Origin of the sequence: Prevotella rectalis (assembly GCF_900607215.1) — a bacterium.
In the GTDB taxonomy this organism is placed as follows: domain Bacteria; phylum Bacteroidota; class Bacteroidia; order Bacteroidales; family Bacteroidaceae; genus Prevotella; species Prevotella brunnea.
In genome coordinates this window covers 948416-1006086 of record NZ_LR027822.1, presented here as the reverse complement: position 1 = coordinate 1006086, position 57671 = coordinate 948416, and the positions used below count along the sequence as shown (strand labels likewise).

At 46.2% G+C, this 57671-nt stretch carries 47 protein-coding genes (1 of these 47 cut by a window edge); 24 read left to right on the top strand and 23 right to left on the bottom strand.

Annotated elements, in window-relative coordinates; all coding sequences use genetic code 11:
- The 4 genes in view from rnpA to metK are tightly spaced (at most 47 nt apart) and all read right to left on the bottom strand, a layout consistent with a single transcriptional unit that may run on beyond the window.
- Window positions 1-144, bottom strand: the start of a protein-coding gene (gene rnpA / locus E0E16_RS12570) for a ribonuclease P protein component (protein WP_130830532.1). Its footprint begins 285 nt before the window's first position; 144 of the gene's 429 nt are visible here — the first part of the coding sequence; it begins with the start codon at window positions 142-144; the stop codon falls past the left edge of the window.
- A 47-nt stretch (window positions 145-191) separates the two neighbouring features.
- Window positions 192-938, bottom strand: a complete 747-nt coding sequence (locus E0E16_RS12565; RefSeq protein WP_130830531.1) for a uroporphyrinogen-III synthase — start codon at window positions 936-938, stop codon at window positions 192-194.
- A gap of 6 nt (window positions 939-944) precedes the next feature.
- Window positions 945-1904, bottom strand: a complete 960-nt coding sequence (locus E0E16_RS12560; RefSeq protein ID WP_130830530.1) for a DUF4271 domain-containing protein — start codon at window positions 1902-1904, stop codon at window positions 945-947.
- 8 nt (window positions 1905-1912) lie between these two features.
- A complete protein-coding gene (metK, locus tag E0E16_RS12555) occupies window positions 1913-3205 on the bottom strand; it encodes a methionine adenosyltransferase (protein WP_130830529.1) in 1293 nt (430 codons plus the stop codon).
- A 190-nt stretch (window positions 3206-3395) separates the two neighbouring features.
- On the opposite strand from metK, the gene E0E16_RS12550 reads away from it, so the two are divergent.
- The 3 genes from E0E16_RS12550 to dprA are packed head-to-tail and all read left to right on the top strand — an operon-like array spanning window position 3396 to window position 6263.
- Window positions 3396-4691, top strand: coding sequence for a DUF2851 family protein (locus E0E16_RS12550; RefSeq protein WP_130830528.1), 1296 nt, complete (start codon window positions 3396-3398; stop codon window positions 4689-4691).
- 1 nt (window position 4692) lies between these two features.
- Entirely contained in the window at window positions 4693-5103 is a 411-nt protein-coding gene (locus E0E16_RS12545; protein WP_130830527.1) for an acyl-CoA thioesterase, read from the top strand.
- A gap of 35 nt (window positions 5104-5138) precedes the next feature.
- Window positions 5139-6263 (top strand): DNA-processing protein DprA, encoded by a 1125-nt coding sequence (gene dprA, locus E0E16_RS12540; RefSeq protein WP_130830526.1) that lies wholly within the window; start codon window positions 5139-5141, stop codon window positions 6261-6263.
- A gap of 27 nt (window positions 6264-6290) precedes the next feature.
- On the opposite strand, the gene E0E16_RS12535 is transcribed toward dprA, so the two are convergent.
- Entirely contained in the window at window positions 6291-7223 is a 933-nt protein-coding gene (locus E0E16_RS12535; protein ID WP_130830525.1) for a tetratricopeptide repeat protein, read from the bottom strand.
- A 112-nt stretch (window positions 7224-7335) separates the two neighbouring features.
- Between E0E16_RS12535 and yfcE the strand changes: the two genes are divergently transcribed.
- Window positions 7336-7890, top strand: coding sequence for a phosphodiesterase (gene yfcE / locus E0E16_RS12530; RefSeq protein WP_130830524.1), 555 nt, complete (start codon window positions 7336-7338; stop codon window positions 7888-7890).
- A 564-nt stretch (window positions 7891-8454) separates the two neighbouring features.
- On the opposite strand, the gene E0E16_RS12525 is transcribed toward yfcE, so the two are convergent.
- The 6 genes from E0E16_RS12525 to E0E16_RS12500 form a co-directional block, all read right to left on the bottom strand.
- Complete coding sequence (locus E0E16_RS12525; protein WP_130830523.1) at window positions 8455-9465, bottom strand: M28 family peptidase; 1011 nt, start codon at window positions 9463-9465, stop codon at window positions 8455-8457.
- A 141-nt stretch (window positions 9466-9606) separates the two neighbouring features.
- Complete coding sequence (locus tag E0E16_RS12520; RefSeq protein WP_130830522.1) at window positions 9607-11475, bottom strand: membrane dipeptidase; 1869 nt, start codon at window positions 11473-11475, stop codon at window positions 9607-9609.
- A 173-nt stretch (window positions 11476-11648) separates the two neighbouring features.
- Complete coding sequence (locus E0E16_RS12515) at window positions 11649-12113, bottom strand: Lrp/AsnC family transcriptional regulator (RefSeq protein WP_130830521.1); 465 nt, start codon at window positions 12111-12113, stop codon at window positions 11649-11651.
- A gap of 171 nt (window positions 12114-12284) precedes the next feature.
- Window positions 12285-13241, bottom strand: coding sequence for a BamJ family beta-barrel-assembly machinery protein (gene bamJ, locus E0E16_RS12510; protein ID WP_130830520.1), 957 nt, complete (start codon window positions 13239-13241; stop codon window positions 12285-12287).
- Window positions 13242-13378: 137 nt separating this feature from the next.
- Window positions 13379-14281, bottom strand: a complete 903-nt coding sequence (gene bamJ / locus E0E16_RS12505) for a BamJ family beta-barrel-assembly machinery protein (RefSeq protein ID WP_130830519.1) — start codon at window positions 14279-14281, stop codon at window positions 13379-13381.
- 84 nt (window positions 14282-14365) lie between these two features.
- Window positions 14366-14971 carry an FKBP-type peptidyl-prolyl cis-trans isomerase gene (locus E0E16_RS12500; RefSeq protein WP_130830518.1) on the bottom strand — a complete coding sequence of 202 codons (606 nt, stop codon included), beginning with the start codon at window positions 14969-14971 and terminating at the stop codon, window positions 14366-14368.
- Window positions 14972-15184: 213 nt separating this feature from the next.
- Between E0E16_RS12500 and E0E16_RS12495 the strand changes: the two genes are divergently transcribed.
- Window positions 15185-15877 (top strand): SIR2 family NAD-dependent protein deacylase, encoded by a 693-nt coding sequence (locus E0E16_RS12495; protein WP_130830517.1) that lies wholly within the window; start codon window positions 15185-15187, stop codon window positions 15875-15877.
- Window positions 15878-15924: 47 nt separating this feature from the next.
- Complete coding sequence (locus tag E0E16_RS12490; RefSeq protein WP_376744082.1) at window positions 15925-16881, top strand: alpha/beta hydrolase; 957 nt, start codon at window positions 15925-15927, stop codon at window positions 16879-16881.
- A 225-nt stretch (window positions 16882-17106) separates the two neighbouring features.
- Here the strand turns inward: E0E16_RS12490 and cdd are convergent, their stop codons facing one another.
- The 3 genes from cdd to E0E16_RS12475 form a co-directional block, all read right to left on the bottom strand.
- Window positions 17107-17586, bottom strand: coding sequence for a cytidine deaminase (gene cdd, locus E0E16_RS12485; protein WP_130830515.1), 480 nt, complete (start codon window positions 17584-17586; stop codon window positions 17107-17109).
- Window positions 17587-17608: 22 nt separating this feature from the next.
- Window positions 17609-19066, bottom strand: a complete 1458-nt coding sequence (locus E0E16_RS12480; protein WP_130830514.1) for a right-handed parallel beta-helix repeat-containing protein — start codon at window positions 19064-19066, stop codon at window positions 17609-17611.
- 65 nt (window positions 19067-19131) lie between these two features.
- Window positions 19132-20382, bottom strand: coding sequence for a M16 family metallopeptidase (locus E0E16_RS12475; RefSeq protein ID WP_130830513.1), 1251 nt, complete (start codon window positions 20380-20382; stop codon window positions 19132-19134).
- Window positions 20383-20515: 133 nt separating this feature from the next.
- Between E0E16_RS12475 and E0E16_RS12470 the strand changes: the two genes are divergently transcribed.
- The 7 genes from E0E16_RS12470 to E0E16_RS12445 all read left to right on the top strand — a co-directional run bounded on the left by E0E16_RS12470 (window position 20516) and on the right by E0E16_RS12445 (window position 27301).
- Window positions 20516-21448 (top strand): carbohydrate kinase family protein, encoded by a 933-nt coding sequence (locus E0E16_RS12470; RefSeq protein WP_130830512.1) that lies wholly within the window; start codon window positions 20516-20518, stop codon window positions 21446-21448.
- 25 nt (window positions 21449-21473) lie between these two features.
- The gene (locus E0E16_RS12465) at window positions 21474-22667 is read left to right on the top strand and encodes an FprA family A-type flavoprotein (protein WP_130830511.1); all 1194 of its coding nucleotides are present in this window, start codon (window positions 21474-21476) and stop codon (window positions 22665-22667) included.
- Between the two features lie 6 nt (window positions 22668-22673).
- Window positions 22674-22997: a hypothetical protein gene (locus E0E16_RS14480; RefSeq protein WP_240048145.1), complete on the top strand. Its 324-nt coding sequence runs from the start codon at window positions 22674-22676 to the stop codon at window positions 22995-22997.
- The gene (locus E0E16_RS12460; protein ID WP_317131321.1) at window positions 22955-23803 is read left to right on the top strand and encodes an acyltransferase family protein; all 849 of its coding nucleotides are present in this window, start codon (window positions 22955-22957) and stop codon (window positions 23801-23803) included. The genes E0E16_RS14480 and E0E16_RS12460 overlap by 43 nt, the downstream gene beginning before the upstream one ends.
- 520 nt (window positions 23804-24323) lie before the next feature.
- A complete protein-coding gene (gene dapB / locus E0E16_RS12455; RefSeq protein ID WP_130830510.1) occupies window positions 24324-25079 on the top strand; it encodes a 4-hydroxy-tetrahydrodipicolinate reductase in 756 nt (251 codons plus the stop codon).
- A 44-nt stretch (window positions 25080-25123) separates the two neighbouring features.
- A complete protein-coding gene (locus tag E0E16_RS12450; RefSeq protein ID WP_130830509.1) occupies window positions 25124-26653 on the top strand; it encodes a S26 family signal peptidase in 1530 nt (509 codons plus the stop codon).
- 6 nt (window positions 26654-26659) lie between these two features.
- Entirely contained in the window at window positions 26660-27301 is a 642-nt protein-coding gene (locus E0E16_RS12445) for a WbqC family protein (protein WP_130830508.1), read from the top strand.
- A gap of 31 nt (window positions 27302-27332) precedes the next feature.
- Here the strand turns inward: E0E16_RS12445 and E0E16_RS12440 are convergent, their stop codons facing one another.
- Entirely contained in the window at window positions 27333-29048 is a 1716-nt protein-coding gene (locus tag E0E16_RS12440) for a Na/Pi cotransporter family protein (protein ID WP_130830507.1), read from the bottom strand.
- An 88-nt stretch (window positions 29049-29136) separates the two neighbouring features.
- Here E0E16_RS12440 and E0E16_RS12435 point away from each other — a divergent pair, with 88 nt between their 5' ends.
- The 6 genes from E0E16_RS12435 to cdaA all read left to right on the top strand — a co-directional run bounded on the left by E0E16_RS12435 (window position 29137) and on the right by cdaA (window position 38695).
- Window positions 29137-30798 carry a nucleoside kinase gene (locus E0E16_RS12435; protein ID WP_130830506.1) on the top strand — a complete coding sequence of 554 codons (1662 nt, stop codon included), beginning with the start codon at window positions 29137-29139 and terminating at the stop codon, window positions 30796-30798.
- Window positions 30799-31078: 280 nt separating this feature from the next.
- A complete protein-coding gene (locus E0E16_RS12430; RefSeq protein WP_130830505.1) occupies window positions 31079-32977 on the top strand; it encodes a 2-oxoacid:acceptor oxidoreductase subunit alpha in 1899 nt (632 codons plus the stop codon).
- Window positions 32978-32992: 15 nt separating this feature from the next.
- Entirely contained in the window at window positions 32993-34000 is a 1008-nt protein-coding gene (locus tag E0E16_RS12425; protein WP_130830504.1) for a 2-oxoacid:ferredoxin oxidoreductase subunit beta, read from the top strand.
- Between the two features lie 838 nt (window positions 34001-34838).
- On the top strand, window positions 34839-36278 hold the full coding sequence (locus E0E16_RS12420; RefSeq protein ID WP_130830503.1) for a C69 family dipeptidase: 1440 nt from the start codon (window positions 34839-34841) through the stop codon (window positions 36276-36278).
- A 642-nt stretch (window positions 36279-36920) separates the two neighbouring features.
- Window positions 36921-37754, top strand: coding sequence for a dihydropteroate synthase (gene folP, locus E0E16_RS12415; protein WP_130830502.1), 834 nt, complete (start codon window positions 36921-36923; stop codon window positions 37752-37754).
- Window positions 37755-37921: 167 nt separating this feature from the next.
- Window positions 37922-38695 (top strand): diadenylate cyclase CdaA, encoded by a 774-nt coding sequence (cdaA, locus tag E0E16_RS12410; protein WP_130830501.1) that lies wholly within the window; start codon window positions 37922-37924, stop codon window positions 38693-38695.
- A gap of 31 nt (window positions 38696-38726) precedes the next feature.
- Here cdaA and E0E16_RS12405 read toward each other — a convergent pair whose 3' ends face one another.
- Window positions 38727-40472, bottom strand: coding sequence for a GNAT family N-acetyltransferase (locus E0E16_RS12405; protein WP_130830500.1), 1746 nt, complete (start codon window positions 40470-40472; stop codon window positions 38727-38729).
- A 170-nt stretch (window positions 40473-40642) separates the two neighbouring features.
- On the opposite strand from E0E16_RS12405, the gene pta reads away from it, so the two are divergent.
- Together pta and E0E16_RS12395 are read left to right on the top strand one after the other, a co-directional pair.
- Window positions 40643-41689, top strand: a complete 1047-nt coding sequence (gene pta / locus E0E16_RS12400; protein WP_130830499.1) for a phosphate acetyltransferase — start codon at window positions 40643-40645, stop codon at window positions 41687-41689.
- A 122-nt stretch (window positions 41690-41811) separates the two neighbouring features.
- Window positions 41812-43017, top strand: coding sequence for an acetate/propionate family kinase (locus E0E16_RS12395; RefSeq protein WP_028901739.1), 1206 nt, complete (start codon window positions 41812-41814; stop codon window positions 43015-43017).
- Window positions 43018-44434: 1417 nt separating this feature from the next.
- Here E0E16_RS12395 and E0E16_RS12390 read toward each other — a convergent pair.
- The 6 genes from E0E16_RS12390 to dut form a co-directional block, all read right to left on the bottom strand.
- Window positions 44435-45199, bottom strand: a complete 765-nt coding sequence (locus tag E0E16_RS12390) for a UDP-2,3-diacylglucosamine diphosphatase (protein WP_130830498.1) — start codon at window positions 45197-45199, stop codon at window positions 44435-44437.
- Between the two features lie 64 nt (window positions 45200-45263).
- Window positions 45264-45584, bottom strand: a complete 321-nt coding sequence (locus E0E16_RS12385; RefSeq protein ID WP_130830497.1) for a metal-sulfur cluster assembly factor — start codon at window positions 45582-45584, stop codon at window positions 45264-45266.
- Window positions 45585-45670: 86 nt separating this feature from the next.
- On the bottom strand, window positions 45671-47449 hold the full coding sequence (locus tag E0E16_RS12380; protein WP_130830496.1) for a peptidoglycan DD-metalloendopeptidase family protein: 1779 nt from the start codon (window positions 47447-47449) through the stop codon (window positions 45671-45673).
- 1 nt (window position 47450) lies between these two features.
- Window positions 47451-48350: a lipoprotein insertase outer membrane protein LolB1 gene (gene lolB1, locus E0E16_RS12375; RefSeq protein ID WP_130830495.1), complete on the bottom strand. Its 900-nt coding sequence runs from the start codon at window positions 48348-48350 to the stop codon at window positions 47451-47453.
- A complete protein-coding gene (locus E0E16_RS12370; protein WP_130830494.1) occupies window positions 48347-50035 on the bottom strand; it encodes a tetratricopeptide repeat protein in 1689 nt (562 codons plus the stop codon). Before E0E16_RS12370 ends, lolB1 begins: the two co-directional genes overlap by 4 nt.
- A 156-nt stretch (window positions 50036-50191) precedes the next feature.
- A complete protein-coding gene (gene dut, locus E0E16_RS12365; protein ID WP_130830493.1) occupies window positions 50192-50629 on the bottom strand; it encodes a dUTP diphosphatase in 438 nt (145 codons plus the stop codon).
- A 124-nt stretch (window positions 50630-50753) separates the two neighbouring features.
- Here dut and dgt point away from each other — a divergent pair, with 124 nt between their 5' ends.
- The 3 genes from dgt to E0E16_RS12350 are packed head-to-tail and all read left to right on the top strand — an operon-like array spanning window position 50754 to window position 56474.
- Entirely contained in the window at window positions 50754-52091 is a 1338-nt protein-coding gene (dgt, locus tag E0E16_RS12360; protein ID WP_130830662.1) for a dGTP triphosphohydrolase, read from the top strand.
- A gap of 3 nt (window positions 52092-52094) precedes the next feature.
- On the top strand, window positions 52095-53090 hold the full coding sequence (locus tag E0E16_RS12355; protein WP_130830492.1) for a YqiA/YcfP family alpha/beta fold hydrolase: 996 nt from the start codon (window positions 52095-52097) through the stop codon (window positions 53088-53090).
- A 6-nt stretch (window positions 53091-53096) separates the two neighbouring features.
- The gene (locus E0E16_RS12350; protein ID WP_130830491.1) at window positions 53097-56474 is read left to right on the top strand and encodes an AAA domain-containing protein; all 3378 of its coding nucleotides are present in this window, start codon (window positions 53097-53099) and stop codon (window positions 56472-56474) included.
- A gap of 209 nt (window positions 56475-56683) precedes the next feature.
- Here the strand turns inward: E0E16_RS12350 and E0E16_RS12345 are convergent, their stop codons facing one another.
- The gene (locus tag E0E16_RS12345; RefSeq protein WP_130828374.1) at window positions 56684-57625 is read right to left on the bottom strand and encodes an IS30 family transposase; all 942 of its coding nucleotides are present in this window, start codon (window positions 57623-57625) and stop codon (window positions 56684-56686) included.
- Between the last annotated feature and the right edge of the window lie 46 nt (window positions 57626-57671).

Sequence of the window (57671 nt, the reverse complement as noted above, 5' to 3'; positions counted from 1 at the left end):
GTCATTCGCCACCAGATAAACAGCCCTTAAAGGAAAAGCCGACAGTGACCGGCTTTTTCCTCCCATGAAGAGTTGGTCGATGTGTGTCTTGCTGCACAACCGCTCTTCCTTTCGCAAAGTGTATCTACGGGGAGCTGGTTTCATCTGTGGATTGTTTGTTATTGTGAGGGGGGGAAGGGAAATGTCCCACCTCACTTGTTTTCCTCAAGGAAGGCACGGAGCGCACCCGTCATGGAAGGATGTTTCTTCGATGGAGCTTCCAAATCGAGTCGATAACCTTGTGCTTCCACCTCTTTGGCGGTAGCAGGTCCGAAAGCAGCGATTTTAATATCGCCTTGCACAAAGTCGGGCATGTTCTTTTTTAATGCACGCACGCCTGTGGGACTGAAGAACACCAACATGTCGTAGTCGAAGTTTTTCTTCTCCTCTTCCGTGAGATCGTTGCTTACCGTGCGATACATCACACATTCCTTGTGCTTCAACTTATTGCTTGTAAGCAGCGAAGCTATGGCATCGTTGTGTACGGAGCTTTGTGGAACGAGGTATTTTTCCTCTTTATGCTTCACCATGGTAGGAATCAGACTGTCTATCTTGCCCGAATTTCCAAAGAACACCTTGCGTTTTCTGTATTGCACGTATTTCTGAATGTAGAGTGCTATGGTTTCTATGACGCAGAAATACTTCATTGTTTCCGGAATGGTGACGCGCATTTCCTGCGCGAGCTTAAAATAGTTATCAATTGCGTGGCGAGAAGTGAATACCACAGCAGAGTAGTCAAGTAAGTTTATCTTCTGCTGACGAAATTCTTTCGCGGAGAGTCCTTCTACTTTAAAGAAAGGACGGAAGTCAAATTCCACCTCCAGGTCTTTTGCTATGTCATAATAAGGTGACTTTTCGCTACCCGGTTTAGGCTGTGATATCAAGATCTTTTTTATCATCGCGTCTTAATAATTTATGGTCAAATAATTGCCTGTAAATGTCAAGATACCCACCAATGCCGTCAACGGCATCAATTCGAGTGCACAAAAGTACAAAATTATTTGCAGACTTGCCCCTGTTCTTTTGAAAAAGATGACAAAGCCTTGGTAAAAGGTAAGTATCTTGATAAAAACAATGACAAAAGCCACATAAATCATGGTATATTGTGTGGCGAGATGAAAATATATAAGGAGTAATACGACGGGAAAGATAAGCACCCCCTCCGCAGAGGTCAGGAAAAGACAAAGACGCGACCACCTCAAGTTGCGCTTTCGGTCGAAGAATACCCAATTCACTAATGAGTAAAGCAGGTGTTTCAATAAAAAATAGCCCAAGAAGACAGCCAGATAAATTCCAACTATTGCCAATTGGGAATCAAGAATATAAGTTCTGTCGCTCTGCGACCTCGTGAAAAGATAATAGGCTATGCTGAAAAGAAGGGCAGTCTGTAACACTAAAAAGAACTGAAATCGCACTTCATAGGCTGTTTCTGCCACCATTGAGCGACGATTAGGCATATGGAAAAGGCTCTTTATTTGGCGAACGATGAAGTGGCTCGACATCGAAGCCGCTATCATCGCCAAGGCGAAACACAGAAGTAAAGCTCCCGTTACAATATTATCGTTGCTTACGCTATAGGGAGCAGGGTCGCCCAAGACGCCATTACGTCTGAAAACGAACTCGGTACGAAAGTAAGGATTTCCCTTGAAATAGCCTTCTTCCCTAAAATCCACATCCGTGAGCTTAAAAGTCTTCTTTTCTTTCCGGCGCAACAAACTGCTCCCGGTGATAGTTTCCAAAGGAGTGGCTTCCGTTTGCTTCGTTCCACAGAGGGAATCATTGGTCGCCGGGGGTGTTTCCTTTCCTCCCCCCTTTGTCCAATGCTTTAACAGCGATTGAGTTGCTATGGTGTCGGTATTCGACATTTCTCAGATTATAATCCAAAAGCTTTCTTTATTTCCTCCACCCGGTCGAGCTTCTCCCATGTAAAGAGTTCCACTTCCATTTCCTTAGGTTCGTGGTAAAGACTGGTAAAGGTCTTTTTCTTCATTTCGTTTTTGCGCCCCATATGCCCATAGGCTGCCGTTTCCAAATAAATGGGTTGGCGGAGCTTCAACTGTCGCTCAATGGCTTTCGGACGAAGATCGAACATTTCCTGTATTTTCTGTGCTATTTCACCATCGCTAAATTTCACATGCGAGCGTCCGTAAGTATTCACATACACACTAACGGGGCGTGCCACACCGATGGCATAAGCCAATTGCACTAATATTTCATCGCTCACGCCTGCCGCCACCATATTCTTTGCGATGTAACGAGCCACGTAAGCTGCAGAGCGATCCACCTTCGAGGAATCCTTTCCTGAGAAAGCACCACCTCCGTGCGCACCTTTTCCACCATAAGTATCCACGATAATTTTCCGTCCTGTTAAGCCGGTGTCGCCGTGTGGACCCCCGATAACGAATTTCCCCGTTGGATTGACATAATAATTAATTTGATCATTGAAGAGTGCGAGTACTTTCTCCGACTTAATCTGTGCTTTTACGCGCGGAATAAGAATATCCAGCACATCCCGATGTATCTTCGCCAACATTTCTTCATCGGCTTTTCTCTGTGCCTCTTCCGAGTTGTTGGAAGGTTTTACGAAATCATCGTGTTGCGTGGACACAACGATTGCTACGATGCGCTGTGGAATGTCGTCGTCACTGTATTCCACCGTAACCTGACTCTTGGCATCCGGACGAAGATAAAGCATCTCCTTGCCTTCTTTTCTGATATCTGCCAACGTGCGCATGATGAGGTGAGCCAAATCAAGTGTTACAGGCATGTAGTTTTCCGTCTCGTTACATGCATAGCCAAACATCATTCCTTGATCACCTGCTCCTTGATTTTCGGCATCGTTCCTATCCACTCCGCGACGGATATCAGAGCTTTGCTCATGAATAGCAGAGAGAATGCCACAACTGTTGCCGTCAAATTGATATTCAGCTTTCGTATAACCTATTGCATTAATGGTGTTTCTGGTGATGGTAGAGATATCGATGTATTCCTTCGATCGAATTTCTCCCATGATAACTACTTGGCCGGTGGTATTGAATGTCTCAATCGCGCAACGGGAATTTTCATCATAAGCAAGGAATTGGTCTAACAACGCGTCGCTAATTTGGTCAGCCACTTTATCGGGATGTCCTTCCGACACCGATTCCGATGAGAATAAATATGCCATACTTTCTTTATTTTACTTTTACCTCTAACTATGAATTTGCAAAGTTACTGCAACTTAGTGGCAAAACAAAATAAAACGCAAAGATTTAGTTTTTATTAGAATCCCGTTACTTTTGAAAAAACACACAGCCACATTTCGTTTTTATGACCAAAAATTCGTACATTTGCCAATCATAAAATCATCATCTGTCATGGAGGACTTGATTCATTATTGCTGGAAACATAAGCTGTTTCCACTTGCCGAACTAAAAACCATTGAAGGGCAACCCATTGAGGTTATCGACACGGGGTTGCACAATCGCGATGCCGGTCCCGACTTCTTCAATGCAAAAGTGAAGATAGGGAAGACTTTATGGGTGGGAAACGTGGAAATACACGACAAGGCTTCCGATTGGTATCTGCACGGACACGAGAGGGATGTTCACTATAACAACGTGATTCTTCACATCGTGAAAGTTTCTGACACATTGGTGAGGAAACAAAACGGCGACACACCTCCGCAAATGGTACTGCCGGTTCCCGCATTGGTAAAGGAGCATTATAAGGAATTGCTGACCATGGAGAAGTATCCTCCCTGCTACAAAGTGATTCCAAGCCTGAGCCGACTGATGATTAACTCATGGATGAGCGCATTGCAGGTGGAGCGACTGGAACAACACACCCATGCCATCCTGCGAAGGGTTGCCGATTGTGGTGGAGACTGGGAGGCAGGCTATTTCGTTACGTTGGCTCGCAACTATGGTTTCGGCATTAATGGCGATGCTTTCGAGCAATGGGCAAAAAACCTTCCGTTACTTGCCGTGGCGCATCATCGCGACGATTTGTTTCAGACGGAAGCCATCTTCATGGGACAGGCGGGGTTATTGGAGCCCGACTCTATACCCGAACGGCATAGGGAAGAGGCATTGGCAGATGGCTATTTCGAGAAATTGCGGAGCGAATACAGATATTTGGCACACAAATTTTCCATGCGACCGATGGACAACAGTCAGTGGAAGTTTTTGCGACTGCGACCACAAAACTTCCCACACATACGCATCGCGCAATTGGCAAACCTCTACTATCAGCGCAAGGCAGGTTTGGCGGCACTCTTGGAATGTTCCGACATCGATAAACTCTCGGAACTGCTGCAAACGCAGGTAACGCCTTATTGGAGAACCCATTATACTTTTTGGGCAGAGAGCAAAGAAAGCAACAAGAGTTTGTCGAAGACCTCCCTACGTTTGCTTATCATCAACACCGTAATTCCCGTGCTTTTCGCATACGGAAAGCACAAATCATCGGAAAAGTTGTGCGACCGCGCCTTCGATTTCCTCGAAGCGTTGAAAGCTGAAGACAATCACATTGTGAGAATGTGGCAGGAAGTGGGACTGAAAGTGGAGAGTGCCGGCGACTCGCAGGCACTCATACAATTGAAAAAGGAATATTGCGATCGCAAGGATTGTCTGCGGTGCAGAATAGGATATGAATACTTAAAAACGAAATAAAATGAAAAGAAGCACCCAATACATTTACGAGACGCGCATGGAAGTGCGCGATTACGAGTGCGACATTCAAGGCATCGTGAACAACGCGCACTATCTTCACTACACCGAACATACGCGCCACTGCTTCATTCGGTCGTTAGGTATCAGTTTTGCCAAACTGCACGAGAAAGGAATCGACCCGGTTGTGGCACGCATGAAACTCGAATACAAGGTGCCACTCACCTGCGATGATGAGTTCATTTCCCGACTGGCGTTGAAAAAGGAAGGAGTGCGCTATGTTTTCACCCACGACCTTTACCGCGCCTCAGATGAGCGATTGTGCTTCCATGCCGAAGTTACATTGGTGATATTGATTAACGGAAAGATAGGCGAAAGCAAAGAGTACGACGATGCCTTCGCGAAAGTGCTTTAATGAATGTGCCTCCACAAAATAACAACTTGCCATCCATGAATCGGGAACTCCTCTATACCATCGCGCTGACACTCGTCAATCGATTTCATCTTTCAGATTTGCACGAACTCTATCAAAGAGCGGGGTCGGCAACCGCCATCATGGAGAACCGAAACAACATTCGCGACTTGTTTCCCGATGCATCGAATTATCTCGTTGAGGGATTGATGAATTTGGATAAAGGTGTGGAACGAGCGGAAAAAGAACTGGAATACGATGAAGCTCACCAAATAGAAGCCATCTGTCTGAACGACGATCGCTATCCGCAACGTATGCGGGAATGTGTGGATGCACCACTCGTTTTATACATGATGGGGAACGCCGACCTCAACCAACGTCATACTCTGAACATTGTGGGTACAAGGCGATGTACCCCTTACGGACAAGACATTATCCGAACATTTGTCAGGGAGTTGAGAACTCTTTGTCCGGAGGTTTTGATTTTCAGTGGACTGGCATACGGAATAGACATCTGTGCACATCGTTCTGCCCTCGAAAATGGTTTCGACACCGTGGGCGTTTTGGCGCATGGGCTTGATGACCTCTACCCCGGAACACATCGAGAGACAGCCGTAAATATGTTGAAACAGGGTGGATTGCTGACTGAATATATCACACATACACAGCCCAAGGCGCAGAACTTCGTGCAACGCAACCGCATTGTGGCAGGTTGTTCCGATGCCACTCTGCTCATAGAGTCGGCCAACAAGGGCGGAGGGCTCATCACATGTGGCATAGCGCGCAGTTACAACAGGGAGGTCTTCGCGTTTCCGGGCAGCATTGAAGCAGAATATAGCGAAGGTTGCAACCATCTCATCAGGGATAATCAAGCCGGACTCATCACCTCTGCAACCGACTTTGTAAAAGCTATGGGTTGGGAGGATGAACAAATGCTGATGAAAGCTCGTAAACAAGGCATAGAACGAACACTCTTCCCCGGATTGTCGGAAGAGGAACAAGCAGTGGTGGGCGTGCTTCAGAAAAACAACGACCTGCAAATTAATTTGCTTTCAGTCCAATCACATCTCCCTATCGCCCGACTTTCAGGGCTGCTTTTTGAATTGGAAATGAAAGGAGTGGTCAAAGCCATGGCAGGCGGTTGCTATCATCTGTTGGCATAAAATGTACCATGAGTCGCCCTCATATCATCAGTTCCGTAAGAAAGCCTCAACAATTTTTTCCTGTTCACGATAAAAACTTTTCTGTTCCATGTCGGTCGCTGCCGTAACCTGTTCCAAACTTGCTGTCAGGTTCTGCATTTCCCACGTAACGGAATACCCGGCTTGTTGCCTTGTCGCGATACATCGCTCCAATTCATACTTGGCTCCGGGCTTATTGTCGCGAAAGAGTAACTCAGCCAACTGAAAGCGCAGACGCTGTTTGAACTTCTCCTCACGCCGGGTAACGATGGCGCGACACAACAGGGCAATTCTCAGCTCACGAGCATCGGTCAGTTCCGCCAGTTTTTGGTAGAGATACGACTGATGGTGCTTGCGTAAAAGATGGCGATAGATGTTCACGGCTTTGTCTTTCTTCCCCATTATCGTGTAGATCACTGCCTTGTATCGCTGATTATTCATGTTGTACGGACTGTGCTTCAAGGCTTCGGCAAGTATCGGAGCTGCCTTCAAAGCCATTTCCGGGGTGGGATTGCCCTCCACTTCCTTAAACACTTTTCCCACGATGCGCATTCCCACCGACTGAACGGGATGTCCGTTGCTCTCGCCCCGCGTCCAATCGTCGTCGGTAAGTTTCTCTATTCCCCAATTCGTGATGAACTCCAGCATGGAGAACTTCGGGTCATGGTCGAAAACCAACAATGCAGCACGCATCATGGCAGACTGGCCACGCAAGTCTTTATCGTCCATCGTTGGATAAAGACGCAACAAACTCCTAAAAATCTTATAGGCTTCTTCCAGCTTTCGCTGTTGATAGCGCAACTTCATTACGTCGGTTCCCACCCAAAACATGGCTATCGTGGTGTAATGCCCTTTGTGCACGGCATACAGGGGCTGAATGGCGGCGTATGCTTCCTCTGTCTTCCCCTGTTTTCTAAGTTCGAATATATCTCTTACCTCCATCGCTTCGGTATTGGTTCATTCACAAAGATAATGAAAAAAACCGAAATCGCTAAGGATAAACTCGCTAATTTCGGATTTATCATCGTATCTTTGTCGAAAAAATAAGGACAGAATGAAATATTTACTCGTATCGGATATTCACGGTTGCCTGCCGGCTTTGCAGACCGTGCTGAAGTTTTACGATGAGTTGGGCTGCGATATGCTTTGCATTCTTGGCGACATCCTGAACTACGGTCCGCGCAACGCGGTTCCGGAAGGACTGGACGCAAAGGGAATAGCAGAGTTGCTCAACGCGCATGCCGAGCACATCGTGGCAGTTCGAGGCAATTGTGAAAGCGAGGTTGATCAGATGCTGCTTCGCTTTCCCATTCTTGCCGATTATCTGCTCTTGGTAGATGAGGGGAAGAAGCTCTTCCTGACGCACGGACACATCTATAATAAGGAGAAAATGCCACCCGGAAGATTCGATGCCGTTGTTTATGGGCACACGCATCTTTGGGAATTGACGCCGAAAGAGGGCACGCTGATTTGCAACACGGGGTCGATTACTTTTCCAAAGCAGGGGAAAGAACCCACGTTCATGACTTACGAGCGTGGGGTGTTCACCGTTTACAACCTGAATGGCGAGCAACTGACTGAGAAATCCATACCGGTCGTTGGAAGATAAAGTCGCCGGGGAAGCTCAAGAATTACGGAAAACAAGCCGTATCTCCATGTTTTGTTTTCTGACGATTGTTTGGTTTTTTCTTACTTCATACCGATTGAACTGCTCAAACAAACACGACGAGAAATTCAAGAAAAAACCATTGATTTGCAAAAGCTAAGCTATCGCAATCCAAAAGCTAAGCTTTTGCATCGTAAAAGGTAAGCTTTTGAGTCGCAAAAGGTAAGCTTTTGAAACCCCTTTTGTAAACATCTGATTATCAGTGGGTTTCATCGTGCAAAATTTTCCATTCCAATGTTGTGCTTTTCAGCCTGTTGCTCATTGCCGCAAAGTGCCGGGCAACCGAGCATTTTCCCTCTCTGTGGGGAGTCGTTGCCCATCGTAATCGAATCGTTGGGAGCAATAACACATCATCTCAAATCGGTCATGGAAAACCAACGATAAACAATGGTTTCATCATCGAATGACCGGTTTGAGATGAATCGTTTTCATGAAAGTCCGTCAACATCAGCCGTTGCCTGAATTTCGATAAAGAAACGAGGCAATCAACTTAAGTTCCCGGAACATCTAACAGGTGTATAACAACTGGATAAGAGTTTGCCCCACAGCCTGCAAGGTGGCCTTGTCGATGTGTTCCATCGTGTCGTTCACCGTGTGCCATGTGGGTCCGAACGTACTCTGCGGACAATCCGGATAATAAGGAATGATGTCGATGGTGGGAATGTTTGCATTTCGGTTCATGGGATAATGGTCATCGGTAATCATTCCCCCATCAGCATCGGGGAAATAGCTCCCATATCCGGCTACTTTGGCTGCAGCCCAAACCATATCCACCACAGAGGCAGCAAATTGTTTGGAGATGCCCTCGCGATAGAACTGTGCTGCTTCGCCACCCACCATGTCCAGCAAGACGGCAAATTCCGGGCGGAAGCCCTGTGGGAGGTTCAGCGAGAAGTAAGTGGAGCCCAACGCCCAGCTGTCGCCAGTATCCTGAAAGTTGGTTTCCCACTGCGGAATGCCCCAGTCTTCGGCATCGAAGCATACGAAATCCACACCGATGTTCAAACTGCTGTCTGCCTGCAACAGGCGCGCCACCTCAATCATCACCGCCACTCCGGAAGCTCCATCATTGGCAGCCATGACCGGTTTCTTGTGATTGGCGGAGTCCGGGTCGTTGTCTGCCCACGGACGACTGTCCCAATGTGCGCAAAGCATCACGCGACGCTGCGCCTGCGGATTGTAGGAAGCAAGGATGTTGGTTGATTTTAGCAGAGTTCCGTCGTAGCCTTTCAAGTCGGCTTTCTGCGTCATCACTTCGCAACCGTATTGTTTGAACTTGCTGATAATCCACTGTTCGCACCGGTCGTGCGCTGCCGAGTTCATGACGCGAGGTCCGAACGCGCATTGCGCTGCAGTGAAAGCATAGGCGGAATCGGGGTTAAACTTTATATCAACAGGCTTCTCAACAGCCATTGTGTCGATATCAGACGAATTATCGTTCTTCTTTCGGTTGCAACCGGAAATGAAGAGAACGAACAACGTAACGGCAGTAATGCCGAGAAAAAGTTTCATTTTCATATTGTTTGTATCCGATTTTCCCCATGAAAGGGGACGTTTGTTCGATGGTGATATTTTATAGTTGATGTATGACACGCGACAGATAGGCAAAAGACCTCTTCTTCGCTTCAGCTTCAATGGCAAAAAGGCTTGGAAAAGTCTTCATCGGCTGTTTCTTACCGCCTGCACCTGCGTCATGACGCGCAGCCAGTTGCCACCCCAAATCCTCTCAATGTCGCGCTCGCTGAATTTTCTGCGGAGCAGATGAAGTGTGAAATTAATCATTTCGCCGGCATGAGCCATACCGCACACGCAGCCATCGCCGTCGAAGTCGGTGCCCAATCCCACATGGTCGATGCCCATGACATCGATGGCATGTTCCAAATGAGCGAGCACATCGAGGATAGTCGCCTCGCCTTGCTTGGTCAGAAATCCCTTATAAAGGGTGATGTGAGCCACTCCGCCCTTCCGAGCCAAAGCTCGAAGTTGTTCATCGGTGAGGTTGCGTGGCACATCGCACAACGACTTGCAATTGGAATGGCTGCAAACAATGGGCTGTTCGCTGATTTCGAGCGCGTCGTAGAAGCTCTTCTCTGCCCCATGGCTCAAGTCCACCATGATGCCCTGTTTGTTCATCTCTTGGATGACCTCAATGCCGAACTTGCTGACGCCGCCATGCAGGTTGCTGCCTCGTGCCGAATCGCAGATATCGTTGTCGCCATTGTGACAAAGCGTGATATAGGTTACGCCTCGTTGGGCAAAGTGTTTCACGTTCTCCAACCGATGTTCCAAGGCCAACCCATTTTCAATGGCAAGCATGATGCTGTGCCTGCCCTTTCGCTTATCTTCATAAAGATCGGATGGTGTGCGAGCAATACTCAGATAACGACTGTTCCGCTTCACTATCTGCTCTATCTTGTCAAAGATGAGGTCGGCGTAGGTCGATGGTGAAAGCCGGTCGATGACCTCGCTCAACTCGGGATTATATTTTTTCAAACCTGCCACATCAATCTTCGATGAGAAAGTCTCGCCGATACGAGGCTGTGGCAAATAAGCTGCCATCGTTACAGCATCCTGTCTGCCTTCCGACATTTTGTGAAGGTCGTAAAGAACACGCGGATCGCGTTTGCCGAAGTCTATGCCTTGAGGGAAGAACATCGGAGTGTCGCAATGGGTGTCGAGCGTGAGTACGCGTTCATGCAATTGCTTTGCGATATAAAAGTTACCGGCTTGTCCCACAAACCATTTGAAGAGCTTTTGCCCTTCCGCACCCAACCATTCCGGATGCCATTGCACGCCAATGATGGGCTTAAATTCTGAGCTTTCCATTGCCTCAATCACGCCATCGGGGGCAAAGGCTGTCGCGTGAAATCGGCTGCCGGTATCTCTTATCGCTTGATGATGATCGGAATTGACATAGATTTTCTCCTCTTTATATATGGCTTTGAGGATGGACTCGGGACTCAACACGACGCTATGGGTCGGTTCGGAGAAATCGGCATCTTGAGAATGGCGGATGGTTGCCGGCTGCAACGCGGTTATGTTCTTGGATTTGACAAACTTTTTCTCTACGGTCTCTTCTTTCTTAATATAGGGGTCATAGATATGTTGTTGCACTTTCCCTCCCAATACGGTTGCCAATACTTGCATGCCTCGGCAAACGCCCATGATTGGTATCTGACGATTGTATGCCAAACGAGTAATCAGCAGTTCCGGAAGATCGCGCTTATTGTTGATGTGCCCAATAGAGAGCGATGGCTCCTCGTTGCCCCAGAGCGGATTTAAATCAGCCCCACCTGTGAGCAATAGTCCGTCGATATGCTGGAGCATGTTTACCAACACACGCTTATCGGTAATGGGAGGAAGCAGAAAAGGCGTGCCTCCGGCAGCGATGATTTGTTTATGGAATAACTCTCTCACGCTAACATCGGTGTTGGAGATGTTCGTCATGATGCCAATAACCGGCTGACGGCTTCCCTCCGGATAGCTTGCGTATATTTCTTCTAAATGTGATTCTAAGTTATAGTTCATTCCTTTCGTATGGTTATAGAGCAATGTGCGCATTGATGCAAGGCAACATCACGCAGTTCCTCCGGTCAGACAGAGAGAAAGACGAGACTTGCTCGGCAATGGCAATATGAACGAAACGGATATTATCGCAGTTTGCGTGAAACGGTCGCCGTGTCATCCGCAATTGCTATTGCCTACTTATCAATATAGATGGGGATTTCACGCTTAATACTCTGCTCCAGCGAGATAAGGGTCTCTGTTGATACGACACCGGGGATGGTTTGCAACTGATTGTTGAGCAGGTTCATCAACTGCTCGTTATCTTTTGCGTAAAGTTTCACCAGCATGGTATAGGGACCAGTCGTAAAATGACATTCTATAATCTCCGGAATGGCACTCATGCGCTCCACCACATCCTTATACATAGAACCTCTCTCCAAGTTAAGACCTATATAAGTACAGGTCGTATAACCCAGACTCTTAGGGTTGATGCAGAAGCTGCTGCCGGTTATTACGCCATTTTCAATAAGGTGTTGCACACGCTGATGAATGGCAGCACGCGACACTCCGCACTCCGCAGCTACGTCCTTGAAGGGAATTCGGGCATTATGCGAGAGAATACCGAGAATTTTCTTGTCTAAATTGTCTATCTTATCCATTGCATTGAGGTTTTGTTCTTGTTTGAAACAAGTTAGTTCTATGTTTACATTTTGAAAGCAAAAGTAGGAAATTTAATTGATACAAGCAACAAAAAGAAAGACAAAATACGCTCAAGGGCACATTTTGTCTATTCTTTCGTTAAGTTCGGCTTTTCCGAAACACTTCCATAATTATTTTTTCGCTTTTCTTTGCACCGGTTTCTTGGGAGCTGCTTGCTCTGTTTTCTCTACGATGCCTTGCAATTCGAGTGTGAAGATGAGCACGGAATAAGGTGCGATGTCGCTGCCGGCTCCTCGTTCGCCGTAAGCAAGCTCTTGAGGAACATAGATTTCCCATTTCGATCCAACGGGCATAAGTGTCAGTGCCTCTGCCCAACCTTTGATAAGACCACCCACGCCGAAGGTGTCGTTGGGCGTTCCATGACGAGATGTGGCATCAAACACCTTTCCATCGAGTGTACGACCTTCATAAACTACCGTTACTTTGTCGTCTTTCGTAGGTATTTTGCCTGTTCCCTTGGTCAAGATCTTGTATTGTAATCCGCTGGGAAGGGTTACAACGCCCGGTTTTCTCTTGTTTTCCGCAAGGAATTGCTCACCTTTCTCTCTCGTAGCCTTGTTTTTTTGCTCTTTTAGTTCTTGTTGTTTTTTCTGAAAGAGCTGCTCTGCCGCACTTTGTTTGAAAAGAGTAGAATCTTTTTCCAACGAGGCGATGAAACCCTTGAACAGCATATTGTCATCTATGGTTTGAGCGGTTCCTTCGAACTGCTTTGCTATTCCGGGCAACATGCTATTACTCACCTGCATGGCTATTTGCATTCCAGCCACGTAGGGTGAGAAGTTGGCTTCTTTTCGTTTGGCAATACCTTCTTTCAAACCACGCATAAACTCGGGCATCTGCTCTTTTGTAACCCCAAACTGGCTTGCGAGGTAGCCTTCCAATCCGCGTGTCATCGCCATACCGGCTACATAGCTGAGTGTATCAGACGCATTTGTGAGGCAAATACTCTCTGCCACAGCCACGTTCTCAGATTGGTTTTTCTTCACTTTCTTCTTGTTCTGGGCATTTGCGGTACTGAAACATGCACCGGCGAATAATATCAATGCCATCCAAACGATCTTTTTCATAACACTTTCGGATAAATAAAATTCTTATATGAATCTATAAAAACTCCTCAATGGGGTGATTAAAAAATGATAAGGAAAGTGGATTGGAACCACTATCGTTCCCAATCCACTTTATTGGCTTTTCCGTTCGCAACAGATTACTGAACCGTTGCAGCCTGGGGCTGACCTCCCGCCGGTGCTTTCTCAATGGAGAGCAATTCAACGGTGAAGATCAATGTTGAGAAAGGCTTCAGGTCAGGACTTGGCTGACGAGATCCGTAGCCTGCTGAGTAGGGAATATAGATTTCCCATTTAGAACCCACGGTCATGTTTGTCAGAGCTTCGGTGAATCCCGGCACAGCACTTCCCACCGGCATGGTGGCTCCATCGCGCTGATCGAACACTTTTCCTTCGATATTCTTACCCACATAGTTGATTTTTACCATATCGGAAGATTTTGGTTTCGCACCTGTTCCGGGCTTGATTTCCTTGTAATATACGCCTTGTTTCAAAGCCTTTACGCCTGCTGCCTTAGCGATCTTCGTCATGTAGGCATCGTTCTTTTTCTTGTTGGCGCCGTATGTCTTCTCGGCACTCTTTGCCTGAATATTCTCTGCCACCTTTTGCTCAACATCGCGTGCTTTCTCGATTGTCATTTTCTGACCTTTTCCCTTGGCACTGGCAGCGAAGCCCGCGAGGAAGTTGTTCAAAGAGATAGTCTGCGTGGAGTCTTCTCCAAAGATGCTCTTATTAATTTGATTCTTGATGACCATGTTCATGTTCATGCCGACACCCACACCGGCATTGTAAGCTGCCTTTTTCTTGTCGTCCATGCTCTTGGCACCATCGTTCATACCTTTGATAAACTCATCAACGTAAGCAGTATCAATGTTCATTTGCTGAAGATATTGCTTCACGTTCTGTCCTTGGTCAATACCGAAAGCATAGCTCAAAGAATCGACATCCGACTTCAAATCGTCTTTTGGAGCACCGGAATTTCCGCATGAGGTAAATCCCACAGCTGCAACGGTCAATGCAGCCACAATAGTTAGTTTTTTCATTTCTCTATAAAATTTAGTAATTACAATGTTTTCTCTTAGTCGCTATCTCCCACCTGCACAGCAGTGGCGAGAGTATGATGTATTTTACAGCACCTCAAGTAGTTCCACCACGAAGATGAGTGCCGCGAATGGAGGAATGGAAGCTCCTGCACCGCGTTCGCCGTAACCGAGATGATATGGTATGAAGAAGCGATATTTGGCACCTTCGCCCATCAGCTGCACTCCTTCCGTCCAGCCGGCAATCACTTGGTTCAGACCGAATGTGGCAGGTGTTCCGCGGTCATAGGAACTATCGAATTTGGTACCATCAACCAGTGTTCCCTCATAATGACATTTCACCTGTGAGGTGGCATTCGGCTTCTTGCCGTTTCCTTCTTTTATTATCTCATATTGAAGTCCGGAAGGCAATACTGTTACATTCTCTTTCTTCGCGTTTTCGGCGAGGAAATCTTCTCCTATCGCCTTAGCTGCTTTGCCGGCTTCTTCGGCAGCAGCCTTTTGCTTTGCTTCCTGCTCGGCAAAGAAGTTATTAACGAGCGTCTGCGCTTCCTTGTTGCTTACTTTCAAGTCGTTACCTGCTATAACATCCTTGATGGCCTGTGCGAAGTCATCGATATTCAGGTTAGCCGCTCCCATTCCGGAAAGCTGTGTACCGATACCAATGCCCAGGGCATAGCTTAATTTGTCCATTGATTTTCTTTCTGTTTATAATAATTTAATTTGCAAAGATACTATTTTTAGAAGATAGAATAGCATTTATCTAATTTAAAATTATTAAATTTGTGGTGTTGAATGTTTACGAACCGAATTAAAAGGATTTTGTGGATGGAATCGCACGTCTCAACGCCCGGAAACGCCCGGTAGGTTTCTAATCTCCAATTCCTCAACCAAAAATATGTGATTATGAAGAAAATAGTATTCCTCACCGGAGCCGGCATGTCGGTGGAAAGTGGTTTCAAGACCTTTCGGGGCAGCGATGGATTATGGGAGAATTACCCTGTGGAGCAGGTGGCTTCGCACGAAGGCTGGGAGGCTGACCCAACGCTCGTTACCAACTTTTACAACATGTTGCGAAAAAAGCTCTATGCCGCTCAGCCCAATGAGGGGCACAAACTCATTCAATCACTGGAAAAAGATTACCGGGTAACGGTGATTACCCAAAACGTGGACAACCTGCACGAGAAAGCCGGCTCTACGAACGTGATACACCTGCACGGAGAACTTACAAAAGTCTGCTCGAGTCGCGATCCTTACAACCCCGCTTACATTCAGGAGCTTGATGCAGACCACTGCGAGGTGGTTCCGGGAACGAAAGCGGACGACGGAAGTTTACTCCGACCCTTCATCGTGTTCTTCGGAGAGAGCGTTCCAATGATAGAACCTGCTGCGGTGGAAACCGGCGAGGCGGATATATTCGTTATCATCGGCACATCGCTCAACGTTTATCCGGCAGCCGGTCTCATACAGTACACGCGTCCCGGTACGCCTATTTACCTCATCGACCCGAACGAGGTGATGCGGAATGGCTACAGAAATGTTACCGTCATTCAGAAGGGTGCGAGCGAGGGAATGAAAGAACTGATTTCAAAACTGTAAATAACAAAAGCAAATAAAAAACCGGATGGCTCTCGCCTTACACAATGATAAAGATGAAACGATTATTCAGAATACTGTTGGTCATCTTCTCGCTCGTCGTCATTACCATTGGCGGCACATCGGTCTATATGCTCAGATATTCCTTGCGGGTGAAAACTCACGGACACGCGAGCAGATGGAAGCGGATGTATGCGGATTATCCCCAATTACGCCCATGGATGGACTCCATCAAGAGCAATGCCGCACTGAAAGATACGGTCATCCTACTTTCAAACGGATTGAAGAGCCATGCTTTCTATCTGCGGAACGACTCGGCAATGGGCAGAAGTGCGATTTGTATTCACGGCTATAAGGACAATGCCTTGGGTATGTTGCAGATTGCCTATATATATAATAAGGTGATGAGAATGAATGTGTTGCTCCCCGACCTGCACGCGCACGGCACAAGTGAGGGCAAAGATGTGCAAATGGGATGGAAAGACCGACTGGACGTGGAAGAATGGATACCCCTTGCCGAAAAAATGTTTCGCGAAAGCGGAAGAGAATCGAAGATGGTCATTCACGGAATATCAATGGGTGCCGCCACAACAATGAACATCTCCGGCGACACGACTCCCGATTATGTGAAATGTTTTATCGAGGATTGTGGCTACACAAGTGTGTGGGACGAGTTCAGCGACCAACTGAAAGCGCAATTTGGTTTGCCGGACTTCCCACTGATGTACACCTCCTCGGCACTCTGCCGAATAAAATACGGTTGGACGTTCGGCGAAGCCGCTCCACTCGGGCAGGTGGCGAAATGCCACAAGCCCATGTTGTTCATCCATGGTGATGCCGATGATTTCGTGCCTTCATGGATGGTTCATCCGCTCTTCAAGGCTAAGCCTCAACCCAAAGAACTATGGATTACCAAAGGAACGAAACATGCGGAGAGTTATAAAGATTATCCGGAAGAATACATCCGGAAAGTAGCTGCGTTTGCAAACCGATATTTCCGAAAGTAGCGCGATGGTTGTAAAAACAATTCATAACCTGTAAGTAAAAGCTAAGCGATTGCATTCCAAAAGCTAAGCTTTCGTCTCGCAAAAGCTAAGCGATTGCACTTCAAAAGCTAAGCTTTTGCAAGGCAAAAACTAAAGTTCTGATTATCAGTGCTTTACTATTGTGGTGTTATCTTCTGCGATTGTAAGTTTTTTTCATCCGAACGCAATCGTCTTTCTTTCGTCTCTCTATTTCATGGAGTCGCCGGTGAACTGCAGGGGGAGCAAGTCCTTCACCGATTCCACCACGTAAATCTTATCCTTTCCATAGAGCAGAATGCGGACGGATTGTTCATAGCGAGCTTCCACCTCCAATATCACTTGTCGGCAAGCACCACAAGGAACGATGGGACTATTGGTCAGACAGCCACCGCTCCGTGCAGCAATGGCAAGCATGGCAATAGCTTGGTCGGGACGTTGCGACTGAGCCGCAAAAATGGCAGAACGCTCGGCACAAAGTCCGGAGGGATAGGCGGCGTTTTCTTGGTTGGCACCCATCACCACTTCACCGTCTGCCAACAACAAGGCTGCTCCCACCGCGAAATGACTGTAAGGCGAATAGCTGTGCGCCGTTGCCTTGATTGCCGTCCGGACAAGAAGCTGTTCCTGTTCGGACAATTCCTCGATTTGGCAACATCCTATTTTAATGTTGATGTCGATGGTTTTCATTGTCTGTTTTTTCTGTTCTTAATTATTTCTCCGCATATTCGTAACAGCCGATATCGGGCTTCTCATCGCGCGGCAGTCCGTCACAATCCACGCCGCTCATACCGTTTGGAAGTGCTTTCCCGGCATTTCGGGCTATCGACTTCTCGCTGAGATGGAAATCATAGAATTGCTTTTCCGCATCAATCTTGCGAAAATGCTTCATGCCCGTTCCCATCGTATCGGCAGGCTCTTCCCAAATCACGTTCAGATATCGAGTCTCGTCCGGTTTCTCTGGTTTTTTCGTACGCAATATGCTGTGTTCAAACTTATAGTTCCTTGGCGCGTCTTTCAAGAAATCCCATACAATCACATCATCGGCATAACCGGTAACCAGCGTGTTGTAAGCATCAAATCGCAACAGCGGATAAGACGTGCCCACTTTCTCCGTACCCAAGTGCAGCGCTGCTCCCCGTCCTGAATCGAAAGGATAGAACTGGGCGAGCGTGCAGTGCGCCATCGTAACGCTTCCACCAAAGAAAGCCGCACAGTCGTTGAGTGTGTTCGTGATTTGCGTGTTGCTTATGTCCAACTTGCAATTGGTTGCCAAAAGCCCATAGCCCTGACAGTTGTGCACAATGGAGTTGCTTAGAGTCAGCTTGGTTCGTGAAACGTCCGAAGAGTCGCAAACCACACCGTTGTAAGCAGAATGTATATCGGCATAAGCAATGGCGTTGTCATAGGAAGAAGTGTGGAAACGAATGCCTTGCCACTGTCCGCTGACTCGGTCGTAGGGCAGATAATCGAACATTTTGTCCAAGCGGTCGCCTCGCAACGTTACTTTTTCTTCCGGCGTCCCCACCACCTTCAATTGTCCGTACACGTCTATTCCGGCACGATTGGAGAAATAGAGCGTCGTACCTGCTGCGATTGTGAGTGTGGCTCCCTCAGCCACTTTCAGCAATCCCTGAACAACAATGGGCTTTCTGCCTTGCAAGGTTTTGTCAGTGGTGATTTCCTCTCCCTTAAGCAGTTCTGCGTCCCAACTGTAAGCTTTGAGATTTACTTTTTGTTGAACGCCACTTTCAAGCGTAAAAATCAGATTATCTTCCACCAATCGAGGCTCTGCACCCCCATTCTCCGGAGAAGTCAATTCCACAAACACTTGGATGCTGTCCTTGTTTCTCACCTCAAAATCGTTCGCCTGATAGCCATTTGCCTGTCCAAGATAAATACCGTCCACGTTTACCCTGAATCCCGTTTGATTGCCTTGCTCCAAACGCACGTTCGACAGTCTGATACCAACGCCCGAATGATTGTAAACCCGAAAAGTCTTGGTGGGTGTCGGCACCTTTGAGAAGGTGGTATCCAGTCGCAACGTATCCACCGAGAAAGACAGTTGCTTATCGGTGGATGTCGTAAACGAATCATCGTCAGTGCAAGCCACGAGCAACCCCATGACAAGCAACCATCCCCCCATTATGATTTGGTTTATATTCCTCATACAAGTTTCTAACGCAAAAAGTGCCGTTTTATTGTTTTTGTCTCCCTTCCATTGAGCGGTTTTCTTTATTTGTAAATCAGCGTTGTCAGCTTCTCTGCCCCAAACAAGTCGTTTGCCACAGCTTGAATGTCTTCTGCGGTAATCGTATCTATCTGGTCGTAAAGCTCTTCGATGTGTCTCTCTTGTCCGTAATGCAGATAACTGCGACCAAAACCGAGCGCGAAGTTCTCCTTGTTGTCCGAAGCAATGCCTATTTGTCCTTTGATTTGTCGTTTGGCAACAGCCAGCTCTTCCGGGGTGAGCCGCTCAAACATGAACCGGTCCAGTTCTTTCCTCACCAATTCCGAACATTGCTCAACCTCCTTGGAATCGCAACCAAAGTAAATGCCCCACAAACCCACTGCGCTGAAAGCCGACATGAAACTTTCCACCGTATAAACCAATCCCGAATTTTCGCGAAGCGATAGGTTCAGGCGCGCGTTCATGCCCGGTCCGCCGAGCATATTGTTCAACAAATACAACGCCAAACGATGCTTATCGTGAATGCTGTATGCGCGATTGCCCATCATTACATGAGACTGATGGGTCTTTTTGTGTACGATAATGTTCGATGGACGATAGGGAAAGACTGTCCCTTTGGCAACCATCGTGGCATCTTCTTGTGGAAAAAGCGAATCGGAGTTGTGCCATCGCACATCTTTGGTGAACTTTCGCAATGTCTCCACCGCGTCCTCGAATGCCACATCTCCATAAATATAGAACACACAGTTGTCGGGACGATAGAACTTGTCGGTAAATCGTTGCGCATCCCGGGTCGTAAACGAACGAACGGTCTTCGTTGTGCCCAAAATGCTGTGTCCCAAAGGGTGATTTTTGAAGACAATGTTTTCGAACTCATCATAAATCAACTCTGCGGGGCTGTCGTTATACAATTCTATCTCGTCGCAGATCACTTCCACCTCCTTGTCAATTTCCGTCTGTGGGTAAGTGCTGCGAAACACTATGTCGGAAAGCAGGTCGGCAGCGAGAGTGAAATGTTCCTTGAGGATGGCAGAATAAAACACCGTGTCTGTCTTCGTGGTGAAAGCATTTAAGTCGCCGCCCACGTTTTCCAGACAATTTATAATGTCAAGACTGCTTCTTCGCTCTGTCCCTTTGAACGTAACGTGTTCGCAGAAGTGAGCGATGCCCTCTTCTCCCTCATCTTCATTTCCTGTTCCCGCATTGATTTCATAGCCACAATAGACCACCTGTGACTCGGAAGGCAAATGAATGATTCGCAAACCGTTTTCCAACTTCGCCGTATTATATTTCATGATGGCTGCAAAATTACTGATTTTCTTTTTGAAATGTGTCCGATTTGTACTATATTTGCACACTGAACTCTCAGTCTTCAGTAGATTCTGAAATTATTTTGTCTGAGGTAATAATTGAAAAAGCTAATCATCCATGCGCAAGATTATAGGAATTGGTGAAACTATTCTTGATATTTTTTTCAAAAACGGTCAGCCGATAGGAGCTTATCCGGGAGGTTTCACGTTCAATGCCATGATTTCCCTTGGGCGATCGGGCATGGAAACGACATTCATCAGTGAGGTGGGGGACGACCGAGTGGGCGATTTCATCAAACGTTTTCTGATTGAAAACGGTGTGAATGCCGAGCGAGTAACCGCGTTTCCGGGTTCTAAATCACCTGTTTCCTTGGCTTTTCTCAACGAACGAAATGATGCGGAATACATTTTCTACAAGGATCATCCACACGATCGTTTGGAATTTCCTTTGCCCGACATACATTCCGACGATATAGTGCTCTTCGGTTCTTACTATGCGCTCAATCCCGTGATTCGGCAGCAGGTGGTAAGTCTTTTGGAACTTGCTCGCTCGCGCGGAGCCATTATCTACTATGATGTAAATTTTCGTTCTTCTCATGTGGGAGAAGTCATCAAGCTCACCCCAAATCTCCTTGAAAACCTTGATTACGCCGACATCGTGCGTGGCAGTAAGGAAGATTTTGTAAATCTTTACAAGAAAGACGATGCCGAGAAAGTCTATAATTCCGATATATCTTTCTACTGTAAGCGGTTCATCTACACCGATGGAGCACGCCCCATAGAGGTAAGAGGCGAGAATGGGTTTAAGAAAAGCTACGAAATGCAGAGCATCGACACGGTAAGTACCGTGGGAGCAGGCGACAATTTCAATGCCGGCTTGATTTTCGGACTGATAAAACACGGCATTACTCGCGAGGACTTGGAACGCGGACTCGCTGAAGCGCAATGGGACAAGTTGATTGCTTGTGCGCAAGCCTTCGCCGCAGACTGCTGTAAGGACATCTACAACTATGTAAGCAAAGAGTTCGGAACATCCGTTCAACAGAGTTGAAAACGATATTAATAAAACAATAAATATGATAGAAATAACAAAAAACGTTTACTATGTAGGGGTAAACGATCGCAACAAAGCAAAGTTTGAGGGATTGTGGCCATTACCTAACGGCGTAACCTACAATTCCTATCTCATAGACGACGAGAAAGTTATCCTCGTTGAAACAGTGGAAGCTGATTTCTTCATACAGTTCATAGAGAACATACGCGAGGTAATCGGCGACAGAAAGATAGATTATTTAATCGTGCACCACATGGAACCCGATCATTCGGGTAGCATGGCATTGCTGAAAAAGTACTATCCCGACATTCAAGTCATTGGAAACAAGAAGACGTTTGACATGATGTCAGGCTTTTACGGAATAAAGAAAAATGTCATAGAGGTGAAAGACCGCGAGACGCTTCAATTGGGAAAACATAACTTTGAGTTCTTCATGACCCCCATGGTGCACTGGCCCGAGACCATGATGACACTCTACAAGGGCGAGGAGTCGGTACTTTTCACCGGAGACGCGTTCGGCTGTTTCGGAGCGTTGAATGGTGGTTTCATCGACAAGGACATAAACATAGAGCCTTACTGGAGCGAGATGCGGCGCTACTATTCGAACATTGTGGGAAAATACGGCATCCCCGTGCAAAACGCCTTGAAGAAATTGGCTTCCGAACATTTCGATTATATCTGCACCACCCACGGACCCATATGGAACGAATGTGCAGAAAAGGTGGTAAACCTATACGACAAGATGTCAAAATACGAAACGGAACCGGGCTTGGTCATCTGCTATGGTACAATGTATGGCAACACCGAGCGCATGGCGGAGCAGATAGCGCGTGCTGCTTCATTGGCAGGTGTGAAGAATATCGTGATGTACAATATCTCAAAAACCCACCACAGCTACATCATCAGCGACATCTTCCGTTATCGAGGTTTGATTCTCGGCGCGCCGACCTACAACAACGGACTTTATCACGAGATGGAAGTGCTGCTCTCCGAGATAGCGAACCGCGACATAAAGAACCGGTATTTCGGTTGGTTCGGCTCTTACAGCTGGGCATCTCGCGCCGTTCACGCCATCGGGGAATGGAACGACAAGCGCGCACACTTCGAGAAAGTGGGCGAACCGGTTGAGATGCGGCAGGCACTCGACGAAGCCACGAAGACAGAATGTTGGAGGCTGGGACGCGAGATGGCGGCGAAATTGTTGAAAGACAACTAATCGGCTGTGCTTATAAGAATGAACACTGCCACCATGCAGTCGCGGGTAATAGAGTTTCTGCGATTGCCCTTGGTGATGTTGGTATTGTTCGGTCATTGCAATTTTCACGGTGCAAGCGAGGCGTGGAATGTCCTTTGGACGGAAAGCAACTCTGCCATTGCACCCTCCATCCCTTCCGTGGGAACAATCATCGACTTAATATCGGGTTCGTTGGCTCCGCTGGCGAACCCTTTTTTCTTTTTCATCAGTGGCGTGCTGTTCTATCGTGAGCCACCTTTTCCCGGTCGCTGTATCTTCATAAATTACGCCATAGATGCTTTTCACTGCTGACTCCCTATCTGCTTTGGAATCTTATGTTCCTCTTTATCATTTATGTCGGCGAACGTCTCGTTCCCGGTTGGACACCCATCATTGACAAACCACTTGTCGATTTCTCTTTCTCTGATTGGCTGTGGGCGTTCTGGGACACCGCCAAAATCGGCAATCAAGGCGGATTGCACTCCCCGATGGTTCTACAGTTCTGGTTCATCCGCGACCTGATGGTCATTTCTCTGCTGTCGCCGATTATTTATCTCGCATTAAAACCTCTGACCGCTCTTCGCGAAGAGATACCTGCCATCCTGCTCATCGCCTTGCTCATTGTCTCAAGATGGGTGAACGACGTGCCCGGACTGAGCTTCCAAGGACTTCTTTTCTTTTCTTTCGGTGGCTACTTCTCCATCAGGAAAAAGTCGTTCACCGACGTGATGCTTCCCCTGAAGTGGGTGGGCTTGTTTTTCGCGCTTTTCGCTTGGCAATTTGAATGTATGAATCTGATGTATGCCGGACTCATCGTTTTCGTCTCATCGGTAAGCACCCGGGTTCTGAAGAAGTGGGATACAGACAACAAATCCCGACCTTTATTCCCGGCTTTCCTCACACGTGCCTCATTTTTCATCTTCGCCTGCCACACACTGTTCACCGGTGTTTTCCTCTACCTTTTCAAAACCGACATCATTAATCCTCGCAACGCCCTCGAAGGCTTGGGCATTTATCTGCTTTGCCCGCTCATCTTGCTAATCATCGGAGCACTGTTCCACCGCTTGCTCCAAAAGATTTCACCCAAACTTACTGCCCTGCTGACGGGAGGAAGATGAAAAAAACTTGCGAAATTTGTAAAGATTTATAGCCTGAAAAACACGTTTCAGAAAAGTGTGTTTTAGAAATCGGAAATGGGAAGATGAGGGGTCAAAACCCTGAAAACAGCATCCGAAGATTAAATTTCGTGAGTCTGTTTTGCAAAAGCTCTACCTTTACTTTTCAAAAGCTCAACCATTGGAATGTGAAACCTAAGCTTTCAACTCGCAAAAGCTTAGCTTTTACCTGAAGAAAAGCATGGCTTTCGGAGCAAATCTCGGTTCAACCCATATGAGAAAAATCAGAACTCGCTGAAAAACAACCACTTAGAAAAATCCCCACCATTCGCTTATTTTCAATCAACTTGTCTTGAGTTTGCAAATAAGCGCAAGGTTTTGAGCGTGATGTAAAGATATTTCAAAGTTCGACAATATAATAAATCTTGAAGATTGAACAAAGGAAAGAATTAAAATTAATGAATATATTTTGTGTTATCTCTGAATTCCACTAACTTTGCAGGATGATAAAACAAATTGGATTATGAGAATAGCATTGATTGGTTATGGCAAGATGGGGCACATGGTGGAGCAAATCGCCATGAAACGCGGTCATGAAGTCGTTTGCAGAATAGATGTTGATAATCAAGCCGACTTCGATTCACCCGCTTTTGCCACTGCCGATGTAGCCATAGAGTTCACTACGCCTGCAACGGCTTACGCCAACTATCTGAAGGCATTCGAAAAAAACGTGAAAGTGGTGAGCGGCTCCACCGGCTGGATGCAAGACCACAAGGCAGACGTTGAAAAACTATGCACGGAAGGGGGCAAAACGCTCTTTTGGGCAAGCAACTTCTCGGTGGGAGTAGCCATCTTCGCCGCCATAAATCGCTATTTGGCAAAAATCATGAATGGATTTCCACAATACAACGTGGAAATGGAAGAAACGCATCACGTGCACAAACTTGATGCACCCTCAGGGACTGCCATCACATTGGCAGAGGACATTCTCGAGAACATGGACAGAAAGGAGAAATGGGTAAAAGGATTGCAACACCATGCCGATGGCTCGGAAAGCGGAAGCAACAACGTTGCCGCCGAAGAACTGCCCATCGCCTCGATAAGACGCGATGAGGTGCCGGGCATTCACAGCATCAGTTACAACTCCGAAGCCGATAAAATCACCATCACTCACGATGCACACAGTCGCGAAGGGTTCGCGCTGGGAGCCGTGTTGGCGGCGGAATATACCAAAGACCACGAAGGATTGCTGACAACAAGCGACCTGTTTAAGTTTTAAGCAACAGAACGAACAAGGCGAAACCGCCTAAAAAACAAAAACACATGATTGATAAAGAAAAAGCAAAGCTCGACCCCAGAAAACAGTGGGCGAAGTGTATCATAGTAATCGTGCTCTATCTGCTCTTCCTGTTTTGGGTGGAAAGCTGGTGGGGACTCCTTGTACTGCCATTCATCTACGACGTATATATCACGAAGAAAATAAGATGGCAATGGTGGAAGGACTCCGAAGGAGTAACGAGATTCATCATGAGTTGGGTGGATGCCATCGTTTTCGCCCTCGTGGCAGTTTATTTTATTAATCTGTTCTTCTTCCAAAATTACGTCATCCCTTCCTCATCGCTCGAGAAATCACTGCTGACAGGCGATTACTTGTTCGTTTCGAAAGTGAGCTACGGACCACGCATCCCGCAAACCCCACTGACCATGCCGCTGACACAGCACACTATGCCCTTCTTCAACATGAAGAGCTACATAGAATGGCCACACTGGGACTATCGACGCGTGAAGGGCTTGGGCAAAGTGGAACTGAACGACATCGTGGTATTCAACTATCCCGCCGGCGATACCATTATGAGCGACATTGCCTATCAGGCACAAGATTACTACAAGTTTGCCTACGAAACGGGAACAAACCTGCTCTATCAGCAAAACCCAAACATCCGATTGGCAAACATGAATGCAGCGCAGCAGCGCGACTTCTTCAACAAAGCTTATATCTTGGGGCGCAACTACATCATAGGCAACTCCGGAATATTCGGTGTGCTAGACGCGCGTCCCACAGACAGAAGGGAGAACTACGTGAAACGATGTGTGGGACTTCCGGGGCAGACCTTGCAAATCAAGAACAAAATCGTTTATCTTGACGGAAAACCCGACAAAGAGCCCGACAAAGTGCAATACACTTATTTCGTAAAACTCAATCACATAACGGCTGCCGACCTTCTCGGAGAGCGTTATGATGAACTACGCAAAGAATTGGGCATCAGCGCGGAGGACGTTCAGAGCCTGAGCAGTCTGCACGGATTTGACGTAGATCGTGGTTTCATCCTTAACAACAAGGTACTTCAATACGACGGATACATGCCTCTCACCAAATACGCAGCAGCACAACTGAAAAGTCGTGGCGTGGCAACTGCTATCCGACCGGTTACCGACAAAGACCTCTATGCCGGGTCAATGTATCCGCTGAATAGTTTCCGGGGATGGACGCGCGACAACTACGGTCCGATTTGGATTCCGAAGAAAGGGGAAAGCATTGCGCTGACACTCGACAATCTGCCCATATACGAACGGTGCATCAAAGTGTATGAGCAAAACGACTTGAAGGTGAGTGGAAACGATATCTTCATCAACGGAAAGAAAGCCAAGAGTTACACTTTCAAACTGGATTATTATTGGATGCAGGGCGACAACCGCCACAATTCGGCTGACAGCCGCTATTGGGGATTTGTTCCGGAAGACCACATCGTGGGCAAACCACTGTTTATATGGTGGTCGAGCGACCCCGACCGCAAGGGATTGGGTGGAATTCGGTGGAACAGATTGTTCACTTGGGTGGACAACATCAAATAAAAAGGATTGGAAACAGGGACAGAAGGAAGAACGTGTCTTTTGTCTTCCACGTATTTCGGACCGGTGCAGTGGTATCAGAAACTCAATCGGTACGAGTGCAGGATAGAACGATACGAAAACTTCATCAAACAAACTTACAGAAATCGGTGCGTGATTGCAACAACAAATGGGTTGCAAACACTATCAATACCGGTGGAGAAGTTCGACAATCGCAAATGCGAAATAAAAGATGTGCGCATCAGCGACCATGACAATTGGCGACACCGCCATTGGAACGCCTTACTCTCAGCCTACGGCGAAAGCCCGTTCTTTGAGTTTTATCAGGATGACATTCGCCCATTTTTTGAACGAAAATGGGATTATCTGTTTGATTTCAACACTGAAATCATGTACACCATGTGTGAATTGCTCGATGTGCGCCCAAAAATTAGTTGCACCGATGAATACGTCCGGACAGACGAAACCGGCGCAAACACTGATGTGGCAGACTTCAGAGAAGCAATCTGCCCGAAACATCCGGCAAGCGATTCTGAGTTCATTCCGAAACCTTATTACCAAGTGTACGGACGGAAAATCGGCTTTCAGCCCAATCTAAGCATTCTCGATCTGCTTTTTAACGAGGGCAACGAAGCCATTTTCTACCTGTAATGCCGAAACATAACGCGCCGAAAACAGCATTTTACGCTTCCTGCTGACGAATGCCCATGCGCGCCTCTACCACATTGACAACATAATCGCCAAGCTTTTCACACTCTTGAATAATGTCCATGTACATCGTTCCAATGGCATAGGTGTATTTATGATTGTTCACATCGTTAATGTTCTGTGAACTAAGCTGGTCGCGATAATTATTGATCTCATTCTCGATATTGAACGAATGATGGATATCGTTCTCGTGTTTGTGTCCCACTAAAATGCGGTTCATCTGCGTAAGTGCCTCATCGGTCAGCTCAAACATTTGGAATATCCTGTTATATTGCTCTTCCGAGAACTTCTCTTTACCCTTGACACGGCGATTTTCCGTGCGCGCAATGTTGTAACAAGCATCACCAATACTTTCCAATTCGGATATTTCGCGAAGCATGGAACGCACCTTCTCTTTCGTCTCATCACTGAGATGGGCATTTGAAATTTCATCAAGATATTTCGCTATCTCAATTTCCATATTGTCGGAAATAACTTCATACTTCTCTATTCGGGCATAAAGTCTTGAGAACTCCGCATCATCCTCGATACCAAGTAGCTCGCGAACCATTCCAAACATTCGCTGCAAACGCTCTGCAAACGAATGAATTTCCTTGCTTGCCTCAAGCACCGACAACTCTGGGGTCTTCATAATGCCTGCCTGAATGAAACGAAGACGGAAATCTTCTTCCGTTTCGCTCTTGCGAGGCTTGACAAGCATACAAACTAATCGCTCCAATTGAGGAATAAACCAAATGAGAAGCGTGGTGTTAATCACATTGAAGCAGGTGTGGAAAGCAGCCAAGACTACCGGAAGCAAATGCACCACATCTTGTTGCTCAAGTGCATGGATATCGGGATTGAACCCAACGATGCCGCAGACCATGTTCACAAACGGATAGAACAGACACAACACCCAAACAACACCGATAATATTGAACATAAGGTGAGCCAAAGCTGCACGTCGGGCTTGCGTATTGGCACCAAGTGCTGCTAAATTGGCAGTAATCGTGGTGCCGATGTTCTCGCCCATCACAAGCGCGATACCAAGATAAATGGGCAAAACACCCGTTGAGCACATGAGAATGGTAATCGCCATCACGGCTGCCGAGGATTGAACAAGACAAGTGATAACCGTTCCGATGGCAAGGAAACTCAGAATAGTGGTGTAGCTGTTTACGTCGAACGACTTGAAAAACTCAATGATTGCCGGATTACTCTCCAACTGTAAATCCTTGCCACCATCACTGAGCAGCACTAAACTGAAAAACATAAACGACAAACCGAAAAGAAAGTCGCCAACATAACGCATCTTGCGCGTATAAATAAGGACAATGCCCACAAGGAAAGAAGGAAAGACAAAACTTGTTAAGTCCACAGCATAGCCTAACGACATGATCCATGCAGTCAGCGTGGTTCCGATGTTGGCACCCATAATGACAGAGATGGCCTGAGCAAGCGTGAGAAGTCCGGCATTGACAAACGAAACGGTCATAACCGTAGTGGCAGAGGAGGATTGCACGGCACAGGTGATGAATGTTCCGGTCAGCATTCCCGTAAAGCGGTTGGTGGTCATTGCGCCTAAGATATGTCGCAACTGCGAACCTGCCATTTTTTGAAGTGCTTCGCTCATTATTTTCATACCATAAATGAGAAGAGCCAATGAACCGATAATCTTAAAAAAAATAGTTAAATAATCACTCGTAGTCATGATTTAATGTATTATTACGCGATTTTTCTTTGCAGTGTGTTGAAAATTTGCTACCTTTAAGCCATCAAACAAAATGCATGTCATAAGTATGAAACAAGTATTACAAATCCGTTGCAAAAATAATAAAAAAACTTTAGAAGTCCCCATCGGGAGTACACTTTCTGAAGTTTTTCATGCTTTAAATCTGAAAATGGACTTCGGACCGGTCAGCGCAAGGGTAAATAACAAGGTGGAAGGCATGCATTTCCGCTTGTATCACAACAAAGACATTGAATTTCTTGATTTATACACAGCTTCCGGCAGACGAACCTATACGCGTTCGCTTTTCATGGTGCTGTGTAAGGCGGTTCATGATCTGTACCCCGGCAGCGAAGTGGTAATCGACATCCCTGTTTCTAACGGATATTACTGCAATCTAAAGCTGGGACATCCGGTGGAAGAAGAAGACGTAAAGAAGATAAGAGAGCGCGTTCAGCAAATCATTGATGCAGGTATTCCCATTCTTCGCTACGAAACCACCACGGAAGCAGCTCTGGAAATGTTTGAGAAACTGGGCGATGAGGCTAAAGTGAAATTATTGAAACATAGCGGTTCGCTTTATACCACCTATTATAAATTAGACGATTATAAAGATTACTACTATGGATCCATGCTGACCAACACATCGCAAATCAAGCTTTTTGGTATCGTTAAATACTACGATGGGATTTTATTGCGCATTCCCTCATTGGAAGATCCGTCCAAATTGGGCGAACTCATTTGTCAGGACAAGATGTTCGAAGTGTTCAAGGAACATCACAACTGGCAGAAAATTCTCGGAGTGAGCACCGTTGGCGACTTCAACGAAGTGGTAAAGCAAGGTTATTCCAACGAGATTATCAACGTGAGCGAAGCATTACAAGAAAAGAAGATAGCTCAAATCGCCGAAACAATATCCCAACGAAAAGGCGTGAAAGTGGTATTGATCGCCGGTCCTTCATCGAGTGGAAAGACAACATTCTGTAAACGACTCTCCGTTCAGCTGCTAACCTGTGGTATCAAGCCCGTACAAGTTTCGCTTGATGATTATTTCATAGACCGCAAGAACACGCCCAAAGATGAAAAAGGAGAGTTAGATTACGAAAGTCTCTATGCTTTGAACCTCCCTTTGATTAACAAACAATTCTCGGCATTGTTCGATGGCGAGGAAGTAGAGCTGCCAAAGTATAATTTCCAAACAGGAAAGAGCGAGCAGAGCGGAAAGAAACTGAGCCTGAACGAGAATAACATCCTGCTGGTGGAAGGCATTCACGCCTTGAATCCTAAGCTCACGGAACAAATCTCTGACGACAAAAAGTTCAAGATCTACGCTTCCGCATTGACGACTATCCTCCTTGACGACCACAACTACATCCCAACGACCGACAATCGTCTGCTGCGCCGCATCGTTCGCGATCACAAATATCGTGGTTGTTCCGCCAAGGATACCATTCGCCGATGGCCCAGTGTGCGAGCGGGCGAAAACAAATGGATATTCCCTTACCAAGAGAATGCTGATGTCATGTTTAACAGTGCCATGCTCTTTGAACTCGCAGTGATAAAGAATCAAGCCGAAGAAGTGTTGGAACAAGTCCCGGAGAACTGTGAGGAGTATGCGGAGGCTTACCGCTTACGCAAATTCCTGCGTTACTTCTCCACCTTACCCTACAAGACTCTTCCTCCCACATCGCTTTTGCGTGAGTTCTTGGGAGGTTCATCGTTCAAATATTGAACAAAAGCTCTGTTATCACTCTCGGATTCAACGGATTGATAAACTAATAAAAATGCGGAATAATATCTTCTCTGCAGAATAAAGATACCGCAAATCACACATAGCCAATACAAAGCTTTGTAAAGAGATTGGAATCGTTTTCAATTACTATTCCTCTCCCTTACAGAGTTTTTATTTTTATGTTTTCGGAAAAGATAAGTTTTTTATTCCAAAAGATTTTGTTTTCTCAATTATTCTTTGCAATTTTGCGGAACGAAACTAACATAAACAAATTAATCTTATGGAAGAACAACTTGAAGTAAAAGAACTCGAGCACGTTGTTGTCCTTTTTTCCGGAGACTCCGGAGACGGAATGCAACTTGCGGGTAACATCTTTTCCAACGTCTCGGCGACCGTAGGAAACGGAATCTCAACATTCCCGGACTACCCAGCCGACATTCGCGCTCCGCAAGGCTCGCTGACGGGTGTAAGCGGATACAGAGTGCACATCGGCGCAGGGAAAGTGTACACCCCGGGCGACAAATGCGATGTTCTCGTAGCTATGAATGCAGCCGCTTTAAAAACGCAATACAAGAACTGCAAGCCACAAGGAACTATCATTATCGACACAGACTCTTTCGGTCCGCGCGACTTGAGAAAGGCAGAGTTTTCAACCGACGACTATTTGGACGAGATGGGGATAGACCCTGACCGCGTAGTAGCCTGTCCTATCACGAAGATGGTTAAAGATTGTCTTGCCGATACAGGCATGGACAACAAATCCATCCTGAAGTGCCGCAACATGTTTGCATTGGGATTAGTATGCTGGCTGTTCAATCGCGATTTGGAGTTGGTAAGCAATTTCCTGAACGATAAGTTCAAGAAGAAACCGGCAATTGCCGAAGCGAACATCAAGGTGGTACAAGCCGGCTACGACTATGGACACAACATCCACGCGTCAGTACCCAACACCTATCGCATAGAAACCAAACAGAAGCAACCCGGCAGATACATGGACATCACCGGTAACAAAGCCACCGCATACGGACTGATGGCGGCAGCCGAAAAAGCCGGTTTGAAACTTTATTTGGGTTCTTATCCCATCACCCCCGCATCGGATATTCTCCATGAGCTGTCCAAGCACAAATCGCTCGGAGTAATCACCATGCAGAGCGAGGACGAAATCTCGGCAGCCGCATCTTCCATTGGTGCAGCTTTCGCCGGAGCTCTCGCGGTAACCTCTACGTCGGGACCGGGCATTTGCCTGAAGAGCGAGGCTATGAACCTTGCCGTCATTGATGAGTTGCCCCTCGTTATTGTAGATGTTCAGCGTGGTGGTCCATCAACAGGACTCCCCACTAAGTCGGAACAAACCGACCTTTTGCAAGTGCTCTACGGCAGAAACGGCGAAAGCCCGATGCCGGTCATTGCTGCCACCAGCCCGACCGACTGTTTCGATGCGGCATTCGCTGCATGCAAGATGGCACTCGAGCACATGACCCCGGTGGTACTCCTCACCGATGCTTTCATTGCCAACGGCTCATCGGCATGGAAATTACCCGACATAGTTGACCTCCCGGAAATCAGACCGCATTACACAACCGAGGCACAACGCTACTCATACCGTCCATACAAACGCGATGAATACAGCAATGTGCGCTATTGGGCCATCCCTGGCATGGAAGGCTACACGCACATCCTCGGCGGATTGGAGAAAGACGGAAAGACCGGCGCCATCTCAACCGAACCGGAGAACCATCATAAGATGGACACGCTGAGATTTGAGAAAGTGGCTCGCATACCGGTACCCGACCTGCAAGTTCAGGGCGATGCTGATGATGCCGACTTGCTCATCGTGGGATTTGGAAGTACATATGGACACTTATACACCGCCATGCAGGAATTGCGCTCAAGAGGCAACAAAGTTGCTTTGGCACAATTCAAGTATATCAACCCACTGCCTGCCAATACAGCCGAGATACTGGGTAAATATAAAAAGGTGGTAGTGGCGGAGCAAAACCTCGGACAGTTGGCTGCCCTGCTGCGCATCCGTATCAACCACTTCGCGCCTTACCAATACAACCAAGTCAAGGGACAACCGTTCGTCGTTCAAGAACTCGTAAAGGACTTCGAGCGCATCATTACCCTCCCTGCACCAAAGGATGAAGGTGGCACGTTCTATTCACGAATCTTACAATAAAAAGGAAAAATCAAAATGAGCGAATATACAGATAAAGATTTTAAGAAAGGACAACCCAGATGGTGTCCCGGGTGTGGCGACCACTTCTTTTTAGTCAGCTTCCAGAAAGCAATGGCAGAGATTGGCATTCCGCCATATCAAACAGCCGTCATATCAGGTATCGGTTGCTCGAGTCGTTTACCTTATTATGTAAACACCTATGCCATGCAAACCATACACGGACGTGCGGCATCCATTGCCACCGGTGTGAAAATAGTCAATCCCGACCTTAACGTTTGGCAAATATCAGGCGATGGCGATGGTTTGGCTATCGGAGGAAACCACTTCATACATGCCATGCGCAGGAATGTTAATCTGAACATGATTCTTTTGAACAACCGTATCTACGGTCTGACGAAAGGTCAATACTCACCAACAAGTCCGCGTGGATTCGTATCGAAATCAACGCCATACGGTTCGGTGGAAGATCCATTCCGCCCTGCCGAGCTTTGCTTCGGCGCACGTGGAAAATTCTTCGCGCGCAGCGTCGCAACCGACTCACAAGAGACTATCGACATTCTCAAAGCTGCCAACAATCACAAGGGAGCTGCCGTATGCGAGATTCTTCAAAACTGCGTCATCTTCAATGATGGCTGCCACTCCAACGTTTATAACAAAGAGGGACGCAAGAAGAATGCCATCTATGTGCGTCATGGCGAACCATTGGTGTTCGGCGAAAACAATGAGTTCGGACTCGTTCAAGAAGGTTTTGGATTGAAAGTGGTGAAAATCGGAGAGAATGGTGTTAAACTCGAGGACATCCTTGTGCACGATGCACATTGTGTCGATGACACCTTGCAACTGAAACTTGCCATGATGGACAACGAGCACGGTTTCCCCATTGCATTGGGCGTTATCCGCGATGTGGAGGCTCCTACATACGATGAGGCTGTCAATGCGCAGATTGAGGAAGTGAAAGGCAAAAAGCCTTATCACAACTTCATGGAACTGCTCGAAACCAACGATATTTGGGAAGTGAAATAACAACTCAAATCAATACAAACTCAACAATAAGGGTGCTTTCTTCGCGAAAGCACCCTTTTTTGGTTGTGTTCGGGATGATGTCTCTCTAAATCGAATGGAAAAATAAGGAGCTGTTTTGCGCAAAAAGAGCATGAAATCCCGCCGGAAAAACATACAAGAAAGATGCAAAACATGATGATAGAAATGCAATCGTACAGGTCTTGCATTGCGAAAGCTTAGCTTTCGCTTTTCAAAAGCTAAGCTTTTAGGATGCAAAAGCTTAGCTTTTACAACGCAAAAGGTAAGCTTTTAAAATGGCATTCGTAAACCATTGATTATCAGTGATATTCATAGCCTTGAAAATTCATCGATTTTCAACCGGAAACCAATGCGCATCCTTGCCGTCATTCCATCCCAATTTGCAAGGTTCCATCGCACCAATAGAGTGCAAATGTCGTCCATTTTCTTTCTTGTCTTGCCAAAAGGGTAAAAAGATTTAACCCGGTCGTGGGAGATATGGTTCTTTATTATCGATTAAAGGTGTCATATCGTGAATACAATCCGGGCAATGCAGCAGGCCTTCCAAGCCGGCAGTGGAAATATATGATAAATTAAACTTGAAACATGAACCATTCAGGAAAATAAAAAATTGTAGAACCGGAAGTCCATAATCAAAATGCTGAAACAACGATGGCAAGGGGCTTGGAAGAAATAAGGGGAGGGTGAAGCTTGGGCTAACGAGCCATTGATGGATAGTAGATGTTCAAAACTAAACGTACACATTTTTCTTCATTTTTGTTTTCCTTTCTCAAATATTTTTCTTACATTTGTCATATCAAAATCATTGATGACAATGCTTATGAAAAGAACAGAAGAAACGATGGGTAAGCTCCCATCAGAATGTACAACGATTATCGTTGGCAAAGACATGACGAGCGATGGCTCGATGATAGTAGCCCGTTCGGAAGACTGGGATGCCATGGAGGCAAAGAATTACGAACTATACGAAGATACGAAGAATGGTCCTCGCGAGTTTGTGGCAAAGGATAGTCCTTTCCGTTGCGAGCTTCCGGCGGAGATGCTGGGCTATAGTGCTCTTGCTCCGTTCTGTCTTCCCAACCATTGGGGTAGTGCCGGATTCAATAGTGCCGGTGTGGGCATGAGTGCCACTGAAAGCATTTTCAGCAGCGATGCCGTGTTGAAGTTCGATCCGCTCGTTGAGACGGGCTTGGCAGAAAATGCCGTTTTCAATGTTGTTCTTCCTTACGTGAAAACCGCTCGCGAAGGCGTGGAACGCTTGGGAATGTTGATAGAAAAACACGGAATAGCCGAAGGCTTCGGCATCGGATTTGTTGACAACAAGGAAATTTGGTATTTGGAAACCGCCTGCGGTCATCGTTGGTTGGCTTGCAAGATGCCGAAAGAAGAGTACTTCGTTACCGGAAATCAGAGTCGATTCCGCGTTTACGACCCGACTGACAAAGAGAATTTCCTTGCTTCAGCCGACCTCATCGAGTTTGCCGAGAAGAATGGGCTATACGATCCCAAGAAAGGCACGTTCGATTTCCATGAAGCTTATGCTCGCGACGAGGAACTCGATACCACATATAACTATCCGCGTGTTTGGGGATTGCAGAAGATGTTCTCGCCCGCCATCAAGAATGATGTAACGAAGAATACTTTTCCCGTGTTTGCCACGGCAGAGAAACCCATCAGCATCACCGCTCTTCGGCATGCTTTCCGTTTCCACTATGACAATACGGAACACGACCCTTATCTCCACAGCAATCCCAAAGAGCCTTATCGTCCGGTGTCCATCTTCCGCACCACACAAACCCATATTCTTCAGGTTCGTCCTGAACTTCCAAAAGCCATCGGCTGTGTAGGCTATGTGGCAATGGGTATGGCTGATCTCGGCTTGTTCCTTCCTTTGTATCAAGGCATCACTTCTTATCCCGAAGCCTATACAAAAGGAAAGGACGAGGCAGATTCCGAGTCGGCTTATTGGAAATTCCGTAAGGTGATGACACTCGGAATGGTGAACTATAATAAATATGCTCCGATGATTAAGGAGGCTTACCTGAAGTTTGAAGAGGAAACCGACCGCCGTCAGCGTGAGATGGAAGAAGAGTATCTGCGCATTTACAAGTCGCAGCCACTTCGTGCAAATGATATGTTGCAGGAATTCTCCGATCGCATACTCACCAGAGCTCTCGAGCTTGCCGACTGTTTGCAGGAGAAGCTCTTCACGCAGCTTACCAAGGATATTCAGGCGGAATATCTTTTCCACGGAGCATAAACACACTTAGGATAGAGACGCGAGCTCTGTCTTAATAAAAAAGAAATAGGACTATACCGATTGTGTGGTGTAGTCCTATTGTCGTTATCGCCCTTTGATATGACGAAACGCATATATTGAGTTACAAGTGGCGTTATCCTTTCTGCAATCTTTTACCTTATTTTATTTTCTCAATCCGCAGTTGTGTCATCTTTCATACCTGTGTCCCAATGCCTCTTCTCTTAACCTGCCACGGATAGACATAAATATCATCATACTTGTTCATTCTACAGGGATAGCCCGAACAGACTTCTGTACACTCTTCGATGCTCCCTTGGCGAGATTTCCAATTCGCATGCCGCCTCATCGGTCTGTGATGTTCAACAATTCTTCGAGTGCCTAATCATGCTTTGACTCCCCTCTTTGTTCTTGTCGCAAAATTAAGCAAAGAAAACCATTCCACACATGGAGAAATTCCTAAATCAGAGTAGGGAAAAACCTACAGTTGGTGGGGAAACTCCCACGCTTGTTCCATTCCACGACCTTGGTGCGCTCATAAGATTGAAGAAATAGACTGCCACTCCATGAAGGAATAAGCTGAAAAATGATGAAAAACAGACGCTTTATTTTGATTTCTAAAGGAATTGAGCTAACTTTGCGGATATGAACGAAGAAACTTTTACACTACAGAATAAGCCGGCGAGCTACACCATCAACGTAAAGGGACGTTTGATGGACTTGAGCCGTCCGTGCGTGATGGGAATACTGAACGTTACGCCCGATTCTTTTTATGCCAACAGCCGCATGCAGACCGCGGATGCCATTCGCAACCGTGTGAAGCAAATTGTTGATGAGGGAGCGAAGATTATTGATGTGGGAGCTTGCTCCACACGTCCCGGTGGCAATCCGGCAGGCGAAGAAGAGGAAATGAAACGCTTGGAAATGGCACTGCCCATCGTTCGCGAAGTTTATCCTGATGCGGTGATTTCCGTTGATACCTTTCGTGCTTCGGTTGCTCGTCGTGCAGTGGAAGAATACGGCGTGGATATCATCAACGACGTGGAAGAAGGCTCCGACCGGGATATGTTTCGCACGGTAGCCGGATTGGGTGTTCCCTATATACTCATGTCGAAGGCAGCAAGCCTGCACGATATGCTTGTCGATTTGTCGCGTGAAGTCCAAGAGTTGCGCTCGTTTGGGCAAAAAGACATCATTCTCGATCCCGGCTTTGGCTTTGGAAAAGAACCCGTTGCGGGCAACCTTACCTTGATGAACGAAATGGAGAAACTGCTTGTCATGGAACTTCCCATCCTCGTAGGCATCAGTCGGAAACGCATGATTCATCAACTTTTAGGCATCACTCCACAAGAGAGTCTGAACGGAACCACGGTGTTGAATACCATCGCGCTGATGAAAGGTGCTGCCATCCTCCGCGTTCACGATGTAAGGCAGGCGGTGGAAGCAGTAAAGATATATGAAACCATGATACGCTCGTAGCGAACCCTCCTGTCGGATTTTGTTGCTGTGGAGGCATGACCCCTCCATGACAAAGCAGTGGATTGATTAAGTGGAAACCCACTTCTGCGAAGAATAATTAAAAAAAGATCATATGCTCTCCGAAACGACAGCTGTCTTCACCGCTGAGAGCGAAAGAAACTTAGTCTATGTTTTTTGAGTTTGGCATAAAAGATATCATTGATATTGTATTGGTGGCGCTCATGCTCTACTATCTCTATCGTGTGATGAAAGAGTCCCGGTCGCTCAACGTCTTTGTTGGCATCATGGTGTTTGTTGTCCTATGGCTAATTGTAAGTCAGGTGTTGGAAATGCGTCTCTTGGGTAGTATCATGGATAAGCTCGTCTCCGTTGGTGTTATCGGACTTATCGTGCTTTTTCAGGAAGAGATTCGTCATTTCCTTTACAACCTTGGCGCACATCAAAGAGTGAAAAACCTCTTGAAATTGTTTTTAGGCGACAGAAAGAAAGACAGCGTGGATCGTGAGGCCATCCTACCCATTGTCATGGCGTGCATGAGTATGGGGCGTGGCAAGGTAGGCGCGTTGATTGTATTGGAACGTGGAGTGAGCCTTCAGGACATTGTTGAGACCGGAGACACCATCGATGCACGCATAAACCAGCGGCTGATAGAAAATATCTTTTTTAAGAACTCACCGTTGCACGATGGTGCTATGGTTATCTCGAAGAAGCGCATCAAGGCAGCAGGTTGTATCCTGCCTGTGAGCCATAGTCAGGACATCCCGAAGGAATTAGGACTTCGCCACCGTGCTGCTCTGGGTATCTCGCAGAACTCCGATGCTGTGGCAATTGTGGTGTCGGAAGAGACCGGGCGCATCTCTGTTGCCATTAAGGGAGACTTCCAATTGCGACTGACGGCAGAACAGTTGGAAAGCATTCTCACTACTGAAATGGCGCGATAAATCCCCTTTCCATTCCTCCGTGTTCTTCTTTTTAGTTCAACATAAGGTTCATTTCCAAACCTTCATCGCCTAAAATTAAATCTGCCAATTCGTTTATTGTCAGTGCCGTGGGGCAGGGAAGAGGTCGGTTGGTGTGTGTTACTCGTCCTTTCTTCACCTTGAAGTACATGTTGTTCATGGGAATGTCGGAATCGTTGTACACCCGATAATTGCGTTCCTCTTCCGGATGCCTTTTTGCGTAGAGCGCGAATGCCTTCTCGGCGTTGATCACCCTTATCATGCCGAGAATGTTTTTGCGGTCGTGTTGGGCTGTCAGTTCATCCGGTGTGGCAAGCCGGCGGTCTTCTTGGATGATGTCGAATCCCTCCTTGTCGTGCAATATCACGCATGTTTTCTTTCTTTGCCATTGGTCGAACTCCTCAAACGACATTTCATCTATGGATGTTGGTGGTGGCGTGCAAACGATGTTATGAGTGTATCCGCATCGTTCGTACCAATCGTATAGCCAGTCTTCTGCAGGGATGAGGGTGGCAAACATGAAATCTTGCTGGTAAATCCGGAAATGCGCCTGACTCATCAGATTGCCTCCGATGCCTTGCTTTCTGTAATTTTTATCCACGCTCACTCCACTGATGTAGCTGATGGATACCTGTGTATTATGGAATTTAAGTTGATAAGGAAGGGTTTGCAGTGCTGCCACGATTTTGTTGTCAAGTTGGCTCACCACGTTGTATTCCGGTCGGAACACCCGAGAGAAATAAAGGCGGATGAACTCCTCTCGGTCATGAAAAGTGTCGCGCCAAAGGTTAGCGGTAGCTTTCGTTATCTCATCTTGTTCACCAAATTGTGCCAAAGGTCGTTTCTCCATGACCGTGCATTTCTCCAATAGTACGTCGGGTTTATATGAGAGTTTTGCCCGGCGAAGTCCCTCAATGCCCAAGTCTTCTTCCCGATTGATAAAGGTGTATTGCTCCGGAAGATGTCGTACGAACTCTTGATTGATGATGGAAAAAGCCCCTTCATAGTTGGCATTCGCTTTTTCCACGCAGACATCAAAAGTGTTATGATTGATTGGTCCTCCGAAAGTGAATGCGATGAGTTTTCCGTCCACTCTGATAGCACCCCCGAGCACGTCCAATTCATCCCATAACTCGAACACTCGCGTCATGGAACGCAGTTCATCGGTGTAATCGTTCTCTCCGTTTTCCTCATGTTTAGAAATGATGCGCCATTCTTTCTGCAGCTCCAAGCACTCCGGTATCATCTCCTTTGTGAGCGGACTATATTCATAGTTTGGGTATAGTTTTCGGAACTTATTGCAATGGTTGCGTTTTGATTGCAGTTTCTTCCCTGCGAGGTTGGCAAGTTTCTCTCTGGTATAGATGTAATCCGCGTGATCGCGGTCGGGCTTGATGATAAACGTGTCGGGGAACGCTTTCTCAATGATATCGACCATATTCCCACAAACGCCCAACATGAGAAACGGATGCCCGGAAGCGATGGAGTTTTGGCGCATCCTATTCACTATCTCCGTGAATGCTTCCTGCTTTGTCTCGTTCCATTCCCCCTTCCAAAGCGGAGCCATATAAGCAAGGTGTCTGCCGGAATAGAATCTGAAAATCAGGAAATCATCAACCTCTGCCACTTCCGTGTTGTAGAGAAATCTCCACGATATGATGTTTACAAAGCTCAAGTCGCAATTCTGTCGCTCACCTCTTATTGTGTAGCTCTGTATCAGTTCGCGATCGGTAGTTTTAACATCTTGAAATTTAATCATTTGGTGCTTTCTATTGTAATTCATACAAAATTACCTCTTTTTTTTGAAACAACCAACTCTCTACTATTAATAAGGTGTAAAAAAGTAAGGGTAAGTTTGGCGTTATAGGGCTAATTTGCTATCTTTGCATCGCAAAATGGACATTTATGATAAAACTTTAAGATAAAACTATGGACTTATTAGAGCAGATTATTGCGCGCGCGAAGGCGAACAAACAACGCATCGTGCTTCCCGAAGCTGAGGAAGAGAGAACCCTGAAAGCCGCTGACAAAGTATTAGCCGACGACATCGCGGAACTTATTCTCATTGGAAACCCTGAAAACATCAAGAAACTTGCTGCCGGATGGGGATTGAAAAACATCGACAAGGCTACCATCATCGACCCGATGAACAACCCCAAGACCGAGGAGTATGCCGAGAAGTTGGCGGAACTTCGCAAGAAGAAAGGCATGACCATTGAGCAGGCTCGCGATTTGGTAACGAAGAACAATCTCTATTTGGGATGTATGATTATCAAGACAGAAGGGGCAGACGGACAAATCTCCGGTGCTCTCTCCACGACAGGCGATACGCTGCGTCCCGCATTGCAGATTATCAAGTGTGCTCCGGGCATTACTTGCGTGAGCGGTGCCATGTTGCTGATAACCAACGAGAAGCAATATGGCGATAACGGTATCGTTGTCATGGGCGATGTTGCCGTAACACCCAACCCAACCGCAGAGCAGCTCGCACAGATAGCGTTTACCACTGCCGAAACTGCGAAGAGCGTTGCCGGCATTGAGGTTCCCAACGTGGCTATGTTGAGCTTCTCCACCAAAGGATCTGCCAAGGATGCCAAAGATAAAGAAACGGGCAAGAGCGTTTACATTATCGATAAGGTAATCGAAGCCACGCAAATAGCGAAGGAACAATTCCCCACATTGAATGTGGACGGCGAATTGCAGGCTGATGCCGCTCTCGATCCCACTACGGCAGCCAAGAAAGCAAAAGGCTCGAATGTGGCAGGAAAAGCCAACGTCTTGGTTGTCCCCAATCTTGAGGTGGGTAACATTGGCTATAAGCTGGTTCAGCGTTTGGGTGGCGCCACTGCCATTGGTCCTATTCTTCAGGGTATTGCCCGTCCGGTGAACGACCTCTCGCGTGGTTGCTCTGTCGATGATATCTATTACATGGTAGCCATCACTGCTTGTCAGGCACAGAATGCCAAGAAGGCTTAAGCCGTGATCTTCACGATTAGAAATAATGACGAAGTGGAAATCTTTTGCGATTGGGCGATTGAAAGTGTTGCTCTGATTGGCGAAAGATAATTTCCCCATGACTTAAAATAAAACGAAAATAAATGAAGATATTAGTGTTAAACTGCGGTAGCAGTTCCATTAAGTACAAGTTGTACGATATGGCAGATGAGTCAGTGTTGGCTCAGGGTGGCGTTGAGCGCATCGGGCTCGATGAGGCTTTCATCAAGGTGAAACTCAACAACGGCGAGAAAAAACAAATCATGGCCGACCTCCCAACCCATAAGGAAGGAGTGGCTTTAGTCTTTAAGGTATTGCTGGATTCGGAGATAGGAGCCATAAAGAGCTTGGACGAAATCGATGCAGTGGGCCATCGCATTGTGCAGGGTGGCGACCTCTTCGAGAAGAGTTGCATCGTGACAAAAGAGGTGGAAAAGGGCATAGAAAGCCTTATCGACCTCGCACCGGTTCATAACGCCGGACACTTGCGTGGCTTGCGTGCCGTTGATGCTTTAATGCCGAACACCCCACAGGTAACGGTCTTCGACAATGCTTTCCACAGCACCATGCCGAACTATGCGTATTTGTACGCCGTACCTTATGAAATGTACGAGAAATATCACGTGCGTCGCTACGGTTTCCACGGAACCAGCCATCGCTATGTTTCTCAACGCGCTTGCGAAATTCTCGGTGTGGATTACAAAAGTCAGAAAATCATCACTTGCCACATCGGCAATGGTGCTTCCATGGCTGCCATCAAAGACGGCAAAGTTATTGACACCTCCATGGGTCTGACTCCTTTGGCAGGTCTGATGATGGGTTCTCGCTCCGGCGACATTGATGCTTCAGCCGTAACTTACATGATGGAGAAGCTCGGAAAGACACCGCAGGAAATGGCAGACTACCTGAATAAGGAGAGTGGTGTGCTCGGTATCACCGGCATCAGTTCTGACATGCGTGAGATTGAGGCTGCCGAAGCCGCAGGCAACGAACGTGCCATCTTGGCTCTGAAGATGTACAACTATCGCATCAAGAAATACATTGGTGCTTATGCGGCTGCCATGGGTGGCGTGGATGTGATTGTTTGGACGGCAGGTGTGGGCGAGAATCAAATCACTCTGCGCACCGATGCCGTGGAAGGTCTTGACTTCTTGGGCATCAAGATGGATGTTGAGAAGAACAACTGCCGTGGTGTGGAAAAGGTGATTTCAGCCGACGACTCCAAGGTGAAGGTGCTTCTTGTCCCGACCGACGAGGAAATCGTCATTGCTCGCGACACTCAGGAGCTTGTAATGGCTGCCAAGAAATAAGCCAAAAGGTTATTGCATACATCAAAAAGGTTGGCAAGTACGATTACGATGGTAATCCGCTTGCCAACCTTTTTATATCTTAAGCTCAAAACGGTTAATAAGCCTAAATCGGTCATCAGCAACCACTTTAATTCTTTTTTTTAATGACCACTATTAGGAACATTCAATTATATGTGTCTGTTATTCTGCAATTTACAAACTTTACCACGTCCTTAACCCAAGCATGACTTTTCCATTGGTGGCTTTGACTTGGACAACTTCTGAACAACTGATACTTGTGCGAACTTTGTAGTCATGGCATATAATTTCATAACGCTGTTTCGTCATGCACTAATCAACTCCGAGCAAGACAAAAGATAAGCAAATGCTTTATTTTTTGGGGATATTGAAAACGCGAAAACCCTTCCCGGAGATATGGGAAAAGTTCAATAATGTCCTAATTTTTCTTCATTCATCTATCAAAAGCTTAGCTTTCGCTCTGTAAAAGCTTAGCTTTTGCAATGTAAAAGGTCATGTATTGGAGTGCAAAAGCTCATCTTTTAAATTGCAATTAATATTGTTCTGATTATCAATAGATTGCGAAGCATTTTCCGAGCCTGTTTTTTGTAATATAATTTCATGGTGATTAGGACACTACCGGGAAAAGATAAAGAATTTCTCACTGCCATACAACACCGTGAATTCTTAATGATTGATTTGGGATTTAAGGTAAGTAGGAGCGAGTACGATTCCTTAACAAATACATTTTCTTTTATATAATACAAGTTAAATTATAAGAATTTACAAAGATTATATATTAAACAATCATAAATATACTCCCCAGAATTTGTTATTATTTGTAATAAGATTTACCTTTACCATATAATAATTTATAACCGTTAAAACAATATGTAAGATGAAAACAAGATTTTTTTCAATAGCAATTATATTTGCTTCATTTTTCTTATCCCTTTACAGAATTATCAGCGATTCTAATGAAATAATATTGCATTGGGATTTTTTAGGAAATGTCACAAAGTATGGCGACAGGTACGCTATTATTTTCCTACCTATCATTTCTATTGTTCTTTATGTGGTTCTAAATTACTATAAGAAAAATCCATTTAAAATGCTTCGAATAAAAAAATTCGCACATTGTGATGAGAATTTTAACCTTCTTAGCTCTTACATTCAAGTCATCACTCCGATTGTTTTACTGGTTATTCTTTATATTGCAGCCTGCTCCGCACAATATATAAGTTTAATTCCTTGGGTTATTTATTTTTTCATAGCATTCATCATCGCCTACTATATTTATGTAAGCAACAAACTTATAAAGAACCGTACTTAGACAAAAGCAGTCTCGCTGAGACTTTCGCAAGCCCACCTTCTGATTGATGTTATACGAATGTGCGTAAAAAAAACATGACTATCCTGACTATGGCTTGCTCTCGCCCTCTACATATTCCTCAAGGAAGATGTGCTCGCCGTCGAACACCACATAAGTGAACTGCCATATCCAGTCGCCCAGAATGAAAAGACGTGCCTTGCGCGAAAGCGTCAGATCGAGTTCGATATGGCGATGACCATAGATATAGTAATCCACATCGGCATGTGTCTTCATGTAATCCTTGGTGAACCTCACCAAATATTCTTTCTCTTCACCCAGATAGGGCACCTCTTTTCCATCGGCTCGCTTCAGTCTGCTTTTTTTTGCCCAATTGAGTCCTAACTGCATGCCCCACCATGGGTGGAAGAAGTTGAGCAGCCGTTGACAAAAACGATTGTGGAAAATGCTGCGCAAGAAACGATATTTGGGGTCGGGGTCGCCCAATCCGTCGCCATGAGCAAGGAAAAACACTTTGTCGTAGATTTCCGTGGTGATGGGTCGGCGATGAAGTATGACGCCACACTCTTCTTCCAAATACCCATAGGTCCAGATGTCGTGATTTCCTATGAAATAATGCACCTCTATTCCCATGTCGGTAAGCTCTGACAACTTTCCGAGAAAGCGTGTGAAACCTTTGGGTACGACATATCTGTACTCGTTCCAGAAATCAAACATGTCGCCTAACAGATAAATGGCTGTGGCCTTGTGCTTAATGCTGTCAAGAAAGTTCACCAGCCTTCTCTCTTGTGTTCGTTTATGGTCTATCGCGAGCGAACCAAGATGCGCGTCTGATAGGAAATATACATTTTTCATAACTTGAATGACGAATGAGGGTTAAAGAATTTAAGTGTAGCTGTTTTCGCAAAAGGTGCAAAGATTAATCGAAACCGAGTTCCACTCTTGCTTCCTCGCTCATCATACTTTGATCCCAAATAGGTTCGAAGACGAGGTTAATATTGGTGGAAGTTACTCCTGAAACTCCTTCTACCTTGGTGCGAACATCTTCGAAGATGAAGTCGGCAGCCGGACAAGAGGGAGAAGTGAAAGTCATATCCATGTCCAATTTTCCATCGTCTTGAAGGTCAATCTTGTAAATCATTCCGAGGTCGTAAATGTTTACGGGGATTTCCGGGTCGTAAACCGTCTTCAATGCCTCTACGATATTTTCGATTATCTTTGTCTTTTCTTCTTGTGTCATGATGATGAACTTTTGTTTTATTGTTAACGATTAATGTTCCTCCGTTATTAATGTCAAGCCTTTCCGATGAGGAAGTTTCGTTCTGATTAGCGCAGCCATTGTTCGGGGTTCAGCTTGGCGGTTTCCCTTCGCAGTTCAAAGTGGAGAACGCCACCGGAATTTACCGTACCCAATGTCTGACCTGTTCCGACGGTTTGTCCCTTTCTCACGCTGACACTGCCCATGTTGAAGTAAGATGAAATGTAAACACCATGTCGCACCATGACAGCGGTGATGCCTCCTCCTGTGAAGATGGCACTAACTTCACCTTTGAAGACACTTCTGACGGGGCTGCCCGCTGCTGATTTGATGTTGATGCCACTGCTATTTAGCTTTACGTGTGAGAGTCCGTTCACGTTGTAGTTGCCATAGTGGGTGATAATTCTGCCGGACATGGGCATGGGTAATCGTCCCTTGTTGTTTTCAAAACTTCCGGTCATTGCCCGGTCGGCAGATGACATGAGTGTATTGCTTTCTCGGTTTGCTTTCGCTGCCGCCGCCTGTTCGCGAGCAGCTCTCTCTCTGTCGGCTTTGGCTTTTCGCTCTGCCGCAACGCGCAAGGCTTCCGCCTCGCGAGCTTGTTGTGTGGCACGTGCTTGAGTTGCTGCCGCTTGTGCCGCAATTCGTTCTTCTTCGCGTTTGGCTGCAGCTTCTCGTTCTTGTGCTCTCTTTAATTCTCGTGCTTTCTTGGCAGAGGCTTCCGCTTCTGCCTGTTGGCGAGCTCTTTCCGTTGCCCGGCGAGCCTCTTCTGCTTTTGCTGCAGCTTCTTTGCGTGCGCGCTCAGCTGCCTCAGCCTTTGCCCTTGCTTCCGCTTTTGCTGCAGCTTCTCGTGCTTTCGCTTCCGCTATTCTGCGAGCATTCTCTCGTGCGGCACGCTCTGCCTCTGCTTTCCTGCGCGCCATCTCTGCTGCTCGTCGTTTGGCGGCGGCTGCTCGAGCCGCAGCTTTGGCTTTAGCCTCGGCAATCGCTCTTTGGCGGACTTTCTCCATTTCTATTGCCACCAGTCTATCTACTTGAGCTGAGATGGCTTGCTGTTTTTTCTGTCGTTCGGCGATGACGCTCTGTAGCACTTTTTGTTCGTTCTGCAAGGAATTAACCACGTTTTGCTGTTCCTGTTTCTTGCTTTCCATCTTCTGATGTTCTTGGCGACCTTTATACAGGAGATTGCTCTTGGTGGAGCGAACCGTTTGGAGTTGTTGCTGTTTCTGATCCACTTGTGCTTGCTTTGCTTTCAGTAATTCACCTTGTGCTCGCTGATAGGCTGCATATTCGCGAATGAAGCGTAGTCGGCGGTACATCTGTGTGAGACTCTTGGCGGAGAAGACGAACATCAGCTTGTCTTGTATTCCGCGATGACGCGCCATGTGGCGCATGGAGCTGATGAAACGCATGCGTCTTTCGTTCAGTTGTGTTTCGAGAGAGTTGAGCTGTCCTTTCAGTATGCCGATGTTTCCGTCAAGATCTTTTATGTCGGTGGCAATCGTGTCGATTGTTTTCTGATGTTGTCCTATCTCTGTGTCGAGCGTCATGATTTTCTGCAAGCGTTCTGCGACATCCTTCTCTTTGACCTTTAGCTCTTTTTCGTTCTTCGATATTTCTTTCAGAATCTCTGCATTTTTTTGTTGCAGACTTTTTATTTCCTTTGTTGTAACATATTTGGGTTGTGCTTTTGCAGTCTTTCCGCTTCTTTTTGTCGATTTTTTAGTTGTCTTCTTTTCTATCTTTTGCTGCACGGATTTGTTCTTCTGTCGTTTGGCAGGTTTCTGTGCGTAAGGCGACAGCAGGCACGTGGTCAATAATAGGATGATTAATGTAATGCGTTTCATTCTAAAGTGCTGTTAATTTCTCAAGGATTTCTTCAATTCCCACTTTTCGATATTTGTTCGATGGTTGGGTTATACTCTCCCAATTGGCGTTATCGTTGAGTCCGGAAAGACTGAATTTGGCTTTGAGCGTTTTTCTTTGTTTGGTTGCTTGTGTGCGAATGATAACTTCTTGTTCGGTGGGGAACTTCTTTGACCCGAAGTTTTGGAAGTTGTCATACTGCCAATTCAATGTAGAGATACCATGCTCCGTGCTTGTGTATTTCACTTCCGCTTTGCCGATAAGTCCGGAGAACGATTCAGCCATCCATTTATAATCCATTCTTCCGTCCTTGAGCGTAATGGGGACGTAAGCTTGGTTGGGTGATTGAACTGTGGTAAGGTTCACATTGAAAGTCTCCAGTTGGTTTTCTCCTACTCGTTGTTTGCCCGGGATGAAGAGTTGGTTCCAAAACAAAGCCTGCAGAGTGTAGAAATTGATGCCGTTGTCTTTCAAGAAAGCCACCTCGTTGTAGCCGGCTTTTACGTATTGTTTGTGCATGCGATCGATAAAGAGGACATAGTTCTTGGTAAATTCAATCCTCCCCACCTCACTGCGTATGATGGGTACCAACAGTTGAATACGCACCACCTCATCCTTCCTCATTCGTAGGATTCCCGGAACGGAAATGTTCTTGGAGCCGTTGTTGAGGGTGAATGACAAGTCGGCGACCAAATTTCTTTGATATAATGCGCGGTCGGCGACCTTTTGCACAAATTGCAACCTTTGCTTCTTTTCCGAACTTTGTGTTGTAGTTATCGGTTGTTTCGTGGTGGACGATTGCTCCGTTACCGATTTCTTTGTTCCGCATCCCGCAAAAATAGATAACGCGAAGATGGCGATGCTTATGTTTCGTATGTTCATTTCTTTATGTATTTCTTTTGTTCTATCTTTTTCTTCAATAGCTTGCTGTCATTGCCCGCCTTTGCTGCTTGCTGCCAATAATCCAATGCCTTACTTTGGTCGCCAACGTTGAAGTAGATGTCGCCGGCATGTTCGAGTACGGTTCCACTGAGCGATGTATCGTACTTCATGACCTGGTCAATATAGATTCTTGCCTCTTCGTATCTTTCTTGTTTGAAAAGAATCCATGCGTAGGTGTCTAAGAATGTGGCATTTTCCGGTTCGGCTTTTACTGTTTTATAGCTCATTTGCTCCGCCTTTTTCAGGTCTTTGTTGTTTTCGCTCAGATAATAGGCATAGTTGTTGAGTGCAGGTGCATAGTCGGGCTTCCATTGCAGGCAACTGTCGTATGCCTCGTATGCCTCTTTATCCATTCCTTTTTCGTGCAGAATGTCGCCCATAACGGCATAGAAATCGGCAACAAGGTCGGGATTGCTGTCGGGCTTTATCTGACTTACCCCTTTGCGAAATGTTTTCAAGGCTTCGTCATTGTCATGTTTCATGTATTGTGCGAAGCCCTGATAATAGTAGAATGCCATCTCCTCCGGGTTATATTCTTGCGCGGGACGACAGATTTCGATGACTTTGTCGTAATCTTGTGTTTCCCAAGTGTTTTGTAACAATGCCAAGCGCGCCCCGGTATTGTCGGGCTCTATCTCCACCGCACGTTCATAAACCTCATTAATGGTGGCTTTCGGAGCATTTTGCAGGGTAAAATAGGCGGCTTTCATCAAGACGATGTCGGCATCTTCTTGTGGCAAAGCCAATACCTTATCAAACAATTTCAGCACTTTCAAGCTGTCTTTGTTTTCCTCTTTCTGACTCTCCATGATGACTTGTCGCAACAGAGCCATTTTGGTTTCTTTTTCGGTTTTGGGGGATAGAAGAATGTTTTGAGTGATTTCGTCAACGGTTTTTTGGTCTTTTACATCCCGGTAATAGTCTAATAGCGAGAGCTGTGCAAACGAATTGTCGGGTTCCTCTTTCAAAACTGCCTTGTATTCCTGAAACGCCTGTTTCTTTTTATTATTCTGAAAGAGCCAATTTCCCAGCATAACCCTATAATTCAACTCCAGCGGATGGTTTTGAACGAGTGCCATCAATACTGCCTGCTCTTTCTTTTTATCTCCCATCTGTTCGTAAATCTGCATTTTTGAGAGCGAGAGGTGTTCGTTGCTTCCCATCAATAGCTCCAATCGGTCCAGTACTTCCAACATTTTCTTGAAGTCATTTTTTGTTCCGTAGAGATGATATAGTATCTGAAGCACATCCTCACGCGTCTTGTTTGTGGCATATAATCGTTCGTAGGCATCGAGTGCGCTTTCGTAATCTTTCTGAGTAAGGTAGAACAGCCCCAATTTCTCAAGATAAGTGGTGTTATTAGGTGCCAGTTCCGCTGCTTTCTCGAAGTGAGTACGTGCTTGTTTGACGTCCTTCATTTTCATATAATAACCGGCCAATTCGTAATACGCTTCCGGTGCGTTGGGATTGATATCCTTGGCATGGGTAAAAAGGTCGAAAGCGGCAGTCATATTCCCCAACTCCTGTTGTATTATCGCCTCAAGGAAGAAATAGTTGTAGCGTGGCAAGGTGTCATTGTCAGGAATGGCATTTGCCATCAATGCCCATCCCCATAGCATTGCCATCAATACAATTCTCCTGCCATGTCTTTTATAATCAGTATTCAATCAGTTGTCCTCCGTTGTTAAAATCGTTGTAGAAGCTTTCCCGGGTATAAAAAAAATCCCTCTTGCGTGTGGCGAATGACCTCCGGGTATTGTTCACATTCCAACTTGTTTCGTTCACTTCACTCCGGTATGACCATATCCTCCTGCGCCACGTTCTGTCTCATCGAGTATTTCCACAACTTCAAACTCTGCTTGTTCGTGGCGAGCGATGATCATTTGCGCGATGCGTTCGCCGGCGTTGATTACAAAATCTTTCTCAGAGAAGTTGATGAGCAATACCATAATCTCTCCTCGGTAGTCGGCATCCACCGTTCCCGGCGTGTTAAGCACCGTGATGCCATGTTTTAATGCCAAGCCGCTGCGAGGTCGCACCTGAGCCTCATAACCGGCGGGTAGGGCTATATGCAGGCCTGTCGGGATTAATCGGCGTTCCATGGGCTTGAGGGTAATGGGACACGTTATGTCGGCACGAAGATCCATACCCGCACTCTGTGATGTTGCATAGGTTGGAAGGGGTTGTTTGCCTTTGTTTACAACTTTAATCTTAATCATAATTCCTTTTTATTATGTGCAAAAATAACGAATTCCGTCCACATAGATGAATTTTCAAGGCTAAAAAGCCCCATTTTAGCCAATTTTAATTACTTTTGCGTGTGCGAATCTTTTTATGATTATGATGTATTGGCAAAAACTTATTTCCAACAAGCGGTTCGGACAAGAAGATCGACACGCGCTTCGACACGATGATCGGTCGGAATTTAAGCGCGATAGCGACAGACTTATCTATTCCGCGCCGTTTAGAAGACTTCAGAACAAGACACAGGTTTTCCCACTTCCCGGGAGCGTCTTTGTGCATAACCGGCTTACCCATTCTTTGGAGGTTGCCTCCTTGGGGAAGTCCTTGGGCGACGATGTGGCTCGACAGCTCGTTCGCAAACATCCCGAACTCCGGGGAACACTCTTTGAGGAGATTGGAACCATTGTTCAAACTGCCTGTTATGCTCACGATATGGGTAATCCTCCTTTTGGGCATAGTGGTGAGAAAGCCATACAAGCGTTCTTTCGCGAAGGTGCCGGAGCTGAAATAAAACATCTTGTGCGACCCCGTTTTTGGAATGATATCATTCATTTTGAGGGTAATGCCAATGCGTTTCGCCTGCTTACCCATAGGTTTTTGGGGAGGCGTGAAGGAGGCTTCGTGATGACCTATTCCACGCTTGCGAGTATAGTGAAATATCCTTTTTCCTCAACGTTTGCCGGAGAGCATGGTAAGTTCGGATTTTTTGAGTCAGAAGAAGCCACTTTTCGCAAGATTGCCGATGAGTTGGGAATTATGCGTAAAGACACCTCCGGCGAAAGCATGGCGTATATTCGTCATCCATTAGTATATTTGGTGGAGGCTGCCGACGACATATGCTATGAGATTATGGATATAGAAGATTCTCATAAGCTCAAGTTGCTGTCTTTCGATGAGACGGCGGAGCTCCTCCTTGGCTTTTTCGATGAAGCCACACAACACGCCATTCGCTCCAGAGTAGTGAAGGAGGGCGTTACCGATAAGAATGAGCAAGTGGTTTATTTCAGGGCTTGTGTCGTCGGACTGCTTGAAAAAATGTGCGTAGATGTGTTTGTGGAAAACGAAGAAGCCATTCTCAACGGCACTTTTAAAGGTTCGTTGATAGACCATATTCCTGAGCTTCCCGGGAAGAATTATCGCCACTGCTCCAAGGTGTCGGTTGAAAAGATCTATACCAGCAAAACTGTTCTTGATGTGGAACTGTCGGGCTATAAAATCATGGAAACACTCATGGAAGCTCTCACCGGTGCGGCTGTCGCTCCGGAAAGATTCCACAGTCAGCAGCTCATCCGTAGGTTCTCAAGCCAGTACGACATTCGTAATCCGAATTTGGAAGACCGCATCATGGCAGTAATCGATTATGTCAGTGGAATGACGGATGTTTATGCTTTGGATATCTATCAGAAAATCAATGGAATCAGCTTACCGATTATTTAAGTTATGGAAAATCAATATCAAAAAACATTCCCGGATTTGATGACGGGAAAAAAGATAATGTATGTCCACGGCTTCATGTCTGCGGGATCTACTCATACTGCCCAGATCTTACGCGATTACATGCCGGAAGCCACCATTCTTGCTCCCGACCTCCCCATTCATCCCGAAGAGGCGATGAAACTGCTCCGCAGACTCCAAAAAGAGGAGCAGCCCGACCTCATCATAGGCACTTCCATGGGGGGGATGTACACCGAAATGCTTTATGGGACGGATAGGATTTGCGTAAACCCTGCCTTTCAAATGGGTTCTACCATCAGCGAGAGCAACATGTTGGGCAAACAGGTGTTCCAAAACCCACGAAAAGATGGTGTGCAGGAGATTATCGTTACCAAGGCTCTGCAAAGAGAATATAAGGAAATCACCGAGCAATGTTTTGCCAATGTTACTCCCGAAGAGCAACAACGAGTCTATGGACTTTTCGGAGACAAGGATTCGGTGGTTCATACCTTCGAGTTGTTTCAGCGGCATTATCCCGGAGCCATCCGCTTTCATGGCGAACATCGGTTGATAGAAAAAGCTGTATTCCATTACCTGATGCCCATCGTTCGTTGGATTGACGACAAGCAGACGCAACGAGAACGTAGAACGGTTCTCATTGATTGGACTACGTTGTGTGATGACTACGGAAAACCAAAGTCGAGTCTGCACAAGGCTTACGAATTTCTGCTCGATTATTATAATGTTTATTTTGTTGTTCCCGCGCCAACCAATGAACCTGAACAATTGACCGAGGCTCAGGCATGGATAGAGGAAGTATTTAGCGCGCCGGCATGGAATCACGTCATTTTCACCAATCATCCTCAATTGCTTTATGCCGACTATCTCATTTCCATTCCGAAATCGGATAATTTTATGGGAACACTCCTACGCTTCGGCAGCGATGAATTCAAGACGTGGGAGGAGGTGATTGTCTTTTTTCAACGACTGGGTGGACAATAAGCAATCATGACTGTTTCAGAAGAACTCTTTCGCAGAATATTTGATGTCTTATCCTTGCCTGCTAAGCAGCAGGATGTCCGGAATAAGTTGATGCACGATATTCTTGTGCGGGTTTGTCGGGAAGGGTTGAAAAGTACGCGACATGGATTCGGAAACCTCTCATCACAAGTCGATTCTCTTTGTCGCAAACACAAAGTCGCTCCCCGGGACGTTGTAGCCATCCATGCCATGCGCCGACACAGTAATTCCATTGCACCAATATTGCCGGATGATTTCGCTTACGATTGCAGGGCTTTGGCTATCTTTGTCTCCGCCGTGTTTGGCGAGGCAATACCGGCTTTCCTTACGGGCAAGATTCCGACGATGGGAAGGCACGTTGAAAATATTCAACTTTCCAACTATAAATGTATTCGTTGCACTGTGCTTGCTTGGGATGATGCCACCATTAAGGTTGGTGTCCTCAATCAAGCATTTGGCAATGACTGTCTCGTGGTTGATTACGCGAGTTCTCCCGATTATATCGACTTCACCTATCTGCGATTTGTATTGAGAGTGGGAATGCAACTCAACCTGCTTGACTGCGGAGTCGTTAGAAACCATGTGCAACCCAAAATCATTGTGGTGGAGCCGGACTACCTCTTGGATATTTCGGCTGTTGCCAACTGCTTTGAGGATTATGGGCATCATCCATTGCTTTTCACCGTGAACCGAATGAAGCCAAGAACGCTCAATCGGCACACACTATTGGGTAATTTCGCGGGCGCGGCACTCGATAATGTCATTAACCATCCGGAATGTAAAACAGAGGATATCATTCGGTCGAACTTTCGTGATAAAGCATTAGACCATGCCTTATGTGGCGACTTCAACGTGTCAGAGTTTCTCCTGAACGCAAAACTTCAGGTAAAACACATAAGAGAAATCGTGGACGAAATATTTGCTACTTACAAACGCGATAAGGCTATATTAGAGCCTTCGTTCGTTTGCGAGCATTTGGGGCTACAAGGACGTGTCGATCTCATGACAACCGATTTGCAATTGCTTGTGGAACAGAAGTCAGGCAAGAACTTTTATCTTGCTTCTCACCGTCCGAACAAGCATGGGTCACTTCACATTGAGAAACATTACGTACAAGTTTTGCTTTATTTCGGCATATTACAATACAACTTCCTCCGCAGTGGGAAAAGTACCGACATCCGATTGTTGTATTCCAAATATCCGCTTCCGGATGGATTGTTGGAGGTCGAGCCACTGAAGAAACTGATGATGGAGGCAATAAAATTCCGCAATCAGGTGGTGGCAACGGAATATTGGATGGCGAACAACGATTTCTCCAAACTCATTCCCAAACTCATTCCACAAACATTGAAAACGGAAAAATGCAACGAGGGTTTTTATAATCGATATGTTTTGCCCGATATTACAGCCATTCTGAAACCACTGCACGGTCTGTCTCCGTTGGAAAAATCTTATTTTTGTCGCATGATGCGTTTTGTCGTAAAAGAACAGATCATTTCAAAAGTAGGTTTCCGGGAAGGAACTGGCAGTTGTAACGCGGATCTTTGGAATATGCCATTGGCTCAAAAAATAGAAACGGGAAACATCTATGTCGGATTGACCATCAAGCGAAAAGCCCGAAGTACCGCCTTCAGTGGTTATGACACTATTACGCTCAATGTTCCGGAATTAAACGATGAATTCTTGCCTAATTTCCGTCGGGGCGACATGATTTATCTCTATTCTTATAAGAAGGGAAATCTGCCCGATGTTCGGAAAAGCATACTTTTCAAGGGTTCGATGGAAGCCGTGTCCGATAAAGAAATCACAGTGCATCTGAACGATGGGCAGCAGAATCCCGACCTTATTGCCGGCGACTTCTTTGCCGTTGAACACGGCGGCAGCGACATTGGTAGCGCAACGGCGATTCAAGGTCTGCATACTTTCATCACTGCCAACGAGAAACGCAAGCAATTGCTGTTGGGACAGCGACCGCCACTTTCAGATAAAAGTCTGCGACTGACTCGCGACTATCATCCCGATTACGATGAAATTATCCTGAAAGCCAAACAGGCACAAGACTGTTTCCTACTTGTGGGACCACCGGGAACGGGCAAGACGTCCATGGCTCTGCAATTCCTCGTGCGGGAACAGTTGGCGGAAAATGAAAATGCCTCTGTCTTGCTTCTGTCCTACACCAACCGTGCCGTGGACGAGATTTGCGGAATGTTATCAGATACCGGAATAGATTATGTCAGAATTGGCAATGAGAACAGCTGCAGCCCGGTCTTCAAATCTCGTCTGCTGTCGAACGTGATGGCGCAAGTGCCAACGCTGGAAGGCATAAGGCAGACGCTTGCCAACGCTCATGTCATCGTGAGTACTATCTCCTCGCTGGCGGCTCGATCCGGAATCTTTAACGTGAAACATTTCGACTTGGCAATTATCGATGAAGCCGGTCAAGTGCTTGAACCTAACCTCATGGGCATCCTTTCTGCCAAGAATCCCTCTTCCTTGGATAAGATCGACGGTGAGGCTATCACCAAGTTTATCCTCATCGGAGACTATAAACAGCTGCCTGCCGTTGTGCAACAAGATGCTGAAGAATCCGCCGTCGCCGATCCGCTGTTGAAAGCCATTGAACTGGACGATTGTGCCCACTCTCTTTTTGAACGATTAATCCGGATGGAACGCTCGGCAGGTCGTTCCGATTTTGTCGGCACTTTGCGTAAGCAAGGACGCATGCACCCGGATATCGCCGAGTTCCCCAATAGATATTTTTACATGCGTGAACAGTTGGAATGTGTGCCATTGGCACATCAACGCGAACTCAGACTGCCTTACGACGTGGAGAGTGAAGATGCGGCGGATGACTTCCTGAAGGCGCATCGCGTGATTTTCATTCCCTCAGACTCTTGTAGGCAACCCAATCTTTCAGAGAAAGCAAACATGGAGGAAGCAAGAATAGTTGCCGATACCATCCGTCGCTTGTACCGGCAAATGGGGCAGGCGTTCAATCCTCGGAAATCAATAGGAGTCATTGTACCTTATCGCAATCAGATAGCCCTGATTAGGAAAGAATTGGAAAAACTCAACTTGCCGGCACTTGCCGATATAAGCATCGATACTGTGGAACGCTATCAGGGCAGTCAGCGCGATGTCATTATCTATTCTTTCACCATTCAAAGTCGTTATCAGTTAGAGTTCCTTACTGCCGGTACCTTTGAGGAGGATGGACAGATTATCGACCGCAAACTCAATGTGGTCATTACGCGAGCACGCAAACAACTCATACTCACCGGAAACGAGGTTACGCTTCGACAAAATGCGACTTTCTCAAAACTCTTGGATTATATAAAGACGAAAGGTGGATACAAAACAAAATAAATTCTCGCTTTCTCTACTTCAAGGAGAACATAGAGGCATAAAAAAAGGACTACCGCTGTAGTCCAACCTTTGTTAACCTTAAATCTAATACTATGAAAAACACGTTGCAAAGATAAAGGATAATTCTGTAGATTGCAAATAAATTGACCGAAAATTCATCAATTTGACGTAATTATTGATTTACGCAGAGTCAACCAGCAAGTGCAAAATTATAAAACGTATTTGAAGAATTCACACTTTGGAGTAGAAAAGTTTAATTTTTCTCTCGGTCTTTCGTTCAATTTCTTTTGTATCGACATAATTCTCTTGTCTGTGTAATGTTCAAACGAATCCTTTTTCGGTATATATTGTCTGATTAGTTTATTTGTATTCTCAATAGCTCCCTTTTGCCAAGAACAATATGGATCAGCGAAGTATACGGGCACGCCCAAGAACTTGGTAATATCCTTATGTGCCGCAAATTCAGGTCCGTTGTCTGTTGTAATGGTCTTCAGAATGTCCTTGTATGGTAGCAGCAGTTTTCTAACTACCTTTGCCAGAGGCTTTGCCTGCTTCCCAAATGGCAGTTTCTGCATAAGCAGCATATTGGTGGATTTCTCTACCAGTGTGAGTATGGCATGCTGGTCAGGGTCTACGATCAAGTCCATCTCAAAATCTCCAAATCTCTTCCCGTCAACTTCCTTACTTCTTTCATGGATACTCAACCTGTCTTTAATTGGAAAATGCCTGCCCTTGGGACGATGCCTGTATTTCATCTTATGCCTTGTGTGTTTGGCAAGTTCCCCTGTTGTATCATTATGAATGATATTATAAATGGATTGGTGGGACACCTTTATTCCCTCATTCTTGCGCAGATAACCTGATATTTGTCGTGGAGACCACTGGTCATTGGTGATATATTCCTTAATTCTCCAGACTAATTCGTTAGAGAGCCTGGCGTTCTTTACCGTTCTCTTTCTGCGCTGCATAGCCATATCGTGCGCCTTTGTCCAGATATACTTTTCTGATGGCGTGCTGTTGCGTTTGATTTCACGTGATAGTGTTGACTGACTGATGCCGACGATTGTGGCAATCTCTTTTCTCCCTGTTTTCTTTTGGAGTAAGGCGAAAATTTGCGACCTTTGCTCCGAGGTTAATTGATGATATTTCACAATACAAAGTTAATTAATCTTGGGGAGACAGAGGTCTCCCTTTTTT

Excerpts from the sequence above, each read along its gene's own strand:
- E0E16_RS12565 (WP_130830531.1), bottom strand. The coding sequence starts at position 938 with ATGATAAAAAAGATCTTGATATCACAGCCTAAACCGGGTAGCGAAAAG.
- E0E16_RS12560 (WP_130830530.1), bottom strand. The coding sequence starts at position 1,904 with ATGTCGAATACCGACACCATAGCAACTCAATCGCTGTTAAAGCATTGG.
- metK (WP_130830529.1), bottom strand. The coding sequence starts at position 3,205 with ATGGCATATTTATTCTCATCGGAATCGGTGTCGGAAGGACATCCCGAT.
- E0E16_RS12550 (WP_130830528.1), top strand. The coding sequence starts at position 3,396 with ATGGAGGACTTGATTCATTATTGCTGGAAACATAAGCTGTTTCCACTT.
- E0E16_RS12545 (WP_130830527.1), top strand. The coding sequence starts at position 4,693 with ATGAAAAGAAGCACCCAATACATTTACGAGACGCGCATGGAAGTGCGC.
- dprA (WP_130830526.1), top strand. The coding sequence starts at position 5,139 with ATGAATCGGGAACTCCTCTATACCATCGCGCTGACACTCGTCAATCGA.
- E0E16_RS12535 (WP_130830525.1), bottom strand. The coding sequence starts at position 7,223 with ATGGAGGTAAGAGATATATTCGAACTTAGAAAACAGGGGAAGACAGAG.
- yfcE (WP_130830524.1), top strand. The coding sequence starts at position 7,336 with ATGAAATATTTACTCGTATCGGATATTCACGGTTGCCTGCCGGCTTTG.
- E0E16_RS12525 (WP_130830523.1), bottom strand. The coding sequence starts at position 9,465 with ATGAAAATGAAACTTTTTCTCGGCATTACTGCCGTTACGTTGTTCGTT.
- E0E16_RS12520 (WP_130830522.1), bottom strand. The coding sequence starts at position 11,475 with ATGAACTATAACTTAGAATCACATTTAGAAGAAATATACGCAAGCTAT.
- E0E16_RS12515 (WP_130830521.1), bottom strand. The coding sequence starts at position 12,113 with ATGGATAAGATAGACAATTTAGACAAGAAAATTCTCGGTATTCTCTCG.
- bamJ (WP_130830520.1), bottom strand. The coding sequence starts at position 13,241 with ATGAAAAAGATCGTTTGGATGGCATTGATATTATTCGCCGGTGCATGT.
- bamJ (WP_130830519.1), bottom strand. The coding sequence starts at position 14,281 with ATGAAAAAACTAACTATTGTGGCTGCATTGACCGTTGCAGCTGTGGGA.
- E0E16_RS12500 (WP_130830518.1), bottom strand. The coding sequence starts at position 14,971 with ATGGACAAATTAAGCTATGCCCTGGGCATTGGTATCGGTACACAGCTT.
- E0E16_RS12495 (WP_130830517.1), top strand. The coding sequence starts at position 15,185 with ATGAAGAAAATAGTATTCCTCACCGGAGCCGGCATGTCGGTGGAAAGT.
- cdd (WP_130830515.1), bottom strand. The coding sequence starts at position 17,586 with ATGAAAACCATCGACATCAACATTAAAATAGGATGTTGCCAAATCGAG.
- E0E16_RS12480 (WP_130830514.1), bottom strand. The coding sequence starts at position 19,066 with ATGAGGAATATAAACCAAATCATAATGGGGGGATGGTTGCTTGTCATG.
- E0E16_RS12475 (WP_130830513.1), bottom strand. The coding sequence starts at position 20,382 with ATGAAATATAATACGGCGAAGTTGGAAAACGGTTTGCGAATCATTCAT.
- E0E16_RS12470 (WP_130830512.1), top strand. The coding sequence starts at position 20,516 with ATGCGCAAGATTATAGGAATTGGTGAAACTATTCTTGATATTTTTTTC.
- E0E16_RS12465 (WP_130830511.1), top strand. The coding sequence starts at position 21,474 with ATGATAGAAATAACAAAAAACGTTTACTATGTAGGGGTAAACGATCGC.
- dapB (WP_130830510.1), top strand. The coding sequence starts at position 24,324 with ATGAGAATAGCATTGATTGGTTATGGCAAGATGGGGCACATGGTGGAG.
- E0E16_RS12450 (WP_130830509.1), top strand. The coding sequence starts at position 25,124 with ATGATTGATAAAGAAAAAGCAAAGCTCGACCCCAGAAAACAGTGGGCG.
- E0E16_RS12440 (WP_130830507.1), bottom strand. The coding sequence starts at position 29,048 with ATGACTACGAGTGATTATTTAACTATTTTTTTTAAGATTATCGGTTCA.
- E0E16_RS12435 (WP_130830506.1), top strand. The coding sequence starts at position 29,137 with ATGAAACAAGTATTACAAATCCGTTGCAAAAATAATAAAAAAACTTTA.
- E0E16_RS12430 (WP_130830505.1), top strand. The coding sequence starts at position 31,079 with ATGGAAGAACAACTTGAAGTAAAAGAACTCGAGCACGTTGTTGTCCTT.
- E0E16_RS12425 (WP_130830504.1), top strand. The coding sequence starts at position 32,993 with ATGAGCGAATATACAGATAAAGATTTTAAGAAAGGACAACCCAGATGG.
- E0E16_RS12420 (WP_130830503.1), top strand. The coding sequence starts at position 34,839 with ATGAAAAGAACAGAAGAAACGATGGGTAAGCTCCCATCAGAATGTACA.
- folP (WP_130830502.1), top strand. The coding sequence starts at position 36,921 with ATGAACGAAGAAACTTTTACACTACAGAATAAGCCGGCGAGCTACACC.
- cdaA (WP_130830501.1), top strand. The coding sequence starts at position 37,922 with ATGTTTTTTGAGTTTGGCATAAAAGATATCATTGATATTGTATTGGTG.
- E0E16_RS12405 (WP_130830500.1), bottom strand. The coding sequence starts at position 40,472 with ATGATTAAATTTCAAGATGTTAAAACTACCGATCGCGAACTGATACAG.
- pta (WP_130830499.1), top strand. The coding sequence starts at position 40,643 with ATGGACTTATTAGAGCAGATTATTGCGCGCGCGAAGGCGAACAAACAA.
- E0E16_RS12395 (WP_028901739.1), top strand. The coding sequence starts at position 41,812 with ATGAAGATATTAGTGTTAAACTGCGGTAGCAGTTCCATTAAGTACAAG.
- E0E16_RS12390 (WP_130830498.1), bottom strand. The coding sequence starts at position 45,199 with ATGAAAAATGTATATTTCCTATCAGACGCGCATCTTGGTTCGCTCGCG.
- E0E16_RS12385 (WP_130830497.1), bottom strand. The coding sequence starts at position 45,584 with ATGACACAAGAAGAAAAGACAAAGATAATCGAAAATATCGTAGAGGCA.
- E0E16_RS12380 (WP_130830496.1), bottom strand. The coding sequence starts at position 47,449 with ATGAAACGCATTACATTAATCATCCTATTATTGACCACGTGCCTGCTG.
- lolB1 (WP_130830495.1), bottom strand. The coding sequence starts at position 48,350 with ATGAACATACGAAACATAAGCATCGCCATCTTCGCGTTATCTATTTTT.
- E0E16_RS12370 (WP_130830494.1), bottom strand. The coding sequence starts at position 50,035 with ATGGCAATGCTATGGGGATGGGCATTGATGGCAAATGCCATTCCTGAC.
- dut (WP_130830493.1), bottom strand. The coding sequence starts at position 50,629 with ATGATTAAGATTAAAGTTGTAAACAAAGGCAAACAACCCCTTCCAACC.
- dgt (WP_130830662.1), top strand. The coding sequence starts at position 50,754 with ATGTATTGGCAAAAACTTATTTCCAACAAGCGGTTCGGACAAGAAGAT.
- E0E16_RS12355 (WP_130830492.1), top strand. The coding sequence starts at position 52,095 with ATGGAAAATCAATATCAAAAAACATTCCCGGATTTGATGACGGGAAAA.
- E0E16_RS12350 (WP_130830491.1), top strand. The coding sequence starts at position 53,097 with ATGACTGTTTCAGAAGAACTCTTTCGCAGAATATTTGATGTCTTATCC.